A 56368-nucleotide genomic window follows, 5' to 3' on the forward strand; every position below is an offset into this window, starting at 1 on the left:
CCCGAACAGGACCGTGAAACAACTTTGCGCCGATGATAGTGCTGCAACCAGTGTGAAAGTAGGTTATCGTCAGGCTTGTTATTCGAAAAAACCCCTTCCGGTGATCCGGTTGGGGTTTTTTTACGTCCAATGATTTTATGCATGGCATCGAGCGCGTGCTACCTTGAAAGGGATATCTTGTCTGCTGTGCATACACTGGAACAATTACGCACCGGCCAACTGGCCGGTCTGCGCCGCCTGAAGCTGTCCTGTGGCTTGACGGTATTCCCCCGCGAAATCTTCGACCTGGCCGACAGCCTGGAAATCCTCGACCTGTCCGGCAATGCGCTCTCTACGCTGCCCGACGATTTGCCGCGCCTGCACAAGCTGCGCATCATTTTTTGCTCGGATAATCTGTTCACGTCTTTGCCTGACGTGCTCGGTTCCTGTCTTGCGCTGGAAATGATCGGTTTCAAGGCGAACCGGATCCGCCACGTGCCGGCTGCAGCCTTGCCGCCCAGGCTGCGCTGGCTGACCCTGACCGATAATGTCATCGAGTCCATGCCGGATGAGCTGGGCAAGTGCACGCAATTGCAGAAACTCATGCTGGCAGGTAATTGCCTGAGCCACTTGCCCGCTACTCTTGCCGACTGCCGCCAACTGGAATTGGTACGCATTGCCGCCAACCGTTTTACGGCGTTGCCCGACTGCCTGCTGTCCTTGCCACGCCTGAGCTGGCTCGCGTATGCGGGTAATCCCTGCACGGAAGCGCGTGAGCTGGCCGCTCTGGCCGGTACAGCTGTGGCGGGCGTGGCATGGCAACGCCTGGAACTGGCGCAGCAGCTGGGGGAGGGCGCGTCGGGCGTGATTTACCGTGCCCGCCTCGATGGCGTCGATGAGGTTGCCGTCAAAGTATTCAAGGGGGCCATGACCAGCGACGGCTTGCCGCGCAGCGAGATGGCTGCCTGTGTCGGCGCCGGTGCCCATCCGGGTCTGATTCCCATCCTCGGGACGCTCGATGCGCATCCGCAAGGGGCGCTGGGGCTCGTCATGCCGCTCATCGACGCTGCTTTCCGCAACCTGGCAGGGCAGCCGAGCCTGGCATCGTGCACGCGCGACGTGTATGCCGATGGCGCACGCTTTGACGCACAGCAAGCGCTGGCCATTGCCCATGGCATTGCCTCGGCCGTCTGCCAGCTGCATGCGCACGGCATCGTGCACGGCGACCTGTATGCGCACAACATCCTGCATGCGGACGCCGGCGCCTGCCTGCTGGGCGACTTTGGCGCCGCTTCCATGTTTGCGCCCGGCTCGCCGCAAGGGGACTTGCTGCAGGGCATAGAGGCGCGCGCTTTTGGCGTGCTGCTGGGCGAGTTGATCGCGCACTGCGCGACGTCCTTGCCCGCCTTGGAGGCCATGATGGACGCTTGCCTGCAGGAAGAAGTATTACGGCGGCCCAAATTCGACGCGATCGAACGGACATTGCGGGATATGCTCCCCGCATAAAAAAATGGCGCAACCTTCGCAGGCTGCGCCATTTTTATGTCAGGCTGACAAGATTCAGCTTGCTACCAGGATTTCTTTTTCCGGCAGGGCAATCTGGTTGTCGACGCTGAACTGGTAATCCTTGAAGACGTGTTCGGCCGTCAGGATCTGGTATTCGCCATTCTCCAGCTTGTGCGTGGTGTCCTTCAGGCGATACGTGTAATGGCCGCAGGTCCAGCAGTTGAAGTTGCGCATGTGCGTGCACAGGCAAGTCTTGTCCATCACGACGACGGTTTTTTGTTCCGGATGGGCTGCCACTTCGCGGTTGTACGAGTTGATGTACGCGCAGTTGCCCGTCGCGTCGAGCAGGTAGCCATACGATTCGCAGCCTGGACGGATGCCGGCGCCGATGGCAGGCGTGTTCTTCAGCATGCGCATCGGGTAGCCCGTCGGCGAGACGCCATTGACGATGATGTCTTCTTCCGAAGCCTTGTAGTATTCCTGCTTGACCTTGTTTGGCAAGCCGCATTCATTGGTGACGGTAAAGCGCGTCGCCACTTGCACGCCGGCCGCGCCCGCTTCCAGGAAGGAGACGGCATCGCTGCCCGTGAAAATGCCGCCAGCGGCGATCAGCGGGATGTCCAGCTGTTCGGCCTTCAGGTAGGCCAGCAGTTCCGCCGTGATCGTGTGCAGGTCGTAATTGGCCCAGTCCATGCCGAAACCCAGGTGGCCGCCGGCCAATGGTCCCTCGACGATGATGAAGTCGGGCAAACGGTCCAGTTTGGCGTTCTTGCGCAGGAAAATCTGCAGGGCGCGCACGGACGAGACGATGATGCCCAGCTTGGCATCGCGGAAACGCGGATGGTCGGCCATCAGGGCAAACGAGCCGAAGTGCAAGCCGGCGGACAGGGTGATGCCGTCGATGCCGGCGTCCAGCGCCGCGTTCAGGCGCACGCGCAAGGTTTCGCGCGGGCCGTTCATGGTCAGCTTTTCCATGCAATTGACGAAGATCAAGCCATCGCCTTTTTTCGCTTCCATGGTGCGGCCGATATGCAGGCGCTGCGCTTCCGCCAGGCGGCCCAGGTCGAACTGCACCACGGCCTTGTCGCTGTTATTGATGTTGAACTTGTACAGTTTCGTCTTGTCTTTGACGAAGGTGGTGTCGAAACGGCGATCCGACACGTCTTCCACCATGGCATCGGAGATATGGCCGATACCGTTCAGCCGGGCCGCTTCCAGGGCCAGCTCCGACGTGGAAATATCCACACCCATTCCGCCTATCATGATGGGCACATATTCTTTTTTGCCAAATCGCAGGCGGAAATCATCAACACGTTTCATTGCTATCCTTAGACTACCGTGGTTATCACTGAGCCAGATGTACGGTCAAGCCCGCCGCCGGTCAGGCGCGCGGGCGCATGTAGCTGTGCGCAGCTTCAATTCTACCCCAAGCGGGCAGGCGCTCCGAGGCAGCTTGCCGCCATGCCGGTGCAAGCGCAGGCCGGAGCGTGCGCTTGATCGAAATTAATCGCGGAAATTGTTAAATTCCAGCGGCATGTCGGGTACGTCCTTGCGCAGCATGGCCATGGCCGCTTGCAGGTCGTCGCGCTTGGCGCCCGTGACACGCACGGCTTCGCCCTGGATGCTCGCTTGCACTTTCATCTTGCTGTCCTTGATGACGCGCACGATTTTCTTGGCATCATCCGATTCGATACCGTTCTTGATCTTGATGATCTGCTTGACCTTGTCGCCGCCGATCTTCTTGATGTCGCCTTCGTCGAGGAAGCGCACATCGACCTTGCGTTTGGTCAATTTGTTGGTCAGCACGTCGCGCACTTGGCTGAGCTGGAATTCCGAGTCCGCAAACGCGGTCAACTCGTTTTCCTTGTGTTCGACGCGGGCGTCGCTGCCCTTGAAGTCGAAGCGCGTCGTGATTTCCTTGTTGGATTGCTCGACGGCATTCTTGACTTCGATCATATCGGCTTCGGAGACTACATCAAATGACGGCATGGTCTGTTCCTTTCGTGTTAGAGCGAGCGCGCTGCTGGCGCGCCGGGCGCGCGCATTCTTTGCAAAATGGCACAGCCGCGTTAAAGATGCGACATTTTAACGGACAACGGACGGCCTGCCCTTGTCTTGCGCTGGTTTTTTGTCGGTTTCACTCTATAATCGAGCAAAATAATCGCTATCCCATGTCTGCAGAGCTCACCATCGAACACAATTACTCCCTCCAGCGCCTGAATACCTTCGGCATTACGGCCAACGCGGCCGCCTACGTACGCATCACTTCGCAGGCCGAATTGCATGCGGCGCTGCAAGATCCCGCCTTGTCCGCCATGCCGCGCCTGATACTGGGCGGCGGCAGCAACATCGTGCTCACGGGCGACTTTCCCGGCGCCGTGCTGCACATGGCCACGCGCGGCATGCGCCTGGCACAGGCGGACTTCGAAACCATACTCGTCACGGCCGCGGCCGGCGAAAACTGGCACGATTTCGTGCAGTGGACCCTGGCGCAAGGCGTGGGCGGACTGGAAAACCTGTCATTGATCCCCGGCACGGTAGGTGCGGCGCCTATCCAGAATATCGGCGCGTATGGCGTGGAAATCAAGGATTATCTGCATAGCGTGAGCGTCATGCACAGCGCCAGCGGCATCGTCTTCGACATGGATCGCGATGCTTGCCGCTTCGCCTACCGCGACAGCATCTTCAAGCAGGCGGACGGGCGCGAACTGATCGTGCTGGAAGTGACGTTTGCCTTGCCGGCCGAATGGCAGCCGAACTTGCGCTATGCGGAACTGGCGCAGGCCGTGGCCGAGCGCAATCTTGCCGAGCCGACGCCGCAACAGGTGGCCGACACGGTGATGGCGATCCGCCGGCGCAAATTGCCGGACCCGGCCGTGATCGGCAATGCGGGCAGTTTCTTCAAGAATCCCGTGGTGTCGCGCGAACAGTGTGCTGCCTTGCTGGAACGTTTTCCTGCCTTGGTGCACCATGCGCAGCCCGATGGCACGGAAAAGCTGGCGGCCGGCTGGTTGATCGATCAGTGTGGCTGGAAGGGGAAAAACCTGGGGCCCGCGGGAGTGTATCCCAAGCAGGCGCTGGTTCTGGTGAATAATGGCGGCGCTCGTGGCGCGGACATTACCCGGCTGGCGGAAGCGATACAGGATGATGTAGAGGCGAAATATGGCGTGCGCCTGTCGCCCGAGCCTGTGTTCGTCTAATCAACCGAAGTGGCAGACGTAGTCGACAGTTTCAGTAGTTTCAATGTCAAAATAGCTATTGCCCGGGATACTGAATTGCGTGCCCGCGCCATAGCTGTTCCATTCTGTCGCGTCAGCCAGGCGTACCTTGCACAAGCCGCCGACGATTTCCATGATTTCCGGCGCGCCCGTGTTGAAGCGCAACGATGACGCGAAAATCACACCGACGCTTTTCTTCGTGCCATCGGCCAGGATGACGTTGTGCGAGACGCATTTGCCGTCAAAGTAAATATTCGACTTCTTGACGACGCTGACATTGTCCAGTTGTGTGCTCATGCTTCACTTTCCTTGCTGTTAAAAATCAGTCGCGGACGTCATTGGCGCTCAGCACGCTGTTGCGTCCGCCGCGCTTGGCCGCGTACAGGGCCTGGTCGGCGCGGTTGATCAGTTGCTCGATCGTCGATTCCGGCGACGGTACGACGGTGGCCACGCCGATCGAGATGGTGACGATGCCCTTGCTTGCCGCCGGGTTCTCGATTTGCAAGCCTTCCAGATGGCGCCGGCATGCTTCGGCGATCATCAGCGCGCCGGCCGCTTCCGTTTCCGGCAGGATCAGGGCGAACTCTTCGCCACCGTAACGGGCGGCCAGGTCGGCCGGGCGTTTCAAATGTTCCGTCAGCACTGCGGCGACTTTTTTCAGGCCCAGGTCGCCCGCCAGGTGGCCAAAGTGGTCGTTGTAGCTCTTGAAATGGTCGATATCGCAGAACAGCAGGCTCAGCGGCGTCTTGTCGCGCTGGCCCCGCTGCCATTCGAATTGCAGGGTTTCATCGAAGCGGCGGCGGTTGGCGATGCCCGTCAAGCCATCGAGGGCGGCCAGTTTCTGTAATTCAATATTCGCGTCCGCCAGATTCTTTTGGCTTTCGCGCAGGAAACGAAAAGCCTGGTCGCGCTGCAATCGGCTGATGTGCGCGCTGGAATGGTAGCGTATGCGCGCCAGAAGTTCCAGGCGGTCCGGCAGTTTCACCACATAATCGTTGGCGCCGACGGCAAAGCTGTGGGCCTTCAGTTTCGGGTCGTCCTTGGCCGACATCACGATGACGGGCACATGCGCGAGCGCCTCGTTTTCGCGGTACAGCTTGATCAAGGCGAAGCCGTCGATGCCCGGCATCACGAGGTCTTGCAGGATGACGGTAGGTTGCAAACGCAGTGCCGTGTCCAGCGCCTGCGTGGCGTCGGTCACGTAATGAAATTCGATATCCTGCTGGTCGCTGAGCATGCGCCGGACTGCCTCGGCAATGATCAACTGGTCGTCCACCAGCAGCACGCTGACCTTGAATTCGGTCAATGCGGGCTCATGCTGGGTGAAGCTGGAGGAGAATTCTGGCATTGCATTCTTTTCAGATGTTAGGGGAGGGCTCCCACCCATTGTTGAGCTTGGCGCCCAGGCGGCTGCGCAGGCTGGCGCCTATTCTATCCAATGGCAGGATTTGCTGCGCCGCATCGAGTTCGGCTGCCGCGCGCGGCATGCCGTACACGGCACTGCTGGCCTGGTCTTGCGCAATCGTCGTCTTGCCCGCGCGGCGCATGGCCAGCAAGCCATCGCCACCGTCGCGCCCCATACCTGTGAGCAATACACCGATGGCGTCGCCGCGCCAGTGCTGTGCCACGCAATTGAAAAAGACATCGACGGACGGGCGGTAAACATAGTCGCGTGGTGCTGCATCGTAACCCAAACGATAATTTTGATCTAGCAGCAGGTGATCGTTGGTCTTGGCGATCAGTACCGTGCCCGACACCAGTTCCTCGCCTTCGGCGATCACGCGCACGGGCATGCTGAGCTGGTCGTCGAGCCATTTGGCGAAGTGCGAGGCAAAGGTTTCATCGATGTGCTGCACTACGACGATGGCGCAGCCGGGCGGCGCCGTCCAGCCTGACAACACCTTGGCCACGGCCGACGGCCCGCCCGTCGAGGCGCCGATGGCCACCAGGGTGCTGACCTGGCCGTCGCCCCGATCGCCGCCATTGGCTGGCGCCTGGCGCGGCGGCGGTGGTTCGGCGCTGTGGCGTATCAGCTTGCCGATGGTCTTGATCTTGGCCAGCAGCTCGCTGTCGCCGCCCACTTCCCCCTGCAGCACGGGCGTGGCCGTGACGTCGAGCGCGCCGGCGCCCAAGGCGCGGAAGACCTGGTTGACATTGTCTTGCGGGCGGCCCGTGACGACCAGGATGGCGCACGGGCTTTGCTCCATGATCAGGCGCGTCGCCTCCACGCCATCCATCTCCGGCATGTTCAGGTCCATCAGGATCAGGTCGGGACGGTTGCCCTCGCACATGCGCACGGCTTCGAGTCCCGTGCGGGCGATCCACAGCACCTGGTGTTCCTGCGTACTGGCGACCACCCGGCGCAGGGCCTCGGCGGCCATGGCGACATCGTTGGCAATGGCAATCTTCATGAATGACAGCTCATAAGCGGGCATCTCCTATCAGGTCGGCCACCGCGTCGAGCAAGGTCTCGTCGTGGAAGCTGCCTTTGGTCAAATAATAGTCGGCGCCGGCGGACAGGCCGCGCGCGCGGTCTTCCGGACGGTCCTTGTACGACACGATCATCACCGGCAGCTTGTGCAGGTGCAGGTCCTTCTTGATCAGCGAAACGAGCTCGATGCCATCCATGCGCGGCATGTCCACGTCGGTGATCACCAGGTCATATTCTCCGCTGCGCACGACGTTCCAGCCGTCGATGCCGTCGATGGCCACGTCGACGTCGAAGCCGCGTGCCAGCAGCAGCTTGCGCTCCATCTCGCGCACCGTCAGCGAATCGTCGACGACGAGGATGCGCTTGGCGCGGCGCTGCTGCGCGTGGCCCGCCTGCGCCAGCTGGTGCAGGCCGCCCTCGTGCAGCAGCTTGTCGATCGACAGCAGCAAGTCGGGCACGTCGAGGATCAGCACCGGCTCACCGTCGTCGAGCAGGGCGGCGGCGGAAATGTCTCGCATCTTGCCGAAGATCGGGTCGATGGCTTGCACGGCCAGGCTTTGCTCGCCGCGGATGGCGTCGACCACCAGCGCATAGCTTTGCTTGCCGCGCCCGATCACCACCACGGGCAAATCGTCGGCCTGGTTGGCCGCCTCGCCCAGCTCCAGCACCTGCGCCGCCGACACCAGGCCCAGATGCTCGCCCTTGAGTTCGAAGAACTGCTTGTTTTCCAGGGTATGGATGGCCGCCTGCGGCACGCGCACCACGCTTTCCACCTTGACGATGGGGATGGCGTAGGCTTCGCCGTGCACATCGACCACCAGCGCGCGCACGATCGATTGCGTCAGCGGCAGGGTGATCAGGGCGCGGAAACCGCGGCCCGGTTCCGACTCCAGACGCACGGTGCCGTTTTGCTGGCGTATCGTCTCATGCACGATGTCGAGGCCCACGCCGCGTCCGGACAATTGATTGGCCGTCGCCTTCAGGCTGAAGGCGGGCAGGAACAGGAATTCCAGCAGCTCGCCCGGCGACAGCGAAGCGGCCATGGCGGGGCTGGCCATCTTGCGCTCGATGACGGACTGGCGGATTTTTTCCAGGTCGACGCCGCGTCCGTCGTCGCTGATCTCGATGCTCAGCATGCCGGCGCGGTGGCGCGCTTCCATGCGTATCGTGCCCAGCGCTTCCTTGCCCGCGTCGATGCGCTCGTACGGGCCTTCCATGCCGTGGTCGATGGCGTTTCTGAGCATGTGGTTCAGCGGGCTTTCGATCTTCGCCAGGATGTCGCGGTCGACCAGGGTGTCTTCGCCGTCGATCTCCAGCTGCACTTCCTTGCCCAGGCTGCGCGCCAGGTCGCGCACCATGCGCGGGAATGCGTGGATGCCGTCGCGGAAAGGACGCATGCGCAGGGCCAGCACTTCGTCGACCATGCCTTGCGAGACGGCCAGCAGGCGCCGTTCATAGGTTTCGATGTCGGCGATATGTTCGAGCATGAACTGCTTCAGGGGCTGCGTCTTTTGCAGCGCCAGCAAGGACTTTTCCATCAGGCCCGGGTCGGCCGAGCGGGCAATGGCTTCGTGCAGGTGCTCGATGGCGGAAAACAGGCTGCTCTGGTTGCGCTTGAAGCGCTGCAGGGCGCCGACGAACGGGTGCATCTGGTGCGCATTGATGCGCGATTCACTGGCCAGTGACAGCAGTTTGTCGAAGTTTTGCGCCTGGGCCTTGGCTGGCGCACCTGTACTGGTCGCTGTACGCGGCGCGGGAGCGGCCGCTTCCGGTTCATCCCCCGCCAGGCCGCTGGCCACGGGAACTTGCGGCTCGGCCGCTTCCCGCACCGGGGCCGGCGCAGGCACGGGCGCCGGGGGCAGGGCCGGCAATTCGGGCAGGTCGGCGATACCGGCAATGGCATTCAGGGTCTGGTCGATCTGCGTCGCATTGGCGGCCAGCCACGCTTCGGCGCCCGCGTCGTCCAGGCGCGACAGCTGCACGATCAGGTCGACGCCCGACAGCAGCACGTCGACCCGCTCCGGCGTGAGTTTCAATCTGCCGTGCTGGGCGGCGACAAAGCTGTCTTCCATGCCGTGCGCCAGCTGCACCACCACTTGCAGGCCGACGATGGCGGCGGCGCCCTTGATCGAGTGCGCCGCGCGCATCATCGCCTCGACGGCGGCCGCGTCGCCCGCATGGCGTTCCATGGCCAGCAAGCCGTCGGTGAGAATCTGGGTCTGGCTGTCCGCTTCCATGCGGAACAGGTCCAGCATGGAAAAGGCACTCAGGTCGCCGTGCTGGTCCTGGCTCATCGTAATAGTCTCGCAAGTTGAAAGCCGATCAGCGCCGTGTCGAGGCAGCCGATGCGCATGTCGCCCTCGGTGATCACGCCCGACAGAAAGCGCGACAGGCCCTTGTTGATGGTGGCCGCCGGCGCCTGCACGGCGCCCGACGCGTAGCGCACGATGCCGTGCAGGTCGGCCACAGGCAGGGCGTAGGCCTGCTCTTCCCAGCGCATCAGCAGCAGGCGCGCAAACGTGTGGCGGCCCTTGGCTGGCGGCGCGCCCTGTTCGTCGATGCCCAGCAAACTGGCCAGCGACATGCACGGATACAGCTTTCCGCCGATATTGACGATGCCCGCCAGGCCGCCCCCGCCGCGGTGCGGCAGCGCGTGCGGCTTGGCCTGCGGCGCCACGGAGTCGAATACGCGCGTGGGCAGCGCCAGCCATTCGCGGCCGATGCGAAACACCAGCGCGGAACTGTCGCGCAGTTCGCCGCCCGCATCGATCTGGCGGAAGTGGCTGGCCCAGTCGCGCCGGTAGTGTTCGTCCACGGGCCGCTGCAGGTTGCGCTGGGCGGCGCCCGCATACACGTCGCAGTTGCGGCAATGTACGTTGGCTGGCAGCTTGGGGCAGCTCTGGTCGCCGACCACGCCGATATGGTTCCAGCAGTCGTCCATGGTGGCGGGGGACTCGGTGGCGATGAGGTTTGTCATGCTTGCCCCTTAGTTGGACGCCTGGCGGCGCTCGTAGATGCGTGCCGCGCGCGCCTTCAGGGTCGCGGCGGCCGTGTGGTTGCCATTGCGTTCGGCCAGCAGGGCCAGATGGCACAGTGCCTCGTAATGGTCGGGTTGCAGATAGATGCAGCGGCGCCAGTAGTCGTCGGCCAGGTCCATCTTGCCGGCCAGTTCATTGATAATGCCCAGCATGAAATATGCTTCCGCCGCCTCGGGCACTTTCGCCAGGTGGGCGTGGCATTTTTCGCCAGCTTCGCGCAACTGGCCGCGGTCGGCCAGCAGGCGCGCCTCGGCCAGCAAATCGGCCTGCGCAGTTTGCGCGGGCGGCGGTACGGACACGGGCCGCGTGCGCGGCACAGCCGGAGAGGGAGGGGACACAGCCGTGCGCCTTGGCGCGGGCGGTACGCTGCGCAAGGTGCGCAAGGCCGGCAGCGGCGCCACCTGCTCGGGGCTGGCCGGCGCCGCCGTTTCCTTCTTCAGGGCGAAAGCCTGGCGGAACTGCAGCGTCGTAAAACCGTTCTGGCAGAACGACGGCACTTCCGCATAGCCGGCCAGCAGCATGCCGTCGTCGGCCAGCAGGGCGGACAGGTTATGGATGGCCGCGCGCGTGGTCGGCTTGTCAAAGTAGATCAGCAGGTTGCGGCAAAAGATGACGTCGTAATGGCGGCTGTAGGTGGCCGTGTCAAACTGCAGCAAATTGCCCTGCCGGAAGGTCACCTGTTCGCGCAAGGAGTCGATGATGCGGTAGGAATCGTCGGCCACGTGCGTGAAATAGCGCTCGCGGAAGGCCACGTCCTGCGCACGGAAGGCGTTGCGGCCATACACGCCTGCCTGCGCCCGCTCAATGCAGCCGGGGCTCAGGTCGTAGGCGTCGATGCTGAACGCCTGTTTCGGCACGCCGCCGTCGCGCAGCGCCATGGCCATCGAATACGGTTCCTCGCCGCCCGCGCAGGGAATCGACAGGATGCGCGTGGCGCGCCCCCGGGCCCAGCGCTCCTGCACCAGTTCGACGGTGGCGTAGAACGCCTGCGGATCGCGGAACAGCCACGATTCGGGCACCACCACCAGCTCGATCAATTGCGTCATTTCGGCCGGAGTGAGCGCCTGCAGGTAGGCTTCGCTATCGGCAAAACCCGTTTGCTCCATGCGCTGGCCGACGGCCCGCTCGGCCACGGATTTGGAGACGGACAGGCCGGTCGCGCGGCGCAGCAGGGCCTGCGCCGTCATGCCGCGCTCGCGTCTTGGAACAGCAGCGCGCGCACGTCCGGCGGCAGCAGGTGTTCCAGTTCCACCAGCTGCACGATGCCGTCGGCGTCGCTGGCCACCTGGCCCAGGAAGGGCGCTGTCGCCACGCCGCTGTCTTCAAGCCGCAGCGGGTCGATGTCGGCGATGCCGCGCACCTGCGAGGCCAGCAGGCCCAGCGCGTGCACCGTCTCGCCGCCAGGCGCGCGGTAGTCGACGACGACGATACGCGTGTCGAACTGCGCGGCGGCGGCCGGCAGCCCGGCCAGGCGCGACAGGTCGATCACGGGCACGGGCGTGCCATGCAAGTCCATCAGGCCGGCCATGTAGTCTTGCGTGAGCGGCAACTGTTTCAGCTCCAGCAGCGGCAAGACGCGCACGATGCCGGCCAGGGGCAGGCCATAACGGTCGCGTCCGATGTGAAAGAGCAGCACTTTCATGGGATCAGATGGTGACGGCGAAGGTCGACACGCTCGACTGCAGATCGCCCGCCGCATATTGCAGCTGGTGTACGGCTTCGCTGGTGGCCTTCAACGATTCCACCGTTTGCTGGGTGGCGTCGTTGAGCTGCATCATGGTGTCGGAAATCTGCGAGGCGCCGATCGCTTGCGATTGCATGCCTTGCAGCACGGCATCGAATTGCGGCGTGAGTTTCTGCACCTGGTCCATCACGGACGACAATTGTTCCGCCACTTGCCGCACCTCGCCCACGCTGCGGCGAATTTCCTCCGAGAATTTATCCATGCCCATCACGCTGGCGGACACGGCCGACTGCATTTCCTTGAGCATTTGCTCGATATCCCAGGTGGACACGGAAGTCTGGTCGGCCAGGCGGCGGATTTCCGTCGCCACCACGGAGAAGCCGCGGCCCGCCTCGCCCGCTTTTTCCGCCTCGATGGCGGCGTTCAGCGACAGGATGTTGGTCTGGTCGGCCACCTTGGTGATGGTGATCAGCACGCTATTGATATTGCTGGCTTTTTCCGACAGGGCCGCCAGCTTGGCGTTGATGGAATCGGTGGCCGAGACCATGTGCTGCATGGTCGAATCCATGCGCTTGAGGTTGTTTTGCGCTTCGGCCGTCGCATTCGTCGTGTAGTCGGCCACGGCGGTGGCGTCTTCCATGGTTTTCAGCAACTGGCTCGTGTTGGCCGAGATTTCCTTGGTGGTGCTGAGAATTTCCACGCTCGTTTGCGCCTGCTCGATGCCCGTGGCTTCCTGCTGGCGCGCCGATGCCGCGATTTCCGTGGCGGACGTCGTCACCTGAATGCCGGCCTTTTGCACATTGTTGAGCAGGCTGCGCAGGTTTTCGAACATCTTCGCCAGGCCGTTGCCCAGCTGGCCGATGGCGTCGCTGCCCGTGATGCCGACCTTGCCCGTCAGGTCGCCCGAGGCGGCTTTCGACACCACTTCCAGCAGCGAATCGACCTTGGCGCGCAGGGTATTCGTGGCGGCCAGTTCATTGGCCTGATTGTCCTGGATGGTTTGCGCCATGCGGTTGAATTCTTCCGTCACCTTGCCCAGCTCGTCGCGCGAGAGGATCGCGGCGCGCGCGCTTTGCTCGCCGCCGGCGATGCGCCCGACGGCATCCGTCAGGCTGTTCAGCGGGCCGAGGATGGAACGGCCCAGCAGGTAGGAAATGCCCAGCGCCAGCACCACGCACAGCAGGCCGCCCAGGGCCAGGGTCAGCAGCATGGTTTCCTGCAATTTTGCCGTGGTGGCGGTGCGTTCGGCCAGCAAGCGGGTTTCTTCGGCGGCCACTTCATCGAGCAGCTTGTTTGCTTGCGCGACGGCGGGGTAGCCGCCCGGCGGCATGGTGCGCGCCACCGATTCCGTGGCGCCCGGGGCATTGCCCAGCGCCCGGCGCTTCTCGATCAGGGGGGTGATCCATTCCTTGACCCAGGTGGTGGTCAGCGCATCGATCTTGCGGAAGCGTTCCGACTGCACCTTGTTGTCGACCGTCATGGCGATGGCTTTTTGCGTATGCTGGCTCAGCACGTCCATTTCATTCGACTCCGGCGTCAGCGACGTTTCATTGCCAGTGAGAATGAAACCGCGCGCTTCCACCTGGATTTGCAGGATGGAATTGTGGATCCTGTCGATCTCGACCAGCACTTCCATCGTATGGCGGTCCCATGCATTGGCTTCCGACAGGCGCGAAAAGCTGTTGTAAGCGACGCCCAGCAAGATCAGGATGATGGCCACGATGGAGCCGAAGCCCAGGTACAGTTTATTCTTGATACTCAGGTCTTTGAACATGGGAGGGCTCCGGAAGCGGGAAGGTCAGCACAATTGCACTGTAGCATTTTGCCACGGGGACAGCAAAATGGGGGCGATCCGGGCGCGCGCAGTGACGTAAATCGCGGACGAGTGCGTTTCAAACGTAAAAAAGCCGCCCGTGGGCGGCTTCGGTTGGCGCGGGAGACAGTGTCTCCCGGCAACTAGTTACTTCTGGCCGCGTTTTTCGCGGGCGATGGCGGCGATGCGCATGCGCAAGGCGTTCAACTTGATGAAGCCGCCTGCGTCGGCCTGATTGTAGGCGCCGCCGTCTTCGTCGAAGGTGGCGATGTTCATGTCGAACAGCGAATCCGTCTTCGAATCGCGCGAGACGACGATGACATTGCCTTTGTACAGCTTGATGCGTACCCAGCCGTTCACGGTTTCCTGCGTGTGGTCGATCAGGGTTTGCAGGGCAACGCGCTCAGGCGCCCACCAGTAGCCGTTGTAGATCATCGACGCGTAGCGCGGCATCAGGTCATCTTTCAGGTGGGCCACTTCGCGGTCCAGCGTGATCGATTCGATGGCGCGGTGGGCTTTGAGCATGATGGTGCCGCCCGGGGTTTCATAGCAGCCGCGCGACTTCATGCCGACGTAGCGGTTTTCCACCAAGTCCAGGCGACCTACGCCATGCTTGCCGCCAACTTTGTTCAGTTCGGCCAGCACGGTGGCAGGCGACATGCGCACGCCGTTGATGGCGACGATGTCGCCTTTTTCGTATTCGATGTCCAGGTATTCCGCTTCGTCCGGGGCGTTTTCCGGGCTGACGGTCCAGCGCCACATGGTCTCTTCCGCTTCGGCGCTCGGGTTTTCCAGGTGGCGGCCTTCAAAGCTGATGTGCAGCAAGTTGGCGTCCATCGAGTACGGTGCGCCGCCGTTCTTGTGCTTCATGTCGATTTCGATGCCGGCGTCTTCCGCGTACTTCAGCAGTTTTTCGCGCGACAGCAGATCCCACTCGCGCCATGGGGCGATGATCTTCACGCCTGGCTTGAGCGCGTAGGCGCCCAGTTCGAAACGCACCTGGTCGTTGCCCTTGCCGGTCGCGCCGTGCGAGATGGCGTCGGCGCCGGTGGCGTTGGCGATTTCGATCAGGCGTTTGGCGATCAAAGGACGGGCGATCGAGGTGCCCAGCAGGTATTCGCCTTCATACACGGTGTTGGCGCGGAACATCGGGAAGACGAAATCGCGCACGAATTCTTCGCGCACGTCTTCGATATGGATGTTTTCCGGCTTGATGCCGAACTTGATGGCCTTGGCGCGCGCCGGTTCCAGTTCTTCGCCCTGGCCCAGGTCGGCCGTGAAGGTGACGATTTCGCACTGGTAGTTATCTTGCAGCCACTTCAGGATGACGGAGGTGTCGAGTCCGCCGGAATAGGCCAGGACTACTTTTTTAATGTCGCTCATATTGCTTCCAGTTGTCGTTGTCGATGTATGTATTGCGATGCTGCCAGGTTTTATGCAGTGCCAGGCGAATTATTGGATTTTACCGAGTAACAGGTATTCAATCAGCGCTTTTTGCACGTGCAAGCGGTTTTCCGCTTCATCCCACACGACCGATTGCGGGCCGTCGATCACTTCGGCTGCCACTTCCTCGCCGCGGTGGGCAGGCAGGCAGTGCATGAACAGGGCGTCGGGCGCGGCGCGGGCCATCTTCGCGCCATCGACGATCCAGCCGTCGAAGGCCGCGATACGGGCCGCGTTTTCCGCTTCGTAACCCATGCTGGTCCACACGTCCGTGTTGACCAGGTGCGCGCCTTCGCACGCGTCGGACGGGTTGGCGAAGAAGGTGTAGCGCTCGGTCTTGACTTGCGACAGGTCCATGTCGTAGCCCTTGGGCGTGGACACGTTGACGTGGAAGCCGAACACTTCGGCCGCCTGCAGCCACGAGTACAGCATGTTGTTGGCGTCGCCGATCCAGGCGACGACCTTGCCGGCGATCGAGCCGCGGTGTTCGATGTAGGTGAAGATGTCGGCAAAGACCTGGCACGGGTGGTGTTCATTGGTCAGTCCATTGATCACCGGCACGCGCGAATTGGCGGCGAAACGCTCGATGATTTCCTGGCCGAAGGTACGCACCATGATGATGTCGCACATGCGCGACATGACCTGGCCCGCGTCTTCCACCGGCTCGCCGCGGCCCAATTGGGAATCGCGCGTGTTCAGGTAGATGGCGGCGCCGCCCAGCTGGTGCATGCCGGCTTCGAACGACAATCGCGTGCGGGTGGAGTTCTTTTCAAAGACCATCACCAGGGTGCGGTCGATCAGTGGATGGTAGATTTCGTAATTCTTGAACTTGCGCTTGATCAGATGGGCGCGTTCGATCACATATTCGTACTCTTCCAACGTGAAATCGGAGAACTGGAGGTAGTGCTTGATCGGTTTTTTTGTCGACATAATGACCACTTGAAGATGCGCAGGCCGCCGGCGGCGTGCCTTTCCCGCCGGGTTGCATCAGCGTACAACATCTCGTCTGATGACTGCCTCGCCCGGCGCGCTGCTGTGTTGCTCGGTGCCCGCGCCTGTTTGTCGCGCGGGTCGATGCGGTTTGCCAAGTTAAAAAAATGCAATGGCAAGTACTTCAGCCGTTCAATTATAAGGGTTTTGCTTTTAGATTGGAAAGACCGTCCGGGCGCGTACTTGTATAGGCAAGCCTGCGCCCGGGCAAAGGGCGGTGGATTAATAGATGCTGGCGGGCGCGGCCCCGTCCAGCTGGGGCGCCACCAGGGGCAAGTCCAGCGTAAAACGCGTGCCGGAGGGGCTGCTGGCCACCTGGATGGTGCCGCCCAGCAGGGCCGTGACGATGTTGTAGCTGATCGACAAACCCAGGCCGCTGCCGCCCTGGCCCAGCTTGGTGGTAAAGAAGGGGTCGAAGATGCGCGACAAGTGCTGTTCGGCGATGCCGCCGCCATTGTCGGCGAAGACGATCCGCACGCGCGCGCCGTCCAGCGTGGCGGACAGGCGCATGCAGCCCTTGCCTGCGGCGCCATCGTTGGGCGCGGGTGCGAAGGCGTGCAGCAGGGCGTTGTTGATCAGATTGGTGATCACCTGGCCGAACGGGCCCGGATAGCTGTCCAGCGCGATGCCGAAGTCGATGTCCGTCTCGATGCGGTGGCCCGAGCTGCGGATGCGGTTCATGACGGTGGCGATGATTTCATTGCTTACCTGCTGCAGGTCGAACTGGCGCCGCTGTTCGGTGGTGCGGTCGACGGCCACCTGCTTGAAGCTGTTGACGAGGTCGGCCGCGCTGTGCAGGCCGCGCATCACCAGCGCCGACGCCTTGCTCGCATCGTCGATGTAGGCGGCCAGGTCGGAGCGGCGCAGGCCGGGGCCGTTCATCAGGCGTTCCACGTCTTCCGTCTTTTGCTGCATGGTGCTGGCGATTAATAAACTGTTGCCGATCGGGGTATTCAGTTCATGCGCCACGCCAGCCATCAGCGAGCCGAGGGCGGCCAGCTTTTCCTGCGACGCCAGTTGCGCCTGGGCGTCCTGCAGTTGTCGGTAGGCGCTGGCATTGTCGAGCGCGATGGCGCCATACGCGCACAGGGTGCGGAAGATCAGGCGTTCGCGTTCGCCGTAGGCATGGGCATGGCAAGCCTGCACCGTCATCACGCCCAGCACGCGCTCGCCCACCGTCAAGGGCACGTACAGCACGCTCTGGTTGTGCAAGGTGCCGGGCACGGTGTAGGCGTGGCGCTTGGGCGGGACCTGGTCGATATACACTTCGCGCCGTCCCAGCAGGCAGCGCACGGAGTAGGCGCGCGGGTTGCTCAGTGGAATGGCGTTGTCGGACAGGGGCCGGCCCGCTTCCATGCCGTGCGCGCGGCGCAGCGCCGTGCCCGCGGGATCGAGCATGTAGACGGCGAAGGTGTTGACTGGCAGCAAGGCATGCACGTGGCGGTCCAGCACCTGGAACACGGCGCTGGCGTCGAGGTGGGTGGTGATTTCCTGACCGATGGCCGACAGCCGTTCCAGCGTGTCGCTGGTTTGCTGCAGCACTTCGGCGCGGCGCGCTTCGGAGGCGGCCAGTTCGCGGTGGTGATAGCCTTCCGAGCGCGCATGTTCCGTCTGGTGGTAGACCTGCATGGCGGTGGCGCGGTTGCTCGCCTGCTGGGTGTGACTTTTTTCGCGCGCCACGCCCGCCGCGAGGGCGATATCGTAGGCGCGCGCATAGTCGCCCGCATGCGCGTACTCACGCGCCAGCGCATCGAGCAGTTCGCCGGGCGGCACATAGCCGTCGATGGAGTCGGCTACCTGCAGCGCCTGGTGCAGGAAATGCAGGGCTGGATTGCGTTCCTGCATGCCTGCGGGCGGCGGCAAGTCGTGGCGCGCGTGCAGCATGGACAGCACGCGCAGCGCCGCCACCTGGTGCATGGCGTCGCCTTGCGCGGTGGCTAGCTGGCAAGCCCGTTCGGCCGCTTGCAGCGCTTCGTCCGGGCGGTCCAGGTAAGACAGCGCGTGGGCGCTGCCGCGCTGAGCCATGCTGCGGAAATCGGCCTGGCCCAGCGCTTCGGCCCGTTGCGCCAGTCGGCTGAAGGCGTCGAGCGCCGTGTCGTAGTCGCCCTTGTCGAGGCTCAGTTCGCCCAGGTGGAACAGGGCGTTGGCATAGGTGCGGGCGCCCGCCACGGGGGCCAGGATGTGCAGCGCTTCGCGCAGCAAATTTTCGGCCGTGGCCAGGCGCCCCAGCTTGCGCATGGTCTCGGCCGTATGCGTCTGGCAGGCGCCGATGCTGCGCGGCCAGCCGGTGGGGCGCGCCAGGTCCAGTGCGCACTGCATCCATTCGAGGGCCGATTCATTGTCGTTGAGGCTGGAGAAACAGTCGCCGATATTGATGGCGGCCGTGATCGCGCCGCGCAGCTGGCCGCTTTCCAGGGCCGCTTCGTAGCTTTGCATGTAGTGACCGGCGGCCGCACCCAGGTCGCGCGACGTGTGCGCCAGCAAGCCGTGGAAGTCGTGCACCCAGGCGGCCAGCGGTGCGGGCAGCTTGCCGCTGGCGCCGTCGGCCTGGAAGTGGCCGCCCCAGCAGGCCAGGGCTGCCGGCGCGTCGCGCAAGACGGCCCAGCGGGCAGTGGCCGCGTCGGCCAGGTTGGCGCGCATCGCATCGCCGGCGCCGCGCGCTTGCTGCGCCGCAGCCAGCAGTTCGGCGTCGCAGCGGGCATGGTCGCCGCGGTCGACGGCGATCGAGGACAGCAGCCAGTGGGCGTCGGCGCAGCCGGCGCCGTCGTCGTGCGCGCCGCAGGTGGCGCGCGCCGCCATGGCCAGGCTTTCCGCGGAGTCGAGCGCGCCTTGCAGCCAGGCCACTTCCGCCTGCACCAGTTGCAGACGCGCGCGCACCCGTTCCAGTGCCGCCGCTTCCAGGCCGGCCAGAGGCAGCAGCAGATGCGCTTCCTCGCTCAGATGAATTGCTCTAGCGCAATCGCGCTGGCGCAAATGCCAGGACAGCAACAGCAGCAGCGGTACGCGCCCGGCGCCGCGCAACGGCAGCAATGCGCTTTCCCACTGCGCTACGTCATGTTCGAGCGCGAACATTTCCATTCAAGCATTCTCCCCGCAAACAGTGGCGCCAGCCTGCGACCGCACAGGCCATGCGTCATCGCATTGTAAGCTGCATTCAGGGGAATTGTTCAGTACGCTGGTCAGAATTATTCATGCGCCATGGCGCCCCGGGCGGGGGCGATTTGCCCCCGGCCTTCGATGGCGGGACAGGCGCCTAGCGCGACACCAGGCGGATGCTGGCGCTGCCGTTCGCGGTGCTGGCGCTGCGCATGTCGGCCGGTATGCGCAAGCCGGGCAGGAGTTGGGCGTCGTCGATCACCACCTGCTTGCCTTCATTGCTGAAGACGAACGCGGCGCCCTTTTTGCTGGCAAACTGGCCCGGGCCGGTGGGGTAGATTTCCACGCTGGCTTTTGCCTGCCATTCGCGGTCATCGATCAGGCGGCCAAAGAAATGGTTGTCCTGCTGGTGGACTTCCAGGCGTTGCCCATTCGACAGGTGGTATTGCTGCTCGATGTCGAAGGCTTCCTGGGCCGTGACGTGATAGTAGGCCCCCGAGGTGACGCGCACGCTGTCAGCGGCTTGCGGTGCGGCGGCGGTTTGCGCCTGGGCCATGCCGCCGGCAAGCGCGAACAGGACGGCGAGGAGGGGGAGGAAGCGTTTGGTATGCATGACATTCACCTTCGATCAGGATGGCTGGATGGAGTGGAGTTGGATCGTGTGGTCGCTGGCAGGTTTCTGGCAGGGACTGGTGTCAAGTTAGCAAACACGCCTGTCCATCGCCAGCGGCAGGCGATGGAAGGCAGGTTTTACGCGCTGAAATGCCTAAAACGGTGGATGAACGGTTTTGGGATTAAAGTCGGAAGGCGGGCTCGGCGGCGAAATTAAATTTCGCCTACCTGGTGTTTTGCGGCGCTATATTTGAATGAAAGAAATATTGCTTAATACAGGGTCTGCGCCGATTCGTGCAGCAGCTGGCCGTACAGGGTATGGCGCATCTTGGAAATCTTGCCTTCAGACAAGGCTTGCAGGATGGCGCACTGCGGTTCGATCAGGTGGCGGCAGTTATAGAACTTGCAGCCGCCAAGATATGGCTGGAATTCGCGGAAGGCCCGCTCCAGCATGCCTTCGGACAGGTGGTACAGGCCGAATTCCTGGAAGCCGGGCGAATCGATGATGGAGCTGTTCGCGCCCAGTTCGTCGAGCTTGTACAGGCGCGTAAAGGTCGTCGTGTGCTTGCCCGTGTCGAGCGCGGCCGAGATTTCGCGCACGGCGATGTCGGCGTCCGGCACCAGCAGGTTGATCAGCGACGACTTGCCCATGCCCGACTGGCCGATCAGGATCGACGACTGGCCCGCCAGCAGCGGCGCCAGGGTGGCCACGGCGTGCTCGGGTTCGGCGCGCGCCGACACTTCATCGACGGGATAACCCATCGACGAATACGGCAACAGGCGTTCGCGGGCGCGCTCCAGCGAAGCGGTCACATCCGTTTTGTTGAGGATGATGCGCGCCTCGATGCCGGCCGCGTCGGCCGCCACCAGCGAGCGCGAGATCAGGTCGTCGGCAAAGCCTGGTTCCGTCGCCACGACGATGAACAGCTGCGTCAAATTGGCCGCCAGCAATTTCGATTTGTACTGGTCCGAGCGGTACAGCAAGGTCTTGCGTTCCTCGATGCGGTCGATGACGGCCTGGTCGTTGGAAGTGCGCGTCAGGTGCACGATGTCACCCACGGCCACATTGGTTTTCTTGCCGCGTGTCACGCATTGCAGCTTGGCGCCGTCCACGTCGGCCAGGTAGTGGCGGCCGTGGGCGGCGATGATGACGCCGGTCAACTTGCCTTCGCTCATGCGGTCACCTGGCTGCTCTGGTAGATGAGGTCTGCCTTGGCGGCGCAGATGAAGTCGTTTTCGGACAGGCCGCCGGCGCCCTGGTTGACCGAGTGCGTGTCGTAGCGCACGGCGCAGGTTTTGTAAGTAATGATGAGCTCCGGATGGTGGTCTTGCGTATGGGTCATATAGGCCAGGGCGTTCACGAACGCCAGGGTCTGGTAATAATTCTTGAAGCCGAAGTCGCGGCACAGCTTGCCATTTTGCACGGTCCACTGGGGCAGCAGGGCGTGCAGGGTGGCGATGTCCGTGTCGCCCAGCGCCTGCTGGCGCGGCGAACAACTCAGTTGGGCCAGGTCTTGCGAAGTCGATGGCGTATTCATGTCGTAGCCCCTTTCAGGTGGCGGATGCGCACGCTGGCCGGCGGGTGGCTATCGTAAAAGGCCGAGTGCAGCGGGTCGGGCGTCAGGGTCGACGCATTGTCTTCATACATTTTGACGAGGGCAGAGACGAGGTCGTCCGCCTGCGTGTGCGTGGCGGCAAATGCGTCCGCTTCGAATTCGTGCTTGCGCGAGCTGAGCGACGTCAACGGTCCCAGCAGGAAAGTAAAGACGGGCAAGGCCAGCATGAACAGCAGCAGGGCCAGCGCATCGGTTGGCTGGCCAGTGAGCGCCACGGCGACGGGGTCGACGCCGAGGCCCGCATAGAACCACGGCTGCGTCTTCAGGTAGCCCAGCAGCGCCAGGAAGCCCAGCGAGATGACGAACATCATGGCGATGCGCTTGACGATATGCTTGAGCTTGAAGTGGCCCAGTTCATGCGCCAGCACGGCTTCGATTTCCTGCGGCGCCAGGCGCGACAGCAGGGTGTCGAAGAAGACGATGCGCTTGTTGGCGCCAAAGCCCGAGAAATACGCATTGCCGTGGGCGCTGCGCTTCGAGCCATCCATGACGAACAGGCCTTTCGAGGCGAAGCCGACGCGCTGCATCAAGCCTTCGATGCGGCTTTTCAGCGCTTCGTCGGCCAGCGGCGTGAATTTGTTGAACAGAGGGGCGATGACAGTGGGGAACAGCACCATCATCAGCAGCTGGAAGCCGCTCCAGACGAACCACGCGTACAGCCACCACAGGCCGCCCGACTTGGCCATCAGGGTCAGCACGACCCAGATCAGCGGCAAGCCGATGGCCGCGCCCAGGCCCACGCCCTTGAGCATGTCCGTGAAGAACAGCTTGCGCGCCATGGTGTTGAAGCCGAAGCGCTGCTCCAGCACGAACTGGCGGTAGTAATCGAAGGGCAGGTCGATCAGGCCGGAAATGGCGGCAAAGGCGGCGATCAGGCCGATCTGGTACAGCATGGGCGAACCCGGCCCCGTCAGTTCGTTCAGGTGCAGCGCCAGCCATTGCAGGCCGCCCAGCAAGGTAAAACCGATCAGCACGGCGTAGTTGACCAGCAGGGTCAGCAAGCCGAACTTGGTCTTCGCCACCGTGTAGTCGGCCGCTTTCTGGTGCGCGGCCAGCGGGATTTTTTCCGCGAATTCGGGCGGAACAAAGGCGCGGTGCGCCAGCACGTGGCGAATCTGCCGCGAAGCGAGCCAGAAGCGCACGGCCAGGGTCAAAACGAGGACGGATACAAACAAAATCGAAAACGCGAGTGAATACATTCTGTGCCTGTGAGAAAATGGCTGATTATTTAGTTTGATTAGGCCAAGAGAGAATTATGTCACAAGCGACCGACTTAACCGCATCCACCCCCGCACCCGCCGTGCCGGCACGTCCAAACGAGATGAACCTGGTCTGGGTCGACATGGAAATGACGGGCTTGGAGCCCGATACAGACCGCATCATCGAGGTGGCGGTCGTGGTCACGGACATGCACTTGAACCTGCTGGCCGAAGGCCCCGTGTTCGTGATTCATCAATCCGATGAAACCCTGAACAAGATGGATGCCTGGAACAAGGGCACGCATGGCCGCTCTGGCCTGATCGACAAAGTGAAAGCGTCGACCGTGACGGAAGCCCAGGCGGAAGCGGAACTGATCGCGTTCCTGAAGAAATACGTACCGGCAGGCAAGTCGCCCATGTGCGGCAACACCATCGGCCAGGACCGCCGCTTCATGGTGCGCGGCATGCCGAAGCTGGAAGCGTTCTTCCACTACCGCAATGTTGACGTATCGACATTGAAAGAACTGTGCAAGCGCTGGAAGCCGGAGATCGCCACCGGCTTCAAGAAGCACCAGAAGCATACGGCGCTGGCCGATATCCTCGAGTCGATCGAAGAGCTCAAGTACTACCGCGAGCACTTCATCAAGTTGTAATGGTGTTGTCGGCTTAGCGCCCTGGCGCGTAAGCCGACGCATCCACCGACTCGACATCAAGTGCGGACCAAGCGCCATCCTCACTCTGCCACTCCAGCGCAAATGGCCCCGTTTGCCGCAAGTCCGTGATCCAGCGCACCGCGCCTGGCTGGCGGAAATATTCCGTGCACTGGCCGAACGGCTGGCCCAGCCGGCACAGCACCAATCCCTCGCCCGCCACGGCGCACCATTGCTCATCGACATCGATCAAGGCTGCGGCCGGGTCACCATAGAATTCGCCCGCGCTGGCTTGCCGGCCATCGGCCGCCGTCACCGTGGCGTGTTCATATTCATGTTGGACACTATATGCGGCGCTGCGCGCCAATTCCTGCTGGGTCATGCGGTCTCCACGGTGGGCCAGACGGTTTCCTGGTCGGCGCGCGCCTCGGCGATCAGCCATTCGCAAAATGCATGCACGAGGGGCCGCGTTTCAGCCTGGGGCGAGCGCAGCAGATAATAGCAGTGGGGACCGCGCACGGCGTGTTCGAACACGCGCACCAGGCGGCCCGAGCGCAGGTCGTCGCCGATCAGGGGGCTGGCGGCAATGGCCACGCCCTGGCCGCTGGCGGCCGCGTCCAGGCACAGATAGGTGTGCGAAAAGCGCGCGCCGCTGTTGCCGCTATTGCCGCTGTAGTGCACGCCGCAGCTGTGCAGCCAGCGCGTCCAGTCGATTTCGCCAGGCAGGTGCACTTCCGGCTCGTCGTGCAGCAGCGGGTAGCGCAGCAGGTCGGCGGGCTGGCGCAGGCTGGCCGCGTTGGCGCGGAAATCGGGGCTGCAGACGGCGGAAAACCATTCTTCCATCAGTAAATCGACTTTCAGGCCCGGATAGCGGCCCGGTCCCAGGCGGATGGCCACGTCCACGCCGTCGCGCGCCAGGTCGACCGGGTGCATCGACGCCAGCACGCGCAGTTCGATCTGTGGATAGCGGTCGCGCAGCCGGCCCAGGCGTGGCATGAGCCAGCGCGAGACGAGCGAGCTGGTGGCCGTCACCGTCACTACCTTGTCATCGCCCTGGCGCCGCGCCTGCTCGGACACGTCGGCCAGCTGGTTTAGGATCGGCCCCAGCGAGGCCGCATAGCGCTGGCCCGCGCTGGTGAGCACGACGCCGCGCGGCAGGCGCTGGAACAGCACAATGCCCAGCCACGCTTCGAGCTGTTTCACATGATGGCCGATGGCGCCGGCCGACACGTGCAATTCTTCGCCCGCGCGCTGGAAGCCTTCATGGCGGGCGGCCGCCTCGAAGGCGTGCAGGGCGGCAAGTGGTGGCAAGGGACGTGACATGGGAGTCTTCTAGAGAATTGAGCCTCAGTATTATTTGGCCTATCCGTGAAGAATATTGGTTTGTTTCATTTTGCGCAAGCGAATATGATGCCGGCTATGCGTGAAGCGACCCGCAATATGATTAATGCAGGATTTTTTGCGCAAGCACCCCAAGCCAGGAACGAGACCGCCCGCAGAGGCGCTCCGGACAGCCCGCCTTGTTCTTCGTTCTACCCGATTTATTGAAGAGGTTAGTCATGTCTGATCGCCGCGCTGTTGCGCTGGTGTTGCTGTCGGCCGCCGGTTTCGGCAGTTCCGCAGTGTTTGCCAAGGCGGCCTATGCGTCCGGGGTCAACCCGTCGACCATGCTGGCCTTGCGTTTCGTCATCGCCGCCATGCTGTTGCTGCCGCTCGTGTGGCTCGGTGGCTGGCGCTTGCCGCGCGGCCGCCTGCTGGCCGGCTACATGCTGATGGGCCTGATGTACACGGCCCAGTCGCAAGGCTATTTCAATGCCCTCATGTATGCCAGCAGCGGCCTGTGCGGCATGCTGCTGTACGTGTATCCCGTGCTGGTGACCATCCTCGCGCTGGCGCTGGGCTGGGAAAAGCTGGACCGCCGCATGCTGGTGCTGATGGCGCTGGCCATTGCCGGCATGGCCATCACCCTGGGCGGCAAGCTGCAGGGCCAGCCCATCGGCATCGCCCTGGCATTGATGGCCGCCGGCGTGTATGCCGTGTACATCCTGTTTGGCAACAGCCTGTCGAAAAGCCGCGAGAATATTCACCCATTGGCCGCTTGCGTCGTGATTCTGGGCACGGCGGGCCTGTCGAACAGCGCGATCGCCTTGTGGCAGGGCGTGTCCTTGCCGGGCACGGCGACGGGCTGGCTGGCCGTCAGCGCCATCGCCCTGTTCTCGACGGCCATCGCGATTGCCGCCTTCTTTGCCGGCGTTGCGCAGATCGGCGCGGCCAAGGCCTCGATTATTTCCACGTTCGAGCCCGTGATCACGATGGCCTTCGGCGTGACATTGCTGAAGGAATCCGTCAGCGGCACACAATTGCTGGGCGGCGCCATGGTGCTGGCCGCCGTGGTCTTGCTGGCGCAGCGGCCCGCTGCCAAGCCTGTATCCATGCCTGCCGTGCAGGCCAGCGCCTGATTTTTTTCCTGAACTGATCGGCAATACCGATCGGTCTCCTTTGCGCCGCGACGGGTTTCCTGTCGCGGCGCTTTTTTTTTGCGCGTTTTTTCTTCACATAAATAACACTTGATTGCGAATGATTCTCATTTATAATTGACTTCAAGATTTTCCCCACCACCAGCCAGCCCATGCCAGCCAGTGTTCGCCTTGAAAGGAGACACCGTGACGAGCATGCCCCCTATTTGCAATACCGAGATGATCACCGGCGAATTTGCCCGCCTGCGCCGCGAAAAGAAAGCCCGCCACCGCGACATCGCCGAGGAACTGGCCATTTCCGAAGGCGAGCTGATCGCCGCGCATGCGGGCCTGTCGCTGGCCAATGGCGCCTTGCTGGGCGCCGAGCGCCTGCAGGCCGACTGGCCCGCCATCATCGCCGCGCTGGAGCCGCTGGGCGAAGTCATGGCGCTGACGCGTAACGCCTCGTGCGTGCATGAAAAGACGGGCGTCTATCGAAAAGCCAGCCACAACAACCACGTGGGCCTGGTGCTCGGCGGCGACATCGACTTGCGCGTGTTTTACCGCCAGTGGGCGCATGGCTTTGCCGTACGCGAGATGGGAGATAGGGAAGTGCAGCGCAGCCTGCAGTTTTTCGATGCGGCCGGCCAGGCCGTGCACAAGATTTTCCTGAAGCCGCACAGCGACATTGCCGCCTACGACGCGCTGGTCGCGCATTTTGCCGATGCGGACCAGGCGGCCGGCATCGCCGTGAAGGCGCCGGCGCCGCCGCCGGCCGAACTGCCCGACGCGCGGATCGACGTGGCCGGCTTTCGCGCCGCCTGGGCCGACTTGCGCGACACGCATGAATTTTTCACCGTGCTGAAAAAATATTCGGTCTCGCGCCTGCAAGGCCTGCGTCTGGCGGAGTCCCGCTTCGTGCAGCAGCTCGACAAATCCTGCGTGCTCGACCTGCTCAACGACGCTGTGCTTGAAAAAGTCGCCATCATGGCCTTCGTCGGCAATGCCGGCATGATCCAGATCCATTCGGGGCCCGTGCACAAGATCGCCGTGATGGGACCGTGGATCAATATCCTCGATGCGCGCTTCAACCTGCATTTGCGCGAAGACCATATCGCCAGCGCCTGGGTGGTGAAAAAACCGACAGTAGACGGCCTGGTGACGTCGGTGGAATTGTTCGACGCCAAGGGCGACACCATCGTCATGTTCTTCGGCGAACGCAAGCCGGGCATGCACGAGCTGTGCGAATGGCGCCATATCGTCGACCGGGTGGCGCGGGAGGGTGAACTATGCGCCGCATGATCGCCGCCAGCGTGGCGCGTCGCATCGCGCTGAAAAAAATGGGAGCGGGAGCGCTGGCGCTGGCCGCGCCGATGCAGGTGCTGGCCGCCGTGTCCGACGCGGGTAAACCCGTGGCGAAAGCGCGGCGCATCGTCAGCGTGGGCGGCGCCCTGACGGAAATCGTCTACGCGCTCGAGGCGCAGGGCGAACTGGTGGGCGTCGATACGACTTCGCTGTATCCGGCCGTGGCGCAACAGCTGCCGCAGGTCGGTTATGCACGCACCTTGTCGGCCGAAGGCGTGCTGTCGCTGGCGCCCACGCAGCTGATCGCCACCGAGGAGGCGGGACCGCAAGCGGTGCTGCGCCAGGTGCGCGACGCGGGCGTGCCGGTGGCGGTGCTGAACGCGAATAACAGATTCGAAGGCTTGCTCGACCGGGTAAAACAAGTGGGCCAGATCACGGGCCGTGCCGACCCCGCCGCACGCCTGGCGCAAGCCTTGCAGCAGCAGTGGGACGGCGCCCTGGGCAAGGTGCGCCAGCGCCAGCATGCACCCGTGCGCGTGCTGTTCATCCTCGCGCACGCGCCGAACCAGGTGATGGTGGGCGGGCGCGAGACGGGCGCCGACGCCATGCTCGCCTATGCGGGCGCCGTCAATGTGATGGGCGGGCAGGGTGGATTCGCCGGCTACAAGCCGCTCACGCCGGAAGCCGTGATCGCCGCACGGCCCGACATCGTGCTCGTCACGGACCAGGGATTGAAGGCGTCGGGCGGCGTGGACGGCATCCTGAAACTGCCAGGCCTGGCGCAGACGCCGGCCGGGCGCAAGCACCGCATCGTGTCGCTGGAAGCCATGCTGCTGCTGGGCTTTGGCCCGCGCATGCCGCAGGCGCTGGCCGAACTCGACGCCGCCTTTGCGAAAGCCATGGCTGCATGAACGTGGCCTCCCTGGTGTCCGCCGCTCCATGGCGCTGGTCACGCTGGGGCGCAGGCGGGCTGCTGGCCGCCGCACTGGCTGGCGGCCTGCTCACCGCCGTGCAGGCGGGCGCCGTGCCCGTGACCCTGGCCGACTGGCTGGCGCCGTTTCAAGCGGGCGACGAGGCGCTGTCCGGCGGCGCCTATGTGCTGTGGCATATCCGCTTGCCGCGCGCCCTGTTCGCCGCCCTGATCGGCGCCGCGCTGGCGCTGGCCGGCGGCCTGACGCAAGGGCTGTTCCGCAATCCGCTGGCCGATCCGGGGTTGCTGGGCGTGAGCAGCGGCGCCGCCTGCGCGGGCGCGGCCACCATCGTTTTCGCGGCCAGCCTGCACGTGGCGCCCGAGCTGCGCGTGTGGCTGCTGCCGGCCGCCGCGTTTGCCGGCGCCATGCTCATTTGCGTGCTGCTGGACCGCGTTGCCCGCTGGGCCACGCCAGGCTCCATCGTCGGCCTGCTGCTGACGGGCGTGGCGCTGAACGCCATCACGGTGGCCGTCATGGGCCTGTGCATCTACCTGGCCAGCGATGACCAGTTGCGCACCCTGACTTTCTGGACATTGGGCTCGCTGTCGGCTGGCAGCTGGCGCCAGGTGGCGGCTTTGCTGGTGGTGCTGGCCGGCGCCCTGTGGGCCGCGCGCTACCTGATGCGTTCCCTGAACGCGCTGGCGCTGGGCGAGGCGCAGGCCCTGCATGTGGGCGTCGACGTGGGCAGGCTGCGCACGCAGGTGATCGTGCTGGTGGCTGTGCTGACGGGTTTTGCCGTCGCCTGGTGCGGCGGCATCGGTTTCATCGGCCTGATCGCGCCGCACCTGGTGCGCACGTGGCTGGGCGCCGACCAGCGCAAGGTGCTGCCCTTGGCCATGCTGGCTGGCGGCTTGCTGCTGCTGTTGGCCGATACCCTGGCGCGCACGGTCGCCATTCCCGCGGAAGTCCCCGTCGGTATTTTCACGGCCTTGCTGGGCGGGCCATTTTTCCTGATGCTGTTGCGGCGCTTCCGCCACGGCACGGCCTAGAGGTGAACATGACGCCCCTGCTGGAACTCTCCTTCGCCACCACGCAACTGGGCCAGCAGTATTTCGGCCCTTTCAACGTGCGGGTGGCGCCCGGCGAACGTATCGCCATCCTCGGCCCCAGCGGCGCGGGCAAGTCGACCCTGTTGAAACTGATGGCGCGCGAACTGCAGCCGCAGGCGGGCCAGGTGCTGCTTGCCGGCCGTCCCCTGGCGCAGTGGCCGCTGGCCGACCTGGCGCGGCGCCGCGCCGTGCTGCCACAAGGTTCGAACGTGGCTTTCGGCTTGCAGTGCGAACTGGTGATCGGCCTGGGACGGGTGGCGCGCCTGGTCGACCCGCAGCTGGGACAGATCGTGCAGGATGCGGCCGCCCTGGCGCACGCCGCGCATCTGCTGGGTCGCCGCCTGGACACTTTGTCCGGCGGCGAGCAGGCCAGGGTGCAGCTGGCGCGCATCTTCGCGCAGATGTGGGATGTGAACAATGGCTTGATACTGGTCGACGAGCCGCTGGCGGCGCTCGATCCCGGCCTGCAGTTCGATTTGCTCGACAGCCTGCAGCAGTTCTGCACCGCGCGCGGCCACGCCGTCATCGCCATCCTGCACGACATCAATCACGCCTTGCTGGGTTTTGACCGGCTGCTGCTCGTGCGTTCGGGCCAATTGGTCGCCGACATCGCCAGCGATGCCGGCGCCGTTCCCGCCCTTGCCGCGCTGTACAGCATCGCCCTGACGACGGCCACCAGCAGCGACGGCGACGTCTGCGTCATCCCTGCCCGAAGCGCCGTGCGCAGGGCCGCCTGACCCACTCATTTATTCACTCACCACACGTCCGCCGCGCGCGGCCGCGCCATCTGGCCGCTGCCCAGCAGCCACACCATCAGGGCGTCGGCCTGTTCGCGTGTGGCCGCCACTTCCTGCACGATGCCGAAGGCTTTCATGGCGCCAGCGGCCATCGCCTGCAGGCGCGCGCGCTGTTCCGCGTCCGCCTCGATGGACACCAGGCCCCGGCACAGGGCGGCCAGCGCCACCTTGTGATGCTTGAGCCACAGGCCACGGCGCTTGCGGTCGACGTGCGCTTCGTCGCTGCGTTCCTCTTCGAACAGCAGGACGAACGGTTCGCCATGGCGCAGCAGCGCGTCCATGTCGTTTTCCCACAGCGGGGCATAGCCGGTGACGGCCGTTTCAGGGCGAAAGCGCACGATGGGAAAGTCGCTGACGTCGTGGATGGAAAAAAGGGCGGGATTCGGTTTCATTGGGTGCTTTCTTGCGAGGTGCTTGAAAACGCTTGCCAGCCGCCGCCCAGCGCCTTGTAGACCTGGACCAGCGACAGCGAGGCGGTGGCGCGGCTGTCGACCAGTGCCGCTTCGTTGTTCAATAAGGTGGTTTGCACGTGCAGCACGTTGATCAAGTCCGTGCCGCCCTGGCGGTACTGCAGTTCCGCGCTGCCCAGCGCGCGCCGTCCCTGTTTGACGGCTTCATCGAGGCTGGCCTGGCGGCGGGCGTTCGCCTGGTAGCCAGAGAGCGCGTCTTCCACTTCGTGCCAGGCGGCCAGCACCGTCTGGCGGTAGGCGATGGCCGCTTCCTGCTGCTGCGCCTCGCGCAATTGCACATTGCCGCGCAGGCGGCCGCCATCGAACAGGGGCACGCTGAAGCCGGGGCCGAAGGCGAAGCGCTTGGCGTCCCAGCCGATATCGGACAGCTGCATCGCTTGCAGGCCGATGCTGCCCGAGAGCGTGATGCGCGGATAAAAATCGCCTTGCGCCACGCCGATGGCGGCCGTGGCCGCGTGCAACTGCGCTTCGGCGCGGCGGATGTCGGGACGCCGTTCGGCCAGGCCGCTGGGCACGCCCAGTTGCACTTGCTTGGTCATGGCGGGAATGTCCTTGGCCGCCGCCAGCTCCGCCTGCAAGGCTTGCGGCGGCAGCGCCAGCAAGAGGGCGAGGGCATTGCCCAGGCGCGATTCGCGCTGCGCTAGCTGTGGCAGGCGCGCTTCGATGGTGGCCACGTGTGCCGCCGCCTCCGCCTCGTCGAGCTGCGTCGCCGCGCCTTCGCGCAGGCGGATGCGGGTCAGGTCCAGGGTATGGCGGGCGATATCGAGCAGCTGCTGCGTGATGGCCAGGGTTTGCTGCGCGCCGCGCAACTCGATGTAGTCGCGCGCCGTCTCGGCCAGCACGGCCAGCAGCACGCCGCGCTGCGTTTCCTGGGCCACGTCGACCCGCGCGTCAGCCGCTTCCACTTCGCGCCGCACGCGGCCCCACAGGTCCAGCTCCCAGGCCGCATCGAGGTTGCCTTGCCACAGGCTGTAGGCGGATTGGCCGTTGTTACGCGACGGGTCGCTCAAGCCTTGTTTGCTGTTGCGCGCGCGGCCATAGCCGCCATTCGCACCGAGTGACGGGCCTTGCGCGGCACCGATGACGCCGCGCGCGACGCGGCTTTGTTCCAGCCGGCTGGCGGCCGTCAGCACGTCCAGATTGGCACCGGTGGCGCGTTGCAGCAGCGAGGACAAGGTCGTGTCGCCAAAGCTGTCCCACCAGCGCTGCTCGATGGCGCCATCCTGTGCCGCCGTGAACCGGGCGTCCTGCGCCTGGCGCCATTGCTGTCCCAGGTCATGGGGCGGGCGCTGGAAATCGGTGCCGACGCTGGCGCAGCCGGCCAGGCCCAGGGCTGTCATGAAAATCAGTGCTTTCATCGCGCGCTCACCTGTTGCAGCTGTTGACGGTGCGCGGCCGTATCGATGCGCACTTCGGCCGACATGCCCACGCGCAGGCGATGTTCGCCATCCTGCTCCGGGTCGAGCGCGATCCTGACGGGGATGCGCTGCACCACCTTGGTGAAATTGCCGGTGGCGTTTTCCGGCGCGATGGCGGAAAACGTCACGCCCGTGGCCGGCGCGATGCTGTGCACGGTGCCGTGCAGGAGCACGCCCGGATAGGCGTCGACGGCGATGCTGGCGCGCTGGCCCTGGCGCACGTGCGTGACTTGGGTTTCCTGCAGGTTGGCGACGACGAAGCTGCGGTTCAAGGGCACCACGGCCATCAGGCTGGCGCCGGGCGCCACCAGGGCGCCGACGCGCACGGCGCGGCGTCCCACGATGCCGTCGATGGGGGCGCGCAGCTGCGTATGCGACAGATCCAGTTCGGCCCGTTGCAGGCTGGCGCTGGCGCGCAGCAAGGCCGCTTCCGCCGCCCCTTGCTGCGCCTGCAAAATGTCCGTCTGCTTGCGGGAGGAGACGAGGGCGGCGCGGTTTTGCGCCAGGCGCGCGCGGCTTACGTCGTAGCGCGATTGCGCCTGCTGCGCATTCTGCACGCTGCCCGCGCCCTGGCCGGCCAGGTGCGTTGAGCGGGCCAGCTCCTGCTGCGCCAGTTTGTCTTCCGCCTGGTTGGCGTCGACCAGGGTGCTGGCTTGCTCGATCACCGATTGCTGGCGCTGCAAGGTGGCGCGGGCATAGTCCAGCTGCGCCTCGGCTCCCGCGACTTCGGCGCGGGCCGAGTCGGCGGCGGCCTGGTAATCGCGGTCGTCGATGCGGGCCAGCAGCTGACCCGCCTTGACAGCCTGATTGTCTTCCACCAGCACTTCCCGCACGATGCCGCCCACCTTGGGGGAGAGCACCGTGTAGTCGGCGCTGACGAAGGCGTCGTCGGTGCTTTGTTCTTCGCTGGGGGAAAACAGCAGTTGCCAGGCGCAAAAGGCGAGGGCGCAGGCCAGCAGGGCCTGGCCGAGGATGAAAGCGCGCGAGCGCAGTATGGTTTTTTGCATGGGGATGCTCTTTCGTAAAAATGAAAATTCAAGCGGCGCGCGGCGGATAGACGCGCGTCGGCAGGATGGGAATGATCACAATCATGGCCAGCGCGATGGCGGCCACGGTGAGGTACAGGTCGGACGAGGTCAGGGTGACGACTTGCGCGTGCATGCGCGCACTCAGGCCCGCCATGTCCACGGTGCCAGGCAGGTTGCCCAGGCGTTCGCTGAGCACAGTCGAATGAAAATGGTTGCGGCGCGTGATCAGCGCATCGAGCACGCCGGTGGCGACGACGGCCGACATGCCCTTGATGGTGTTGAACCAGGCCGAGGCAAATGGGCCATCCTGCGGCGCCAGCCCCGTGGTGGCCAGCAGCAGCAAGGGAATCACGGCCATCGGTTGCGCAAAGATCTGCACCGCTTGCAGCAGGTAGAAATGCGTGCGGATCCAGTCGGGCGACATGCGCGCGCCAAGCACGCAGGACAGGGCCAGCATGCCCAGGCCGATGGCCAGCACCCAGCGGCAGTCGACGGCGCGCAGATTGCACAGGGCGGCCACCAGCGGCAGGGCGATCAGCTGCGGCAGCGCCACCATCAGCATCACGGGCGCCGTTTGCAGCGGGCGGTAAGCGTGCACCTGCGCCAGGTAGGACGAGGGGATCAGGATCACGGCCAACAGCACGAACAGCACGCCGCCCAGGGTCAGCAGGGCGTGGCTGAGGTTGCGCCGCGACAGCAGCTGCAGCTTGAAGAAGGGCAGCGGGTGCGACCACTCGTTGACGAGGAAAAGCACCAGCAGCACGGCACCGCCGCCCAGCAGCATGCAGATCAGCGGCGAGGCAAACCACGCCAGGCGCTCGCCCTGCAGCAAGCCGACCACCAGCATGCTGATGGCGGGCAGGCCGAGCAGCAGGCCGCGCCAGTCGAACTGGCGGAAGCGTTCGAGGCGCAGCGGGTCTTGCGGCAAGCCCCAGGACACCATCAGCAGGGCGACGATGCTGCCCGGGACGACTTGCCAGAACGCCCATTGCCAGCCCAGATACTCGGTCCAGAAGGCGGCCAGCGGCGTGCCCAGACTGGGGCCGAAGGTGGCGCTCAGTGCATAGCCACCCAGGCCATACAGCTTGATGTTCGGTGGCAGGAAGCGCAGCGCCACCGTCATCAGCATGGGCGGCAGGGCGCCGCCGGCCGCGCCCTGCACCACGCGCAATAACATCAGCACGGACAGGTTCGGCGCGAACGGGCACAGCACGCCGGCGGCCATGCAGACGAGGATGGCGGCGGCCGTCAGGCGGCGCAGCGAGAATGTGACGGAGCACCACGGCGCGAAGGCCATGGCCGACACCGAGGCGGCCGCATACAGGGCGACGAGCCAGCTGGCGTCGTCGCGCGCGATGCCCATGGCGCCGCGGATGTCGGCCAGCGCGACCTTGGTGATGTTTTCATTCAGGCCGGCCACCAGCACGGCCAGCAGCACGCCGGCCAGGCCGGTGGCCAGGCGCAGGCCGAAGATGGGAGCTGAGGGAGGTACGGGAGGCGCGGCTGCGGGGGCGGCGCCGGGTAGGGGTACAGCAGACACAGGGAACTCCGTGGATGAGGATCAGTCCACGCAGTATAGGTAGCCGTTAATCTTGTGAAAATTGATAATTAATGAAGTCTAAATTGCGTCTGGCGCAATGGTGGTTGAGCTCAGCCCTTAGGTGCCTGGCGGCGTGCCGCCGCACAGCTCCTTGATCATCCGGCGCAGCCAGCGGTGCGCGTGATCGTGATCGAGGCGCGGGTGCCAGGCCTGGAAGACTTCCACGCTGTCGACGGGAATCGGCAGTTCGAACGTGCGCAGCTTCAGGCCCAGGCGCTCGACGATGGCCAGCAGCGGCGTGGGCATCAGCGGCAGCAGCAGGCGCGAATCGGCCACGGCGAAGATGGCGGACTGGAAGTTGGGGCTGATCAGCGAGACCCTGCGCGTGTAGCCCCGCTCGGCCAGGGCTGCGTCGAACGGGCCGCGCGCCAGGCCGCGCCGCGAGACGCTGATATGTTCGTACTCGGTAAAGCTGTCGAGGTTGATGGGGCCATCGAAGATGGGGTGGTCGCTGCGGGCGATGCCGACAAAGCCGCTGGTAAACAGCTGCTGCAGCTTGATGTCGGGCGCAAAGGCGCGCCGCGCGCTGATGTACAGGTCGATGCGCCCCGCCTGCAGGGCATCGCTCTCCGTGGCGCCGTCGCCCTCGGGCACGAAGCGCAGCACCGTGTGCGGCGCGTGCACGGCCAGCAGGTCGCGCAGCTTGCCGCCATACGCACCGACAAACACGTCGTTGGCGCACAGGCTGAAGGTGCGTTCCAGGGTACGCAAGTCGACTTCGCGGCCCGAGGTGAAGATGGCGTGCGCCTGCTCCACCACGCCGCGCACCTGCTCGCGCAATTCCAGCGCGCGCGGGGTGGGCGCCAGGCCGCGCCCGGAGCGCACGAAGACGGGGTCGCCGATGGCGTCGCGGATGCGCGCCAGGGTGCGGCTCATGGCCGGCGCGCTCAGGTTCATGCGTCGCGCGGCGGCCACGGCGCTGCCTTCCTCGAGCAGAATGTCGAGGGCGACGAGCAGGTTCAGGTCGGGGAGTTTCATGCGCCGATTATAGCCCGGAGGCCAGCGTCAGCGCCGCGCCGGCAGGACGCCGGCGCAACAGGGATGCTACTGCGGGATTACTCGGCTGCCGGCTCGGCGCCGCAGCATTTCTTGAACTTCTTGCCGCTGCCGCAAGGGCAGTCGTCGTTGCGGCCCACTTTCGGCTCTTCGCGCTTCATGGTTTGCACGGGAGCCTTGCGGCGCGGGACCCAGAAACGGTGGATGGCCGGCAGGTTCGCTTCCAGTTCCTGCGCCAGCTTGTGCGCCTTGACCGGGTCTTCCACCAGTTTCAGCTCTTCTTCCTTGATTTCGTCGGCGCCCAGCAGGTAGATCGGCTGCATCAGCGCGGCCACTTCGGAATCCCAGATTTCGTTCCACGAGCCGGGACGCAGTTCCATGCCGTCCCAGAAGCCCCAGCACCAGGCTTCGGCGTCGATCAGGGTCTGGCCTTCGTAGTCGTGTTCGACGAACAGGGCTTCGAATTCCTTCGGCGCCACTTCAAACGTCACCAGCACTTCGTTCATGAAGCGCATGATCAGGTTGACGATGCGCTCTTCTTCCTTGCTGTTCTTGAATTTCGGCGCATCTTCGGCATTTTCGCCCCACACGCGCGGCAACCATTCGGCCGGCATGATCGGTTCCGGGCCGATGGCGACGGCCGTCAGATAGCCGTGCAGCATATCCATGGTCATCGCGTCTTCGGAGCAGCGCTCCGACAACAGGAATTGGTCTAATTCGTCGAATTCTTTTTCTGATAATGGCTGTTCGAGTGACATGGCTTGCTCTTTGATGAAATGTAAGGCGCCAGTATACGCCTTGCCGCGCCTTGCCGCCGAAGTGTTTGCACCGGCGGCCCGCGCGCGCCTTACAATGTCGCTTATGCACAATGAAAACCAGCCGCACGAGGACGACCGGCCCGTCCATCCCTTTTCCGCACTGAGCCCCGATTGCGTGCTCGACGCGCTCGATAGCGTGGGTTTGCGCGGCGATGGCCGCCTGCTGGCCCTGAACAGCTATGAAAACCGCGTCTACCAGGTGGGCATCGAAGACAGCGCGCCCCTGGTAGCAAAGTTCTACCGCCCCGCGCGCTGGAGCGATACGGCCATCCTGGAAGAACATGCGTTCGTGTCCGAGCTGGTCGAGCGCGAAATCCAGGTGGTGCCGGCTTTGGCCATCAACGGCAGCACCCTGCACCAGTACCAGGGTTTCCGTTTTGCCGTCTTCCCCCGCCACGGTGGACGCGCGCCCGAACTGGACGACCCTGCCACGCTGGAATGGATAGGGCGCTTCATCGGCCGCATCCACGCCGTCGGCGCGCTGTCCACCTACAAGGAACGGCCGGCCCTCGACCGCCAGACGTTTGGCGTCGAACCGCGCGAATTCTTGCTGGAGGGTAATTTCCTGCCGCCCGAGCTGCTGGCCGCCTATTCCAGCGTGGCGCAGCAGGCGCTCGATGGCGTCAAGCGCTGCTATGACCGCGCGGGCGACGTGGCCATGCTGCGCACGCATGGCGACTGCCATGGCGGCAACGTGCTGTGGACGGATGCCGGCCCCCATTTCGTCGATTTCGACGATAGCCGCATGGGGCCGGCCATCCAGGACTTGTGGATGATGCTGTCGGGCGAGCGCAGCGACCAGGTGCGCCAGATGAGCGACATCCTGGCCGGCTACGAGGATTTTTGCGATTTCGACCCGCGCCAGCTGTACCTGGTCGAAGCGCTGCGCACCCTGCGCCTGATCCATTATTCGGCCTGGCTGGCGCGCCGCTGGGACGACCCCGCCTTCCCCGTCGCCTTCCCGTGGTTTAACACGCAGCGGTACTGGCAGGACCGCATCCTGGAACTCAGAGAGCAGGTGGCGCTGATGGACGAGGCACCTTTATGGCCCATTTGACCTAAACGCCCGAAAAGGGCCGTAAACGTCCCTCTTCTTGCCGCGCTGATTTGTGCATGCCTGTTCGATAATGGTGCTAATAAATTCCTAGAAGCAACGGAATTCACCCGAACAAGCGAGAAATCATGCAAGCACAGCAAAATCAGCGCCAGGCCGCCTCCCTCACCGTCGCGTATTCCGCCGATGACGAGTTCGACCAGGACAGCATCGTCTCGCTGCATGATTTCAAGGACCTGGAAAGCAAGGCGGAAGCGCCTGCTGCCGCCATCACGCCCGCACTGCAATCCGAACAGCAAGCCGAACCGGCAGCCGAAGCCGATACCAAGGCGCCAGCCGCGGAACGCCAGAAAATGGAATTGAAAGCCATCCACGAGGCGATTGCCCGCGTGGAAGCGGAGGCGAAAGCTACCTGCGCCGCTGAAAGCCGCGCGCTGGCCGAAGCGCGCGTGCGTTCGCTGGCCGAGGACCGCGCCGCCATCGACGCGGCCGCCGCCGCCGCCGCGCAGCAAAATGCGCAGGCAGCCGAAGAAGCGATTGCCGCCAACCGCGAACGTCTCGACACCATGCGCGCCGCCGCGCAAGCCAGCGTGGCCCGCCTGGAAGCCGTCAAGCAGGAGACGGCCGAACTGCGCGCCCGCGTGGAATCCGATAATGAAATCCGCCTGGCCGCCGAACAGCGTTCGCGCGCCGAGCAGGAAAGCCGCTTGCGCGCCAGCGAGCAGGTGGCCGTGCAGTCGGAACTGGCCGAACAGGCAGCCCGCGCCGCCGAAGAATTGCAAGTGCAGACGGAGCAGGCGCGCTTGCAAGCCGTCGAGCGCGTCGCCGCCGTGCAGGCGGCCAAGGAAGAAATGGTGGGCATCGCCTCGGCCGACGCACGAGTCGCCGTGCTGGCGCGTGAACGCGAGCGCCATGCGCATGGCGCGCGCCAGACGGCGCAGATGCTGGCCGAAGCGGAAAGCGAAGCGCTGGACTTGACGGTGCAGCGCGAGCGCGCAGACCAGATCGCGCTGGAATCGGCCTTCAACCGCGCCGCCGCCGAAGTGCGCGCCCTGGAAGAAGCGCGCGCGCTGGCGCACCTGGAACAAGAACGCGAAGCCATCGCGCTGGCGCAGGCGGAATCGGAACGCCATGCGGCGCAGTCGCTGCGTTTGCGCCTGCAGACGGAAAAGGAATTGCGCGACGCGGCCATCCACCGCGAGCGCCTGGAAATGGTCGCCGTGGCCAGCGCGCAGGCGCGCCGCGATGCCGACGTGCGCATCCTGGCCGCCACCGAAGCGCGCATCGAGGTAGACCGTCAACTGCGCGCCGTGGCGCTGGCCCGCGTGGCCGCCGAACAGGATGCGGAAATCGCCGGCCACGCCAAGCTGGAAGCGGAAACGGCGGCTCTCGAGGAAACCAAGGCCCGTGAAGCGGCCGAGCAGGCCGCCGCCGTGGCAGCGGCCCGCGAACTGGAAGAGCAGCAGCGTGCCGCCAGCCTGGCGCAGGAGCGCGCTGCACAGGCGCGCCAGGCGTCGGAACTGGCCGCGAGCCAGAACGACGCCGAGCAGGCCGGAGTCGATGCCGGCAAGGCGACATTGGCCGCGCAGGAGCAAGCGTCGCAACTGGCGCAGGAAAAAGCCCGTCAGGCAGAGCAGCTGCTGCGGGCGGAGCAGGAGCGTCTGGCCGCCGAACAAGCCGCCATCGCCGCCTTGAAAGAAAAACTGGAAGCGGAAGCGCTGGCGTTCAACGCGGCGCAGGAACGCATCGCCGCCGAAGGCGCGCAAGCGGAACTGCTGCGCGGCCAGCACACGGCCGAAGAGGCTTTGCGGGAAGCGGCGCAAAAAGAAGCGGACGCCATCCGCATCCTGATGGACCAGGCCCTGGTCGAAGGCGAACAGAAAGCGGCTGCCGCGCAAGCCGTGCAGGCGCAGGCGCGCCTGGCCGTGGAACTGGGCCAGGTGCATAGCGAGCGCGCCCGCGTGGAAGCAGACAAGGCGCAAGCGGCCGAAGCGCTGCTGGCGTCCGAGCGCGATTTCGTCGCGGCCGAACGCGAGTCGCTGGCCCTGATCGCGCAAAAACTGGTGCAGCAGCGCCAGACCAGTAGCGCCGAAGAGCGCGCCTCGCAAGCCATCGCCGGCCGCCTGGAAGCGGAAAAGCAGGTGACGGCGGCCGCCGAAGCGCGCGCCGCCATGGAGCTGCAGGCGCTCGACGCCATGCGCCTGCGCGAGCAGCTGGAACTGGCCGCGCAGCAGGCCGCCAGCGAGAAACTCGACGCGCAGCAAGCCTTGCTGGCCAGCGCCCAGGCCCATGCGGCCCTGCAGCGCAAGGCGGCCGAGACGACGCGCGCGATGGCGGCTGCCAAGCAGCAGTTGCTGGAACGGGAAATGGAGCGCGCGCAGCAGCAAGAGCGCGAACTGGCCGCCCTGCGTGCCAGCCTGGAGCAACCGCAAAGCGCGTTTTCCAGCTCATTGACCGCCGCCCGCGCGAAAGCCGAACAGGTGAGCTCGGCCAGTTTGACGCGCGAAGTGATCGAGCGATTGACGCAGCCGAATGACGCCGGTGCAGTGTGGCGCTCACGCTGAGCTAGAACGTTTAAAACTTCCTGCCCAGCCCCACCAGCAACACATCCGCATCGCGGTGGTAATCCGTTACCACCCGGTTCCACGCCACTTGTGCCAGCCAGTGGCGGTTGACGTGGTAGCGGGCCACGGCTGACAGCAAGCCTGTCAGGCGCGCGTCGTGGCCCTGCGCGTCGCGGCCGTCCCACGCCACGTACGGCCCGGCGCCCATGCCGAACTCCACCTTTTCATTGAGCGAGCGGATCAACCACAGCTGGGCGGCCACGCCGCGCCGGTGCGCCAGCGCCGTGCTGCCTTCGTCGATGAGGGTGGCGCTCCAGTCCACGTATTTTCCCGCCGCGCGCCGGTATTCCAGGGTGAACGGACGCGCGGATTCGGAGCGGAAGCTGTTGACGATGGTGTGCCCTGTCGACAAGGTCATGGTGTCGTCGTAGGCCCAGTTCTGCAGGTGCAGCTTGGCGCCCGGCACGCCGTCATAGCGGTAGCCGGCGCCCACCAGCAAATGCGTGGTGGCGTCCTTGCCGCTGGGGCGGATGCGGTTGATTTGCGCTTGCGCATACCAGCGGTTGTCGAATTGCCAGCGCGCCTGCAGGCTGGCAATGGAACCCCAGCCGTGGTCATTGTCGAAATTGTGCGGCGCCTGGTCCGTCTTGGCCGTGTCGAAGAAAAAATAGCGGCCGATGCCGGCGGCCAGCATCAGTCCCTGCTCCACGTTTTTCGTGCGCAGCCAGACCTGGCCCGCCATGCCGTCGCGGTGATGGTCTTCCGGGTGTCCTTCGTTGATATACGACAGGCTCACGGCATTGTAATTGCCTACCGGCTGCGTGTAGCTGATGGCGCCGACAAAGGTGCGCTCATTGGTCGAGTTGACTTTCAGGGCGCCGGCCATGCCGGAGATATCCTGTGCCTGGATGGCCAGGGGAAGGGCGGCGGACAGCAGGGCCAGGACGGCGTATGGCAGGCGCATGACGGTTCCAGTGACAGAGGTGATTACACGCTAAAGGTCGTCTGGCGGGGCATCATGCGATTGCGCAAGAATCTTGCACATTGGCTACATTTATGGACTGTATTGGCCAGAACTCAGCACAAGTGTATAAGAAAGTGAGAATGTGTGAGGCGCGCCAATGATGAGGCGGAAGGGAGGCGCCGGCCTGAAAGGGCTGGCCGGCGCGATGCTGCTGAAGTTGGTGGGCTTGCGGTATTACTGGCTCAATACGACTTTATCGGCAAAATATTCCGTTTCGCCGAAGCATTGCGTGGGCACGCCCTTGTGCTGGCTGTAGGTGACGAGGATGCGCTTGCCGGCGGCGGCCGTCAACTGCTTCGCCACCTCTTCATCGCGCACGCTGAACTGGAATTTTTCCGGGATGGTGCCCGGCAGCGCCGTCAGCAGCAATTCACCTTCCCATGTCTTGCAGATCCAGCCCCGCTTCGAGAACTTTTGCAGGTAGCCCGCCCGTTCGCCTTCCGAGTACGAAAAGCTGAGGGCCATCCACGTGTAGGCGGCCAGCAGCAGGAAGCCGGCCACGAGGAAGATGGCAAAGGCGAAGGTGACTTTTTTGGTCGTAGGGGTCATGGTTGGGTTGTCTAGGTAAAAGGATCAGTCCTTGCGGCCGGCTTTCCAGTTAAGACCAAAGTTATATCTTTCGTCCATGGCCTGGTGCGCCGTGATTTTACCTTGGCCGCCGAAGTATTCCACCAATTTTGTCACCTGCAGGTTGCCGCCGTGGTTTTCCAGCATGGCGATCGCGCACATGGCGTGCTGGCTGTCGCTGTCGAGGCGCACTTCCACGGTCGGCTGGCCGGGAATCTCGATCGTCACGACGCCATCCGTGGCGGCCCAGTTCGGCACGCCTTCATAGATGAAGGCGTATACGAGCACGCGCTTGATCTGGTCGAAATGGGCGCCGTTGATGAAGATGTTTTCGCCGCTGCTGATGCTGCCCGTGCGGTCGTCGCCTTCTAGGTGAATGTACGGCGGACGGTCGTAGGCGCCCCAGCTGTTGCCCAGCGCCTGCACGGCGCTTTTGCTGCCGTTGCTCATTTCGAACAGGCAGCCGATATCGAGGTCGATGCCGCCTGAACGGCCGGCTGGCTTGTTGAACAGTTTGCCGAGGAAGCCCGTGTCCAGTTTCGAGGCGGGCGCTTGCCCTTGCGACGCGTTCTGGTTCCAGTTCAGGTTGACCCGGATGCGGCCATAGCCGCCGCTGTCGCGCTTGTCGAGCGAGATCTTGTCGCCGCGTTTTTCCAGGCGGATTTTCGACAGCGAGATTTTATTCGCCGCAGGCGGGACCGCTGGCGTTGGCACGGAAGCCGGTGCCGGCGCAGGGGACGACGAAGCCGCCTCGCTGCCGCCGAAGTGCTTCAGCAGGGCCGACAGGCCACCCGCGAAACCTTGGCCCACGGCGCCAAAGCGCCAGCTGCCGTCGCGGCGATACAGTTCGCCGATGATGACGGCTTTCTCGTCCTGGAAGTCATTGCCCGTGAAGGCAAACATGGCCGCCTGGCCCAGCGCCATGCTGGAGTTGCCCAGCGCGCGCATGCTGCCCTGTTCCGTCGCCGCCGTGAATACGAGCTTGTCGATCGAAGCGGGCAGGCGGGAAAGGTCCACCTGGAAGGTGGAGCGGGGGCCGTTCAAGTCCACCGTGATGGCGTTGTCCGGTGCGCTTTTCTGGTTGAAGAACACCATGTAGCGGTCGTCCGACAGCTTGCCTGCCGCATCGACGCCGAAGCAGCTGACGTCCACTTCCATCGAACCCGAAACGATATCGAGCGTGACGGCAAACGGGCCATCCAAGCCCAGGTCAGCCAGTTTGCCTTTTTGTCCGCGTGTGAAATTGGTCATGGTCGTGCAATCCCTTCGTCGCTTGAGAGTTGAGTCAATGAGGTATTCGCGTGGTGCGCGGCGGCGTTGTCGGCCGCATGTCGGATGCCGAACAGGCGCGCCTGTTCGATGATGCGCAGCGCCCAGCTGGAATGGGTCGCCACTTCGCACATCGATTCCTGCATGCGGAACACGGCCGGGCTGTCCGGGTCGATGATGCGCAGCGCCAGTTCGATGTCCGACTGCGCCACCTGGTAGTGGCGTTCGATCTGCGGCACCTGGTCCGGGTGGATGGCCGTCTTGGCGATCATGCCGTGCGCCATGTCCTGCGCCACTTCGGCGTCGAGCCAGCTGCCTTGCGACAGGTGCTCGAAGACGGGCGCCGTCAGCTGGAAGCCGTGCGGCTTGAAGATGGTGACCAGGCGGCCGATGACCTGGCCCAGCGGCGTCTGGTAGATGGTGCCGCTGGTGGGGCGGCGCAGGCCCAGCAGGGCCAGCAGATCGTTGCCGCCGATGCGCAGCGCCAGGATGCGGCGCCGCACTTCCGGCGCGGACAGGATGATGCGGAACTGCTTCATTTCCTCGTCGTCGAACACTTCCGCCGTTTCCAGCGTCGGCATCAGCAAGTGATGCGTGTGGCGCACCAGCTCGAAATAGGCGTTGAAATTGCTGCGCGTGGATTTCGGCAGCACGAAGCCACTCAATTTGTCGGCGCCCGGCATGGCCAGCACGCGGGCCAGCACCTCGAGATTACGCACGCGCACGAAGCGCAAGGTATCCGATTCGTCGCACATGTTTTGCAACGCCAGCGACAGATTGAACAGCGCGTAACTGAGGTCGCGTTCCGCGATGGCGTCTTCGGTGCAAAGGATCACCGAGCGCAAATGGCTGAATTTGTCGCCATTGGCGATCGCCAGCAAGTCCTTGTGCGTGGTCGGCACATACATCGAGGCGCCGAGCGCCGCTTTATGCTCGCTTTGTGGGTGTAGGGAGTTGTTATCCATCGACTGCGCTCCTGATAAGGGCGACCGCCTGGTAAGGCAGCGCCGGTTCTACTGTGACGGGTATGGCTTTTTCCTGGGCCAGAAGCAGCAAATGTGCCACGTCCGGCGCATTCGTGTCGCGCACGATCAGGCGCTCGGGCACGCGGCGCAGCAGCACGCGCGTCGCTTCGCCGATGCCTGGCTTGATCAGGTTGATGTCGCTGATGCCGTATGCCTGCTGCGCGGCGGCCATGTAGGCTTGCGAGCGGGCCGCCATCGCAGGCGCATCGCTCGCTTCGGCCAGCGGAATGCCGCTGCTGGCGGCAATGGCCACGGCGTCGGCCACCAGGCCGTCGGCGAAAGCGCGCGACTGGTCGTGCTGCTCGAACTGCGCGTAGTACACGCAGCCATGGAAGTCGTCCGGGCCGATGGCATCATTCAATACGGAGCGGCTGACCAGCCCCGAGACCGTGGCATTCAGAATGCTCGACGGGATCAGGTAGTCGCCCGCCGAAGCGGCGCAGGCGGCCGTGCCGGCCAGGTCGGACAGCACGAACAGGCCGCCGTCGATGGCCGTGCCATGCGCCGTGTTGAAATCGTTCACCGTCTGGCGCAGTTCGCGCGAAATGACGCCCTTGCCCGTCCAGCCGTCGACGAAGACGAGGGACGCGTCGCTGTGGCCCTGCGCCAGGATGTGCTGCAGGGCGTTCGCGTCGATGCCGCGGTCGCGGATGATGGAGACGGAATAATGGCAGCATTCGCGCTGGAACACCTGGCGCAGCAAGTGCCCGAGGATCACGCCCACGGGCGTGCCGGCGCGCGCCAGCGACACCAGCGTGATGGCGCCAGTGCGGCGTGCCGCGATCAGGGCGGCCAGGCGCAGGCAGTCGCGCGCCATCTGCAGGCGGTTGGCTGCGAACGCGCTCTGGAACAGCGCCAGGTAGGCGGGCGAGGGCAAGGACTCTGGCGACAGCATTTCGCTGTAGTGGCGCTGGCCCGACTGGATCAAACGCTCTTTTTCGGCCAGGTCGAGGATCGGTTCGAGCGCCATCGGCGTGAGCAGGAACTCCACGTCTTCCTGGCGGTAGCTGCCGCTGAAATGCTGCGTGCCTTCGGTCATAGCGCCGCCACCGTGAGTGCCGCCAGCTGGGTGCCGTTGGGAATGATGGCGTAGTCGCAGGCGGCCATGAAGCGCGCGTCCGAACGGCTGTCGCCCATGCCGAAGCTGACGATGGGGCCGTGTTCGGCTTCCAGTTCCGCGCGCAGGTAGGCGACGGCGCGCGCCTTGTTCAAGGTCTTCGGCAGCACGGCCAGGTTGTTGCCATTGCGGTGGATGAAGTAATCGGAACCTTCGGCCGCGATCCATTGCTGCAGCACTTGCTCTTCGATGTCGGCCAGGCGTTCGCCGCGCGCTTCATGGTCCTTGACGACGATGTAGAACGGCGTGTTGTAGTCTTCGATCAGGCGCGCGCGCGAAGGCATGCCCGTCCTGGCCTGGAAATCGTCGATGATGCGCATGGCATCCCGCAGGCCGGGCAGCGCCGTCTGCATGTCGTTCTGCATCAGGGCCAGCCAGCCCGCATCGAGCGCGCCGCCCGGCTGCAGCACGATGCCGCCGTAATCGAGCACGCTGTAGCTGGTAAACGGCAGGTCGACCCGGCGGAAGGCGTCGCCATTTCTCGCCGTGGCGGGAATCAGGGTCATGCCGCTTTGCGCGAAGTCAAAGAAGGCGCGCTGGCGCGCCGTCGTAAACGAACAGGCGTCGCCATTTTTCAAATAGGCGGCCGCTTGCAGGTCGGTCTCGCCCGGGCATTTTTTAGGGGTCTGGAACAGTGTGTCGTCCAGATCAACAAACAGGAATTTCTTCAATTTTGGTCTCTGACTGAAAGTGGAACAGGCGGCCATTCAACTGGCCGGCGAGTTGCATGAGGGCCGGGCTGGCCGGAGTTTCATGGCAGATGAAAACGTGCTGGTACTGGCCAGGCGCCACGTTGTACAGGTAGTTGGCGATGCCTTCGCCGTAGTTGTCGTCGCAGTGGACGATGTGGCCGACGGAGCCCCACGACAGAATCGGCGAGCGCGTGGTCGACTGCACCACGACGTTCTTGCCCAGCGCTTCGAGTTCGCGCGCCAGCAGGAACGACGGGTGCATGAATTCGCCAGTGCCCAGCACCAGCACGGAGTCGCCGGCGCCGATTTCCTGCGCCAGCTGCACGGCCAGGCCTTGCGGCGGCGCCAGGGCGCGGCCTACGCCGATGCGGCCAAACGCGGGGCTGGCGCCCCGTTCCGCATTCGCCTCGAAGCGCTGCGCGCTGGCCGCCACGGGAGCCGGCGCAGCGCCGGCCTGGAATGCATACTGTCCGGAGAGTGCCGCGCCTATGCTGGTGGGCAGGCCGAAACGCTCGCTCAAGCCCGCGTTGGCGGCCTGGCCCATGAAGTTGGTGATCACGCCCAGGTGCAGCTTTTCCAGCTGCGGATAGCGCGCGCGGCACACTTGCACCAGGTTGGCGAAGGTGTTGCCCGTCGACGCTTCATCGTCGATCAGCACCAGGCTGCGGGCCGTGGAAAACAGCGCGCTGGCCGCATCCGACAAGTGCAGGAACTGGCGCGGCGCGTGGCTGTGCGATTCCTCGAATTCGAAGAAGGGCACGCTGCCCACGCGGTAGCGCGAACTGTGCAAAAACAGGGCCTTGCCATTCGGGTTGGCGCGCAGCCACGCCTCGAACACGCCCTGGCCCAGGCCGACGGCCGTTTCCGCCATGGCGATGAAGACGACGGGACCGGGCAGGCTGGGGGGGATCTGCGCGGCCAGGTCGTCGTGGATGGTTTGCATGGCGCGCGGCGTGACGGGCCAGTGCTTGCCCAGCACCTTGGACAGGAACAGGAAGCCCCGCTTGGCATTGGCGCGCGCGGCAAAGCCGATCAGCCAGTCCAGCGGAAAGCGCGCCTCGTCCACTTTCAAGGTCAGTTCGCCCGTGGGCATCTGCTGCTTGACGACGTTCATGGCAGCTCCACGGCGTAGGCGGCTTCGCCCACGCGCATGCCTACACGGATGGCGGGCACGGTGAGCTTGTCAAAGCCCTGGTCGAAACCGGCCAGCGCCAGATAGGGCAAATTCGGGCCTGCCGCGCAGGCCATGCCGATGCCGCCCGACATGCGGGGGTTGATCTCCAGCAGTGCGAGGCCATTGGCGCCTTCGCGGAACTGGATATTGAAGACGCCGTTCAAGCGGTAGTCGCGCGCGAGTTTTTCGCAGGCCGCCAGCAAGTCGGCGCGCAGCTCGATCAGCTGGCCGCTGCCGCCCCCGTGCAGCTTCTTGCGCGGCACGGCGCAAATGAGCTTGCCCTGGTCTGCCACGCAGTCGGCGCTGTATTCGTGGCCATCGAGATATTCCATCAGCAGCAGGGTCTTGAACGATGCCATCTGCGCCAGGCCTGTGCGCAATTCCTGTGCATTGATCTGGTAGGCGGCGCCGGCCAGCAGCAGCTGGGCGCCGGTGCGCTCTTCATCGAGAATGGCAAAGCCCAGGGCATACACGGATTCGGACGGCTTGATGCACAGCTTGCGATGCAGCGGGCGCAGTTCGGCGTAGGCGGCGTCGTATTCGGCGATGGTGGTCACGGCGCGGTAGTCGGCCGGGCGCGCCATGGGCAGATCGAGGCCATCGCAAAAGCGCGCCTTGTCGTGCATCAGGGTCAAGGTGTCTTCGCTGGCCACGCTGAGCACGCGCGTGCCGATGGCGGCGAAGCGCGCGCTGGCGCTGCCGATCAGGCCCGCTTCCTTGCCCGGCCAGAAAATCGTGATGCCCCGCTCGCGGCAAAATTCCAGGCACCACTCGACATAATTGAGGCCCGTCAGGCCCGACGGTTCGACCGCGTATTCGTGGGCCGCCAAAAAGGCGGCCGCGTGCGCGTTCGTATTGCTGCACACGATGTGATAGCGCGGCGCGCCGCCAGTGGCGGCCATATCGGCCTCGCGGATCAAACGCATGGCCGTGCCAACCGAGGAAAATGTTTTGTTGAACCAGACTCTTTGCATGTACGGGGACCGGGTGGAAATAGGGGAAGCCGCGCGCAGGTGCGCGCGCGGGGAGTCTAAACGACCAGACTTAACCTGGCCTTAGATAGAGGGGATCAGCCGGCTTTGCCGCTGGCCGTCCACTTCAGGAACGCATCGCGGTTGCGCGAGCAGATAAATACTTTGCCGGAGCCGGAAAAGCGCAGCACGATGCCTTCGCCGCTGGTGACGCTATTGACGATATTGCCGAGGAAACCGCCGATGCCGCCGCCGCTGGCGCCACCGCCCGTGGTCACGGAAATCTCGTATTTCAGGCTGTTGTCCCAGCAGACCACGTGGGAATTGTCGATCACGACGTCCTTGCCCGGCTCGACGTCGAGCTGGAACATGGAGCCGAAGCCCGATACCACCACTTGCCCCGTGCCGGCCGTCTCCATGACGAAGAAGCCGCCCGACTGCGCGAACAAGGCGTTGCCGATGCTTTGCGTGCGCACCTTCATTTCCGTGCCCGAAGTGGCGGCGACAAAGGCGCCGTCGTTGAGCAGGTACTGGCGCGCGCCCACGTCGACCACTTCGATGGCACCCGGCAGGGTGGGCGAGAGCAGGCAGTCGCCGCTGCCGCGCACCGCTTCGATATGCTGCTGGAAGAACGATTCGCCGTTCGCGAAGCGGCGCATGATGGCGCTGCCCAAGCCGCCCGTCATCTTGCCCTTCAAGTCCAGCGCCGTCTCCATCATCACCATCGCATCGGATTCGCAATAGATGGTTTCGCCCTGCTTCATGCTGACGTGCAGAAATGGATCGACGTCGCCCGTGACACTAAATACTGGCATGATAAATCTCCAAAAAAAAGCCGCCTGATGATATTCAGGCGGCTGCGTTTAGCTCATGAAAAAATCAAGCGTTGACGCCGAACGAACGGGCCAATGGGCCCAGGCCGCCGTTGAAGCCCTGGCCGATGGCCTTGAACTTCCATTCGCCGTTGTAGCGGTAGATTTCGCCAAAGATCATCGCCGTTTCCGTCGAGCTGTCTTCGGACAGGTCGTAGCGGGCGATTTCTTTTTCGCCTTCCGCGTTCAGGCAGCGGATGAAGGCTTTCGAGACCATGCCGAAGTTCTGGCGGCGCGCGTCGGCGTCGTGAATGGTGACGGTGATGCTGATGCGGTCGATGTCGGCCGGCACGCGCGTCAGGTCGATTTCGATGCGCTCATCGTCGCCTTCGCCTTCGCCCGTGGTGTTGTCGCCCGTGTGGACGACGGAACCGTCGGTCGACTTCAGGTTGTTGTAGAAGATGAAGTCAGAGTCGCCACGGACTTTGCCGTCGCTTTTCAGGAGGAAAGCACTACCGTCAAGGTCGAAGGTGGCGCCGTCCGTCGAACGAGGATCCCAGCCGAGGCCGACGATGATCTTCTTCAGGTTCGGTGCTTCCTTGCTCAGGTTGACGTTGCCGCCTTTTTGCAAACTGATTGCCATGTGGTGCTCCTTTTAGTAATTAAACTCAAACATGCCTTCATGGGATGAGCGCCAGGCGCTCGTGCCATTACTCTCTCAATTGGGGGCGCAACCCCCGATTTCAAGCTTCTGCCGCGTGCCGTTTGCGATAACGCAGCGATGACCACAGCGAGACCAGGATGAAGGCCACGCCCGACAGGCCCGTGAACCACTCCGGAATATGGTATTTGACGGATGCCAGCATAATCAAGGCGAGGATGCCGATCGCATAATGGGCGCCGTGCTCAAGGTAGACGAATTCGTCCAGGGTACCCTTGTGCACGAGGAAGACCGTCATCGAGCGCACGAACATGGCGCCGATGGCCAGGCCCAGCATGATGATGACGACGTCGTTGGTAATGGCGAACGCGCCGATCACGCCGTCAAAGCTGAACGAAGCGTCCAGCACTTCCAGGTACAGGAAGCCGCCGATACTGCCGCGCGCCACCGTTTTTACCAGGTCGCCATTGCCGTTTCTGGCTGGCGCGGCGCCTTCTTCCGCATCATCCTGCAAGTCTGGTTCGCCTTCTTCCAGCAAGCCGCTGATCCAGTTCACGCCGATGTAGACAGCGATGCCGACGATGCCCGACGCCAGCACGCTGTATTTTTCATCGACCGGACCCATGGCCACGCAGGCCGCCACGGCGCCCATGGTGATCAGCACGGCCAGGCTTTCGGTGCCCAGCGCGTTGACTTTTTCCTCGGCCCAGCCCAGCCAGTGCAATTCCTTCTCGTCGTCGAACAGGAAGTTCAGGAAGACCAGCAGCAGGAAAGCGCCGCCGAAGGCCGCCACTTGCGCATGGTTGTCCGTCAGGTGCTTGGCATACACATCCGGCGTCGTGGTGGCCATGGTCCATACGTCGACCAGGCCCAGGCCCGTGGCGACGGAAACGATGACGAGCGGGAACAACAGCCGCATGCCGAAGACGGCCACGAGGATGCCGACCGTCAAAAACAGTTTTTGCCAGAATTCATTCCAGTGGCGCAAGACCGAGGCATTTACCACGGCATTGTCGAATGACAGCGACACTTCCATGATGCCCAGCACGCCCGTGATCCACAGCGCCTGGATCATGCCGGCCATGCCGCCATGGCTGTAACCCCACCAGCCCGACACCGCCATCAGGATAAAAGTGACTAAAAAGGAAATTCTGAAATGCCGCATGAGGACCCCGTTGCAAGTATGAAGACGTTTGATTATCCGCGCCGCTGTGCGCGCCGCACTCAGTGTTGATATACGTCAATTGTTGTATATGCCATGATTTTATATGATCATCGCCGGCGGCGGCGTTTTTATGGCCTGGCGAAGGACAGTTCTGCTGGCGCGGATGATCTGCGATAATTGCGGCGCGCCTGTCTGGCTGCCGCAGCCCCAGACACACTCTCTACATATATATAAGAAGGAATACCCCGTGGATATCGCTTACCTCGTCACGCCCCTGATCGCCTGGATCCTGGTCGGACCGATCAAATTCCTGATCAACAGTGCCCGCACGCGGCAATGGGCGTTCGGCCTGGTCGGCAATGGCGGCTTTCCCAGCAACCATAGCGCCGTCGTGTCCAGCATGGCAACCTTGATCGCCTTGCGCGAAGGCATCGGCCATCCCGCCTTCGGCGTGGCCGTGACGTTGGCCTTCATCGTCATCATCGACGCCAACAGCCTGCGCCAGCACGTGGGCAAGCAGGCGGCCGCCATCAACCGCCTGGCAGGGGAAGCGGCCAGCGCCGCGCACAAGACCTTGCGCGAGCGCATGGGCCATACCCTGGTGGAAATCGCCGGCGGCCTGTGCACGGGCGTGGCGATCGGTTTCCTGATCAACACCGTGTTTGCCCGCTAAGCATCTTTCCCCTGAAACGCAAAACCCCGCTTCAAGGCGGGGTTTTGCGTTTCAGGGCGTAAAAACTACGTTTCATCCATTGAATAAAGCATTACAGGAAACGGCCGATTGACATGCCCGGATGCGCTCATGGATACTTTGGCGCTTGTGGTTTTAATAAAAATAAATGCCTGCCATCGCCTGCAGCCCTATCCGGGCCGCCGGGATGGTCGTGGCGCTATCTATCCGGAGAAATACCCATGTTGCGCAAAACCCTGTTTGTTCTGGCAATCGCTTCTGCCTTGGCCGCCTGTGGCAAAGAGTCCAAAGATCCCGGCAAGGGCGGCAAGGATGGCAAGGAACAGGCGGGCGCCGCCGTCAATCTGCTCGTGTCCCCGGAAGACTTGCTGACCATCCAGAGTAATGCGCTGGCGTCGGGCCCTGTCATCACCGGTTCCGTGCAGCCGGAGCGCAATGCGGACTTGCGCGCCGAAGTGTCGGCCGTGGTGATCCAGGTGCTGAAGGAAAACGGTGAAATCGTCAAACGGGGCGACGTGCTCGTGCGCCTGGACGAGACGGCCATCCGCGACAGTCTCAATTCGGCCGAGGAAGCCAGTCGCGCCTCGAGCCAGGTGCTGGAACAGTCCGAACGCATGTTCCAGCGCATGAAAACCCTGCGCGCTTCGGGCATGACGTCGACGCAGGCGCTGGAAGACGCGGAAATCCGCCGCAACAATGCGCAAAGCGACCTGTCCGCCGCGAAAAGCCGCGCCGCCCAGGCCCGCCAGCAGCTGCAGCGCACCCTCGTACGCGCGCCGTTCGACGGCATCGTGAGCGAGCGCAAGGTATCGAATGGCGATACGGCGCAAATCGGCAAGGAATTGATCAAGGTCATCGATCCGACCAGCATGCGCCTCGAAGGCCTGGTGTCGGCCGACAAGATCGGCGTCGTCAAGGTGGGCCAGCCCGTGCTGTTCCGCATCAATGGCTATCCGGGCCAGGATTTTGCGGGCAAGGTGCGCCGAGTCGATCCTGCCGCCAACGCCGTCACGCGCCAGGTGGCCGTGCTGGTCGATTTTAACGACAAAGAACAGCCGCGCGTGGCCGGCCTGTATGCGGAAGGGCGCATCGAGACGGAAACCGTCAGCGCGCTGATGATCCCCGACTCGGCGCTGGTGAAGGCGGGCGACGTCACGTACACGTGGAAAGTCAAGGACAAGGCCTTACATAAAGTCAACTTGCGCATCGGCGCGCGCGACGTACGCACGGGCCAGTGGGAAGTGCAAAGCGGCCTGGCCAGCGGCGACACCGTGCTGCGCACGCCTGGCTCGACCTTCAAGGATGGGCAGAAAGTGGAATTGACGGCAGCCAAGGCCGTGCCCGCCGCCGCCGTGGCCAGCAGCAGCGCCGCAGTTGCCGGTAAAGGAAACTAAGCCATGTTCCTTTCCGATTTCAGTATCAAGCGGCCCACCGCCACCATCGTGCTGATCCTGGCGATGATGTGCGTCGGCTTGCTGGCGCTCAAGAAACTGCGCGTCAACCAGAATCCGGACGTCGAAGTGCCCTTCATCGTCGTCAGCATTCCTTACCCTGGCGCCTCGCCCGATACGGTCGAGCGCGAAGTGGTGAACCGCCTGGAAAAATCGCTGCAAAGCATTTCCGGCGTGACCGAAGTCAACAGCGATTCGAATGAAGGTTCGGCCAGCATCTTCCTGAAGTTTTCCTTCAATACCAATTTGATCGAAGCGTCCGACAATATCCGCAATGCGATTGCCGCCGTGCGCTACAAGTTGCCGACGGAAATGCGCGAGCCTATCTTGCAGCGCATCGACCCGGCGGCCGAACCGATCATGCAACTGGCGCTGTCGTCGAATTCGCAAAGCCATGCGGAAATTTCGCGCCTGGCCGAAGACGTGCTGTCGGACCGTTTCCGCACCGTCGATGGCGTGGCGCTGGTCAACGTGGGCGGTTCGCTCAAGCGCGAACTGTCCGTGCTGCTGCGGGCGGAAAAATTGCGTGAATACAATGTGTCCGTCAGCGACGTCGTGACCGCCTTGCGCAACCAGAATACGAACGCCCCCGTGGGCAAGGTGCGCGGTACCCTGGACGAGAAAAGCATCCGCCTCGTGGGCCGCATCGAGTCGCCAGCCGACTTCGAGAAAGTGGTGATCAAGCGCCGCGGCGAGGAAATCGTGCGCCTGGCGCAAGTGGCCACCATCGAGGATGGCTTTGCCGAAGTCAACAGCCTGAGCATGCGCAGCGGCAAGCCCAACGTGGGCATTTCGATCACCCGCGTGCGCGACGCTTCCACCGTCAGCGTGGCCAACAAGATCCGCGACATGGTGGCGGAAATCAACAAGACCTTGCCGAAGGGCACTTTGTTGCAGGTGACGCGCGACGGCGGCGAAAACGCCCAGCACAGCCTGAACAATGTGATCGAATCGCTGGTGCTGGGCGCCGTGCTGACGATCTTCGTCGTCTACGCTTTTTTGAACTCGTGGCGTTCGACCCTGATCACGGCGCTGAGCCTGCCCACGTCCGTCATTGCCGCCTTCATCGCTGTGTGGCTGTGCGGCTTTACCCTGAACTTCATGACCCTGCTGGGCCTGTCGCTGGCCATTGGCGTGCTGATCGATGACGCCATCGTCGTGCGTGAAAACATCGTGCGCCACATGCAGATGGGCAAGGACCGCCGCACGGCCGCGCTGGAAGGCACGGCCGAGATCGGCATGGCCGTGGCCGCCACGACCTTCTCCATCATCGCCGTCTTCATTCCCGTGGCTTTCATGCCCGGTATCTCCGGCGAATGGTTCCGTCCGTTTGCCTTGACTGTGACGTGCTCGGTGCTCGTCAGCCTGGGCATCTCGTTTACGCTCGACCCGATGCTGTCGGCCTACTGGGGCGACCCGGTCGAGGAACACTCGGCGCCGAAAAAAGGCATCGGCCGCGTGCTGGAAAGATTCAATCACTGGTTCGACCACCAGGCCGACCGCTATGGTCGCGTGATCGCCTGGGCCTTGCATCACCGCCGCTGGATGGCCGTCATCGCCTTCGGCAGCCTGCTGGGCGCCATCGTTCTGCACGCTATGCATGGCGGCACGAGTTTCCTGCCTGCATCCGATTCGGGCAACCTGATGATCAATGTGCGCACGCCATCGTCGAGCAGCATCGAGTATTCGCGTTTGAAACTGGAAGCGGCGGCCGTGCTGGCCCGTACCTTGCCTGAAACCAAGGATACCAACAGCTCCATCAATGCGGGCGGCGGACGAGTCTATGTCGACATCGGCAAGCGCAACACCCGCAAGCGTTCGGCCAAGGAAATCGCGGTCGAGCTGCGCGAGAAGATGTCGCGTCTGGTGGGCGCCGAATACGTGGTGCAGGATGACTTGAGCAACGGTTCGCAAAAACCGATCCAGGTGGAATTCACGGGCCCTGATTCGCGGAAACTGATGGAAATCACGAATGCCTACATGGACAAGCTGCGCGCCATTCCTGGCGCCGTCGACGTGGGCCTGTCCGAGCAGGATCCGAAGAACGAGCTGCAGATTGAGCTCAACCGTGGCTTGGCCAACTCGATGGGCATTTCCGTCAACGACGCGGCGCAATCGTTGCGCGTGGCGTTTGCCGGCGTGGAAGTGGGCGACTGGGTCGATCCGACGGGCGAGACGCGCGACGTAGCCGTGCGCCTGCATCCCGACGACCGCGTGGCGTCGGAAAACATCGAGCGCCTGCCGATCAGCGTGACGGGTACGTCGCAAATGGTGCCGCTCGACCAGATCGCCACCATTACCATGGGCAAGGGTCCGTCCGGCATCGAGCACAAGAATGGCAAGCGCACGATCACCGTGTCGGCCAATGCGCAGGGTCGCTCGAATGGCGAAGTGACGAGCGACGCCATGAAACTGGCCAACTCCATCGACTTCCCGCCCGGCTACGGCCTGGCGCTGGGCGGCGCGGGACAAGACCAGCAAGAGCTGTTCACGGAAATGCTGATCGCACTGGTGATGGGTATCGGCCTGATGTATTTGATCCTGGTGATGCAGTTTGGTTCCTTCACGGCGCCGGTGGCCGTGATGATGTCCTTGCCGCTCAGTCTGATCGGCGTGGTGGTGGCGCTGGTGATCACGAACAATACGCTCAACCTGATGAGTTTTATCGGCATCATCATGCTGATGGGCCTGGTCGCCAAGAACGCCATCCTGTTGCTCGACGCGGCGCGCAAGCGCGAGGAAGAGGGCCATGGCCGCGAAGACGCGCTGATGTATGCGGGCCGCATGCGTCTGCGCCCGATCCTGATGACGACGTTCGCGCTGATCGCCGGCATGTTCCCCGTGGCGCTGGGCCTGGGCGAGGGTGGCGAGTTCTACCGTCCATTGGCGATCGCCATCATCGGCGGCACCATCACCTCGACGATTCTGACCCTGCTGGTCGTACCAACTTTCTATGACAGCATCGAGATCGCCCGCGATGGCGCCGTTGCCAAGTTCCACCGCCGCGCCGCGCGCATGCCCGTGGCTTTTGCCATGATATTGACCTTGCTCGAGTGCGTGCTGACCTTGCTGATGGTGCGCTTCGTCTATCGCATGCTGAAGAGGGCCGTGCTGTTCCTGATGGGACGCCGCACGCCGAAAGCGGCGTCGGTCAGCCTGCAAAAGTAATACCGGGCCAAGGCCAGCTTATGCTGCGCCGTGGTATTGCAAGAGCCTTCCTCGGAAGGCTCTTTTTTTTGCCTGGGCTTAACTGCTGCGCGGCGGCGTCGTGCCCGTGCCGGTACCTCCAGTGCCCGTCCCCGTGCCAGTTCCTGTACCAGTTCCCGTGCCCGGCGTGGTGCCGTTCGGTGGCGTGGTTGGCGGCGTCGTCGTGCCATCGGGGTTGGTGGTGCCCGGCGTCATGCCTGGCGTGGTGGTGTCCGGCGTCGTGGCGCCCGATGTACCGCTGGTCCCGCTGGTTCCACTGGTGCCGGGCGTGGTTGCCGGGTTCGTGGTGTTCGGCGAGGTGGTGGCACCGGTGCCAGTGTCGGTATCGGTACGCTTGTTACATCCGCCCAGCAGCGCACAGAGGATGGCGCTACCGAGGACGAGCTTGCTGGTGGTCAGGAGTGGAGCCGTCATGATTGTTCCTTTTCGGTGGAAGGCTGTCGAGGAAACGCGTGCTTTGCCAGATTGTGTATCTGGGGCAAGGCTGGCATCACTTGCAAAATTTAGAGTGGGTGGGCGGGCGCAGGTTCGCCGCAGTTACAAAATGATCGGTGCTGAGAGGGGGCGGAAAGCGATTGGTTTGACGTAGCGCAAACCTGTAGTAGACAACTTTGAAACGGCCAGGACTGTGTGCCCTGGCCGTGGGCCATGCTTATTTCGACGATGAAACCTTGCTCACTTCCACTTCCCAATCCACGCCCGATCCGACGTGGTGTTTGGCGGCAAAGTCGCCCTGGCTGA

General features: G+C 63.9%; 51 protein-coding genes (1 of these 51 cut by a window edge). 13 read left to right on the forward strand and 38 right to left on the reverse strand.

Going from position 1 to position 56368, the window contains the following annotated elements; all coding sequences use genetic code 11:
• Window positions 1-186 precede the first annotated feature (186 nt).
• Window positions 187-1485 carry a leucine-rich repeat-containing protein kinase family protein gene (locus GYK42_RS07180; protein WP_346768078.1) on the forward strand — a complete coding sequence of 433 codons (1299 nt, stop codon included), beginning with the start codon at window positions 187-189 and terminating at the stop codon, window positions 1483-1485.
• A 54-nt stretch (window positions 1486-1539) separates the two neighbouring features.
• Here GYK42_RS07180 and GYK42_RS07185 read toward each other — a convergent pair whose 3' ends face one another.
• Together GYK42_RS07185 and GYK42_RS07190 are read right to left on the reverse strand one after the other, a co-directional pair.
• Window positions 1540-2805 (reverse strand): nitronate monooxygenase, encoded by a 1266-nt coding sequence (locus GYK42_RS07185; protein WP_166446947.1) that lies wholly within the window; start codon window positions 2803-2805, stop codon window positions 1540-1542.
• Window positions 2806-2988: 183 nt separating this feature from the next.
• Window positions 2989-3474: a YajQ family cyclic di-GMP-binding protein gene (locus GYK42_RS07190; RefSeq protein ID WP_034759416.1), complete on the reverse strand. Its 486-nt coding sequence runs from the start codon at window positions 3472-3474 to the stop codon at window positions 2989-2991.
• Between the two features lie 182 nt (window positions 3475-3656).
• Here GYK42_RS07190 and murB point away from each other — a divergent pair, with 182 nt between their 5' ends.
• Window positions 3657-4685 carry a UDP-N-acetylmuramate dehydrogenase gene (murB, locus tag GYK42_RS07195; protein WP_092717717.1) on the forward strand — a complete coding sequence of 343 codons (1029 nt, stop codon included), beginning with the start codon at window positions 3657-3659 and terminating at the stop codon, window positions 4683-4685.
• Here the strand turns inward: murB and GYK42_RS07200 are convergent, their stop codons facing one another.
• The 15 genes from GYK42_RS07200 to GYK42_RS07270 form a co-directional block, all read right to left on the reverse strand.
• Window positions 4686-5000 carry a pyrimidine/purine nucleoside phosphorylase gene (locus GYK42_RS07200; RefSeq protein WP_166446948.1) on the reverse strand — a complete coding sequence of 105 codons (315 nt, stop codon included), beginning with the start codon at window positions 4998-5000 and terminating at the stop codon, window positions 4686-4688.
• A 25-nt stretch (window positions 5001-5025) separates the two neighbouring features.
• Complete coding sequence (locus GYK42_RS07205; RefSeq protein WP_046682273.1) at window positions 5026-6051, reverse strand: diguanylate cyclase; 1026 nt, start codon at window positions 6049-6051, stop codon at window positions 5026-5028.
• 10 nt (window positions 6052-6061) lie between these two features.
• A complete protein-coding gene (locus GYK42_RS07210; protein WP_166446949.1) occupies window positions 6062-7114 on the reverse strand; it encodes a chemotaxis response regulator protein-glutamate methylesterase in 1053 nt (350 codons plus the stop codon).
• 10 nt (window positions 7115-7124) lie between these two features.
• Window positions 7125-9428: a hybrid sensor histidine kinase/response regulator gene (locus tag GYK42_RS07215; RefSeq protein WP_166446950.1), complete on the reverse strand. Its 2304-nt coding sequence runs from the start codon at window positions 9426-9428 to the stop codon at window positions 7125-7127.
• The gene (locus GYK42_RS07220; RefSeq protein WP_166446951.1) at window positions 9425-10111 is read right to left on the reverse strand and encodes a chemotaxis protein CheW; all 687 of its coding nucleotides are present in this window, start codon (window positions 10109-10111) and stop codon (window positions 9425-9427) included. The genes GYK42_RS07215 and GYK42_RS07220 overlap by 4 nt, the downstream gene beginning before the upstream one ends.
• A 9-nt stretch (window positions 10112-10120) precedes the next feature.
• The gene (locus GYK42_RS07225; protein ID WP_166446952.1) at window positions 10121-11359 is read right to left on the reverse strand and encodes a CheR family methyltransferase; all 1239 of its coding nucleotides are present in this window, start codon (window positions 11357-11359) and stop codon (window positions 10121-10123) included.
• Window positions 11356-11814: a chemotaxis protein CheW gene (locus GYK42_RS07230; protein ID WP_166446953.1), complete on the reverse strand. Its 459-nt coding sequence runs from the start codon at window positions 11812-11814 to the stop codon at window positions 11356-11358. Before GYK42_RS07230 ends, GYK42_RS07225 begins: the two co-directional genes overlap by 4 nt.
• Window positions 11815-11818: 4 nt before the next feature.
• On the reverse strand, window positions 11819-13630 hold the full coding sequence (locus GYK42_RS07235) for a methyl-accepting chemotaxis protein (RefSeq protein ID WP_166446954.1): 1812 nt from the start codon (window positions 13628-13630) through the stop codon (window positions 11819-11821).
• Window positions 13631-13816: 186 nt separating this feature from the next.
• Window positions 13817-15052, reverse strand: a complete 1236-nt coding sequence (locus GYK42_RS07240) for an argininosuccinate synthase (protein ID WP_035825961.1) — start codon at window positions 15050-15052, stop codon at window positions 13817-13819.
• Window positions 15053-15121: 69 nt separating this feature from the next.
• The gene (argF, locus tag GYK42_RS07245; protein WP_166446955.1) at window positions 15122-16042 is read right to left on the reverse strand and encodes an ornithine carbamoyltransferase; all 921 of its coding nucleotides are present in this window, start codon (window positions 16040-16042) and stop codon (window positions 15122-15124) included.
• Between the two features lie 282 nt (window positions 16043-16324).
• Window positions 16325-19180, reverse strand: a complete 2856-nt coding sequence (locus tag GYK42_RS07250; protein WP_166446956.1) for an ATP-binding protein — start codon at window positions 19178-19180, stop codon at window positions 16325-16327.
• 175 nt (window positions 19181-19355) lie between these two features.
• Window positions 19356-19811 (reverse strand): hypothetical protein, encoded by a 456-nt coding sequence (locus GYK42_RS07255; RefSeq protein ID WP_166446957.1) that lies wholly within the window; start codon window positions 19809-19811, stop codon window positions 19356-19358.
• A 269-nt stretch (window positions 19812-20080) separates the two neighbouring features.
• Window positions 20081-20986 carry a ribosome small subunit-dependent GTPase A gene (gene rsgA / locus GYK42_RS07260; protein WP_058051032.1) on the reverse strand — a complete coding sequence of 302 codons (906 nt, stop codon included), beginning with the start codon at window positions 20984-20986 and terminating at the stop codon, window positions 20081-20083.
• Window positions 20983-21348: a 4a-hydroxytetrahydrobiopterin dehydratase gene (locus GYK42_RS07265; RefSeq protein WP_046682282.1), complete on the reverse strand. Its 366-nt coding sequence runs from the start codon at window positions 21346-21348 to the stop codon at window positions 20983-20985. The genes rsgA and GYK42_RS07265 overlap by 4 nt, the downstream gene beginning before the upstream one ends.
• Window positions 21345-22625 carry a M48 family metallopeptidase gene (locus GYK42_RS07270; protein ID WP_166446958.1) on the reverse strand — a complete coding sequence of 427 codons (1281 nt, stop codon included), beginning with the start codon at window positions 22623-22625 and terminating at the stop codon, window positions 21345-21347. Before GYK42_RS07270 ends, GYK42_RS07265 begins: the two co-directional genes overlap by 4 nt.
• Before the next feature lie 56 nt (window positions 22626-22681).
• On the opposite strand from GYK42_RS07270, the gene orn reads away from it, so the two are divergent.
• On the forward strand, window positions 22682-23278 hold the full coding sequence (gene orn / locus GYK42_RS07275) for an oligoribonuclease (RefSeq protein WP_170846480.1): 597 nt from the start codon (window positions 22682-22684) through the stop codon (window positions 23276-23278).
• A 13-nt stretch (window positions 23279-23291) separates the two neighbouring features.
• Here the strand turns inward: orn and GYK42_RS07280 are convergent, their stop codons facing one another.
• Window positions 23292-23657, reverse strand: coding sequence for a hypothetical protein (locus tag GYK42_RS07280; protein WP_166446959.1), 366 nt, complete (start codon window positions 23655-23657; stop codon window positions 23292-23294).
• The gene (gene gcvA / locus GYK42_RS07285) at window positions 23654-24598 is read right to left on the reverse strand and encodes a transcriptional regulator GcvA (RefSeq protein WP_034759349.1); all 945 of its coding nucleotides are present in this window, start codon (window positions 24596-24598) and stop codon (window positions 23654-23656) included. Before gcvA ends, GYK42_RS07280 begins: the two co-directional genes overlap by 4 nt.
• Window positions 24599-24834: 236 nt before the next feature.
• Between gcvA and GYK42_RS07290 the strand changes: the two genes are divergently transcribed.
• From GYK42_RS07290 to GYK42_RS07310, 5 genes are all read left to right on the forward strand, one after another.
• Window positions 24835-25734: a DMT family transporter gene (locus GYK42_RS07290; protein WP_166446960.1), complete on the forward strand. Its 900-nt coding sequence runs from the start codon at window positions 24835-24837 to the stop codon at window positions 25732-25734.
• A gap of 213 nt (window positions 25735-25947) precedes the next feature.
• Window positions 25948-27033, forward strand: a complete 1086-nt coding sequence (locus GYK42_RS07295) for a hemin-degrading factor (RefSeq protein ID WP_205711325.1) — start codon at window positions 25948-25950, stop codon at window positions 27031-27033.
• The gene (locus tag GYK42_RS07300) at window positions 27021-27947 is read left to right on the forward strand and encodes a heme/hemin ABC transporter substrate-binding protein (RefSeq protein WP_166446961.1); all 927 of its coding nucleotides are present in this window, start codon (window positions 27021-27023) and stop codon (window positions 27945-27947) included. Before GYK42_RS07295 ends, GYK42_RS07300 begins: the two co-directional genes overlap by 13 nt.
• On the forward strand, window positions 27944-28996 hold the full coding sequence (locus GYK42_RS07305; protein WP_166446962.1) for a FecCD family ABC transporter permease: 1053 nt from the start codon (window positions 27944-27946) through the stop codon (window positions 28994-28996). Before GYK42_RS07300 ends, GYK42_RS07305 begins: the two co-directional genes overlap by 4 nt.
• 8 nt (window positions 28997-29004) lie before the next feature.
• Entirely contained in the window at window positions 29005-29793 is a 789-nt protein-coding gene (locus GYK42_RS07310) for an ATP-binding cassette domain-containing protein (protein WP_166446963.1), read from the forward strand.
• Window positions 29794-29810: 17 nt separating this feature from the next.
• Here GYK42_RS07310 and GYK42_RS07315 read toward each other — a convergent pair whose 3' ends face one another.
• The 6 genes from GYK42_RS07315 to GYK42_RS07340 all read right to left on the reverse strand — a co-directional run bounded on the left by GYK42_RS07315 (window position 29811) and on the right by GYK42_RS07340 (window position 36123).
• Complete coding sequence (locus tag GYK42_RS07315) at window positions 29811-30245, reverse strand: hypothetical protein (RefSeq protein WP_205711316.1); 435 nt, start codon at window positions 30243-30245, stop codon at window positions 29811-29813.
• Window positions 30242-31681, reverse strand: a complete 1440-nt coding sequence (locus tag GYK42_RS07320; RefSeq protein ID WP_166446964.1) for an efflux transporter outer membrane subunit — start codon at window positions 31679-31681, stop codon at window positions 30242-30244. The genes GYK42_RS07315 and GYK42_RS07320 overlap by 4 nt, the downstream gene beginning before the upstream one ends.
• Window positions 31678-32748 carry an HlyD family secretion protein gene (locus GYK42_RS07325; protein WP_166446965.1) on the reverse strand — a complete coding sequence of 357 codons (1071 nt, stop codon included), beginning with the start codon at window positions 32746-32748 and terminating at the stop codon, window positions 31678-31680. Before GYK42_RS07325 ends, GYK42_RS07320 begins: the two co-directional genes overlap by 4 nt.
• A 28-nt stretch (window positions 32749-32776) precedes the next feature.
• A complete protein-coding gene (locus GYK42_RS07330) occupies window positions 32777-34309 on the reverse strand; it encodes an MFS transporter (RefSeq protein WP_166446966.1) in 1533 nt (510 codons plus the stop codon).
• A 117-nt stretch (window positions 34310-34426) separates the two neighbouring features.
• Window positions 34427-35347: a LysR family transcriptional regulator gene (locus GYK42_RS07335; RefSeq protein ID WP_166446967.1), complete on the reverse strand. Its 921-nt coding sequence runs from the start codon at window positions 35345-35347 to the stop codon at window positions 34427-34429.
• A 77-nt stretch (window positions 35348-35424) separates the two neighbouring features.
• A complete protein-coding gene (locus GYK42_RS07340; RefSeq protein ID WP_166446968.1) occupies window positions 35425-36123 on the reverse strand; it encodes a UPF0149 family protein in 699 nt (232 codons plus the stop codon).
• A 103-nt stretch (window positions 36124-36226) separates the two neighbouring features.
• Here GYK42_RS07340 and GYK42_RS07345 point away from each other — a divergent pair, with 103 nt between their 5' ends.
• Both GYK42_RS07345 and GYK42_RS07350 read left to right on the forward strand, forming a co-directional pair.
• Complete coding sequence (locus tag GYK42_RS07345; RefSeq protein ID WP_166446969.1) at window positions 36227-37240, forward strand: serine/threonine protein kinase; 1014 nt, start codon at window positions 36227-36229, stop codon at window positions 37238-37240.
• A gap of 125 nt (window positions 37241-37365) precedes the next feature.
• Window positions 37366-39801, forward strand: a complete 2436-nt coding sequence (locus tag GYK42_RS07350; protein ID WP_166446970.1) for a hypothetical protein — start codon at window positions 37366-37368, stop codon at window positions 39799-39801.
• A gap of 10 nt (window positions 39802-39811) precedes the next feature.
• Here GYK42_RS07350 and GYK42_RS07355 read toward each other — a convergent pair whose 3' ends face one another.
• The 11 genes from GYK42_RS07355 to GYK42_RS07405 all read right to left on the reverse strand — a co-directional run bounded on the left by GYK42_RS07355 (window position 39812) and on the right by GYK42_RS07405 (window position 50278).
• Complete coding sequence (locus GYK42_RS07355; RefSeq protein ID WP_166446971.1) at window positions 39812-40765, reverse strand: hypothetical protein; 954 nt, start codon at window positions 40763-40765, stop codon at window positions 39812-39814.
• A gap of 234 nt (window positions 40766-40999) precedes the next feature.
• Window positions 41000-41374: a hypothetical protein gene (locus GYK42_RS07360; RefSeq protein ID WP_046682297.1), complete on the reverse strand. Its 375-nt coding sequence runs from the start codon at window positions 41372-41374 to the stop codon at window positions 41000-41002.
• 24 nt (window positions 41375-41398) lie between these two features.
• Window positions 41399-42643, reverse strand: coding sequence for a TerD family protein (locus GYK42_RS07365; protein WP_166446972.1), 1245 nt, complete (start codon window positions 42641-42643; stop codon window positions 41399-41401).
• Window positions 42640-43626, reverse strand: a complete 987-nt coding sequence (locus GYK42_RS07370; protein ID WP_166446973.1) for an HpcH/HpaI aldolase/citrate lyase family protein — start codon at window positions 43624-43626, stop codon at window positions 42640-42642. The genes GYK42_RS07365 and GYK42_RS07370 overlap by 4 nt, the downstream gene beginning before the upstream one ends.
• Window positions 43619-44725: a cysteine protease StiP family protein gene (locus tag GYK42_RS07375; RefSeq protein WP_166446974.1), complete on the reverse strand. Its 1107-nt coding sequence runs from the start codon at window positions 44723-44725 to the stop codon at window positions 43619-43621. Before GYK42_RS07375 ends, GYK42_RS07370 begins: the two co-directional genes overlap by 8 nt.
• The gene (locus GYK42_RS07380; protein WP_166446975.1) at window positions 44722-45474 is read right to left on the reverse strand and encodes an HAD family hydrolase; all 753 of its coding nucleotides are present in this window, start codon (window positions 45472-45474) and stop codon (window positions 44722-44724) included. The genes GYK42_RS07375 and GYK42_RS07380 overlap by 4 nt, the downstream gene beginning before the upstream one ends.
• Window positions 45452-46609 (reverse strand): phosphoribosyltransferase domain-containing protein, encoded by a 1158-nt coding sequence (locus tag GYK42_RS07385; protein ID WP_166446976.1) that lies wholly within the window; start codon window positions 46607-46609, stop codon window positions 45452-45454. Before GYK42_RS07385 ends, GYK42_RS07380 begins: the two co-directional genes overlap by 23 nt.
• On the reverse strand, window positions 46606-47595 hold the full coding sequence (locus tag GYK42_RS07390) for an ATP-grasp domain-containing protein (RefSeq protein WP_240943501.1): 990 nt from the start codon (window positions 47593-47595) through the stop codon (window positions 46606-46608). The genes GYK42_RS07385 and GYK42_RS07390 overlap by 4 nt, the downstream gene beginning before the upstream one ends.
• 143 nt (window positions 47596-47738) lie before the next feature.
• Window positions 47739-48455 (reverse strand): TIGR00266 family protein, encoded by a 717-nt coding sequence (locus tag GYK42_RS07395; RefSeq protein WP_035826041.1) that lies wholly within the window; start codon window positions 48453-48455, stop codon window positions 47739-47741.
• Between the two features lie 64 nt (window positions 48456-48519).
• Window positions 48520-49095: a TerD family protein gene (locus tag GYK42_RS07400; protein ID WP_046682304.1), complete on the reverse strand. Its 576-nt coding sequence runs from the start codon at window positions 49093-49095 to the stop codon at window positions 48520-48522.
• A gap of 100 nt (window positions 49096-49195) precedes the next feature.
• Complete coding sequence (locus tag GYK42_RS07405; RefSeq protein ID WP_166446978.1) at window positions 49196-50278, reverse strand: DUF475 domain-containing protein; 1083 nt, start codon at window positions 50276-50278, stop codon at window positions 49196-49198.
• A 247-nt stretch (window positions 50279-50525) separates the two neighbouring features.
• Here GYK42_RS07405 and GYK42_RS07410 point away from each other — a divergent pair, with 247 nt between their 5' ends.
• The 3 genes from GYK42_RS07410 to GYK42_RS07420 all read left to right on the forward strand — a co-directional run bounded on the left by GYK42_RS07410 (window position 50526) and on the right by GYK42_RS07420 (window position 55588).
• Window positions 50526-50951: a divergent PAP2 family protein gene (locus GYK42_RS07410; protein ID WP_046682306.1), complete on the forward strand. Its 426-nt coding sequence runs from the start codon at window positions 50526-50528 to the stop codon at window positions 50949-50951.
• 239 nt (window positions 50952-51190) lie between these two features.
• Window positions 51191-52363 carry an efflux RND transporter periplasmic adaptor subunit gene (locus GYK42_RS07415; RefSeq protein ID WP_166446979.1) on the forward strand — a complete coding sequence of 391 codons (1173 nt, stop codon included), beginning with the start codon at window positions 51191-51193 and terminating at the stop codon, window positions 52361-52363.
• A gap of 3 nt (window positions 52364-52366) precedes the next feature.
• On the forward strand, window positions 52367-55588 hold the full coding sequence (locus GYK42_RS07420; RefSeq protein ID WP_166446980.1) for an efflux RND transporter permease subunit: 3222 nt from the start codon (window positions 52367-52369) through the stop codon (window positions 55586-55588).
• Between the two features lie 78 nt (window positions 55589-55666).
• On the opposite strand, the gene GYK42_RS07425 is transcribed toward GYK42_RS07420, so the two are convergent.
• Both GYK42_RS07425 and GYK42_RS07430 read right to left on the reverse strand, forming a co-directional pair.
• A complete protein-coding gene (locus GYK42_RS07425) occupies window positions 55667-56041 on the reverse strand; it encodes a hypothetical protein (RefSeq protein ID WP_166446981.1) in 375 nt (124 codons plus the stop codon).
• A gap of 238 nt (window positions 56042-56279) precedes the next feature.
• On the reverse strand, window positions 56280-56368 hold the final stretch of the coding sequence (locus GYK42_RS07430; protein WP_240943502.1) for an SAM hydrolase/SAM-dependent halogenase family protein. It continues 829 nt past the right edge of the window; the window shows 89 of its 918 coding nt (coding positions 830-918); its start codon lies beyond the right edge, outside the window — the gene reads right to left on this strand; its stop codon occupies window positions 56280-56282.

The sequence above is a fragment of the Janthinobacterium lividum genome (assembly GCF_011601275.1).
In the GTDB taxonomy this organism is placed as follows: Bacteria; Pseudomonadota; Gammaproteobacteria; order Burkholderiales; family Burkholderiaceae_D; genus Janthinobacterium; species Janthinobacterium lividum_E.

What these genes read in the sequence shown, in the direction of transcription:
- GYK42_RS07185 (WP_166446947.1), bottom strand. Translation starts at nt 2,805, where the DNA reads ATGAAACGTGTTGATGATTTCCGCCTGCGATTTGGCAAAAAAGAATAT.
- GYK42_RS07190 (WP_034759416.1), bottom strand. Translation starts at nt 3,474, where the DNA reads ATGCCGTCATTTGATGTAGTCTCCGAAGCCGATATGATCGAAGTCAAG.
- murB (WP_092717717.1), top strand. Translation starts at nt 3,657, where the DNA reads ATGTCTGCAGAGCTCACCATCGAACACAATTACTCCCTCCAGCGCCTG.
- GYK42_RS07200 (WP_166446948.1), bottom strand. Translation starts at nt 5,000, where the DNA reads ATGAGCACACAACTGGACAATGTCAGCGTCGTCAAGAAGTCGAATATT.
- GYK42_RS07205 (WP_046682273.1), bottom strand. Translation starts at nt 6,051, where the DNA reads ATGCCAGAATTCTCCTCCAGCTTCACCCAGCATGAGCCCGCATTGACC.
- GYK42_RS07210 (WP_166446949.1), bottom strand. Translation starts at nt 7,114, where the DNA reads ATGAAGATTGCCATTGCCAACGATGTCGCCATGGCCGCCGAGGCCCTG.
- GYK42_RS07215 (WP_166446950.1), bottom strand. Translation starts at nt 9,428, where the DNA reads ATGAGCCAGGACCAGCACGGCGACCTGAGTGCCTTTTCCATGCTGGAC.
- GYK42_RS07220 (WP_166446951.1), bottom strand. Translation starts at nt 10,111, where the DNA reads ATGACAAACCTCATCGCCACCGAGTCCCCCGCCACCATGGACGACTGC.
- GYK42_RS07225 (WP_166446952.1), bottom strand. Translation starts at nt 11,359, where the DNA reads ATGACGGCGCAGGCCCTGCTGCGCCGCGCGACCGGCCTGTCCGTCTCC.
- GYK42_RS07230 (WP_166446953.1), bottom strand. Translation starts at nt 11,814, where the DNA reads ATGAAAGTGCTGCTCTTTCACATCGGACGCGACCGTTATGGCCTGCCC.
- GYK42_RS07235 (WP_166446954.1), bottom strand. Translation starts at nt 13,630, where the DNA reads ATGTTCAAAGACCTGAGTATCAAGAATAAACTGTACCTGGGCTTCGGC.
- GYK42_RS07240 (WP_035825961.1), bottom strand. Translation starts at nt 15,052, where the DNA reads ATGAGCGACATTAAAAAAGTAGTCCTGGCCTATTCCGGCGGACTCGAC.
- argF (WP_166446955.1), bottom strand. Translation starts at nt 16,042, where the DNA reads ATGTCGACAAAAAAACCGATCAAGCACTACCTCCAGTTCTCCGATTTC.
- GYK42_RS07250 (WP_166446956.1), bottom strand. Translation starts at nt 19,180, where the DNA reads ATGGAAATGTTCGCGCTCGAACATGACGTAGCGCAGTGGGAAAGCGCA.
- GYK42_RS07255 (WP_166446957.1), bottom strand. Translation starts at nt 19,811, where the DNA reads ATGCATACCAAACGCTTCCTCCCCCTCCTCGCCGTCCTGTTCGCGCTT.
- rsgA (WP_058051032.1), bottom strand. Translation starts at nt 20,986, where the DNA reads ATGAGCGAAGGCAAGTTGACCGGCGTCATCATCGCCGCCCACGGCCGC.
- GYK42_RS07265 (WP_046682282.1), bottom strand. Translation starts at nt 21,348, where the DNA reads ATGAATACGCCATCGACTTCGCAAGACCTGGCCCAACTGAGTTGTTCG.
- GYK42_RS07270 (WP_166446958.1), bottom strand. Translation starts at nt 22,625, where the DNA reads ATGTATTCACTCGCGTTTTCGATTTTGTTTGTATCCGTCCTCGTTTTG.
- orn (WP_170846480.1), top strand. Translation starts at nt 22,682, where the DNA reads ATGTCACAAGCGACCGACTTAACCGCATCCACCCCCGCACCCGCCGTG.
- GYK42_RS07280 (WP_166446959.1), bottom strand. Translation starts at nt 23,657, where the DNA reads ATGACCCAGCAGGAATTGGCGCGCAGCGCCGCATATAGTGTCCAACAT.
- gcvA (WP_034759349.1), bottom strand. Translation starts at nt 24,598, where the DNA reads ATGTCACGTCCCTTGCCACCACTTGCCGCCCTGCACGCCTTCGAGGCG.
- GYK42_RS07290 (WP_166446960.1), top strand. Translation starts at nt 24,835, where the DNA reads ATGTCTGATCGCCGCGCTGTTGCGCTGGTGTTGCTGTCGGCCGCCGGT.
- GYK42_RS07295 (WP_205711325.1), top strand. Translation starts at nt 25,948, where the DNA reads ATGCCCCCTATTTGCAATACCGAGATGATCACCGGCGAATTTGCCCGC.
- GYK42_RS07300 (WP_166446961.1), top strand. Translation starts at nt 27,021, where the DNA reads ATGCGCCGCATGATCGCCGCCAGCGTGGCGCGTCGCATCGCGCTGAAA.
- GYK42_RS07305 (WP_166446962.1), top strand. Translation starts at nt 27,944, where the DNA reads ATGAACGTGGCCTCCCTGGTGTCCGCCGCTCCATGGCGCTGGTCACGC.
- GYK42_RS07310 (WP_166446963.1), top strand. Translation starts at nt 29,005, where the DNA reads ATGACGCCCCTGCTGGAACTCTCCTTCGCCACCACGCAACTGGGCCAG.
- GYK42_RS07315 (WP_205711316.1), bottom strand. Translation starts at nt 30,245, where the DNA reads ATGAAACCGAATCCCGCCCTTTTTTCCATCCACGACGTCAGCGACTTT.
- GYK42_RS07320 (WP_166446964.1), bottom strand. Translation starts at nt 31,681, where the DNA reads ATGAAAGCACTGATTTTCATGACAGCCCTGGGCCTGGCCGGCTGCGCC.
- GYK42_RS07325 (WP_166446965.1), bottom strand. Translation starts at nt 32,748, where the DNA reads ATGCAAAAAACCATACTGCGCTCGCGCGCTTTCATCCTCGGCCAGGCC.
- GYK42_RS07335 (WP_166446967.1), bottom strand. Translation starts at nt 35,347, where the DNA reads ATGAAACTCCCCGACCTGAACCTGCTCGTCGCCCTCGACATTCTGCTC.
- GYK42_RS07340 (WP_166446968.1), bottom strand. Translation starts at nt 36,123, where the DNA reads ATGTCACTCGAACAGCCATTATCAGAAAAAGAATTCGACGAATTAGAC.
- GYK42_RS07345 (WP_166446969.1), top strand. Translation starts at nt 36,227, where the DNA reads ATGCACAATGAAAACCAGCCGCACGAGGACGACCGGCCCGTCCATCCC.
- GYK42_RS07350 (WP_166446970.1), top strand. Translation starts at nt 37,366, where the DNA reads ATGCAAGCACAGCAAAATCAGCGCCAGGCCGCCTCCCTCACCGTCGCG.
- GYK42_RS07355 (WP_166446971.1), bottom strand. Translation starts at nt 40,765, where the DNA reads ATGCGCCTGCCATACGCCGTCCTGGCCCTGCTGTCCGCCGCCCTTCCC.
- GYK42_RS07360 (WP_046682297.1), bottom strand. Translation starts at nt 41,374, where the DNA reads ATGACCCCTACGACCAAAAAAGTCACCTTCGCCTTTGCCATCTTCCTC.
- GYK42_RS07365 (WP_166446972.1), bottom strand. Translation starts at nt 42,643, where the DNA reads ATGACCAATTTCACACGCGGACAAAAAGGCAAACTGGCTGACCTGGGC.
- GYK42_RS07370 (WP_166446973.1), bottom strand. Translation starts at nt 43,626, where the DNA reads ATGGATAACAACTCCCTACACCCACAAAGCGAGCATAAAGCGGCGCTC.
- GYK42_RS07375 (WP_166446974.1), bottom strand. Translation starts at nt 44,725, where the DNA reads ATGACCGAAGGCACGCAGCATTTCAGCGGCAGCTACCGCCAGGAAGAC.
- GYK42_RS07385 (WP_166446976.1), bottom strand. Translation starts at nt 46,609, where the DNA reads ATGAACGTCGTCAAGCAGCAGATGCCCACGGGCGAACTGACCTTGAAA.
- GYK42_RS07390 (WP_240943501.1), bottom strand. Translation starts at nt 47,595, where the DNA reads ATGCGTTTGATCCGCGAGGCCGATATGGCCGCCACTGGCGGCGCGCCG.
- GYK42_RS07395 (WP_035826041.1), bottom strand. Translation starts at nt 48,455, where the DNA reads ATGCCAGTATTTAGTGTCACGGGCGACGTCGATCCATTTCTGCACGTC.
- GYK42_RS07400 (WP_046682304.1), bottom strand. Translation starts at nt 49,095, where the DNA reads ATGGCAATCAGTTTGCAAAAAGGCGGCAACGTCAACCTGAGCAAGGAA.
- GYK42_RS07405 (WP_166446978.1), bottom strand. Translation starts at nt 50,278, where the DNA reads ATGCGGCATTTCAGAATTTCCTTTTTAGTCACTTTTATCCTGATGGCG.
- GYK42_RS07415 (WP_166446979.1), top strand. Translation starts at nt 51,191, where the DNA reads ATGTTGCGCAAAACCCTGTTTGTTCTGGCAATCGCTTCTGCCTTGGCC.
- GYK42_RS07420 (WP_166446980.1), top strand. Translation starts at nt 52,367, where the DNA reads ATGTTCCTTTCCGATTTCAGTATCAAGCGGCCCACCGCCACCATCGTG.
- GYK42_RS07425 (WP_166446981.1), bottom strand. Translation starts at nt 56,041, where the DNA reads ATGACGGCTCCACTCCTGACCACCAGCAAGCTCGTCCTCGGTAGCGCC.